Below are 41,179 nucleotides of genomic sequence, written 5' to 3' on the forward strand. Positions count from 1 at the left end.
CCATTACCCCGCGCCCCGGACAGATCCCCTTCTACTCCACCCTCACCGGCGAGCCCATCGACACCACCGAGCTGGACGCCGACTACTGGTACCGCAACCTCCGCCACACCGTCCAATTCGAACAAGCCACCCGCGCACTCCTCACCAACGGACACACCCACTTCATCGAATGCAGCCCGCACCCCGTCCTGACCATCGGGCTCACCGAAACCATCGAGGCCACCGAAACCACCGCCACGGCCATTCCCACCCTCCGCCGCGACCACGGCGACCTCCGCCAGGTCCTCGCCTCCGCCACGCAGGCATTTGTCCACGGCGCGCCTGTCGACTGGGCCTCGTTCTGCCCGGACACCGGCGACGGCGAAGCGGCCGAAGACCTGCCCACGTACCCCTTCCAGCATGAGCGGTACTGGCTGACGTCGGGGGCGCCGTCGACCGATGTCGCCGCCGCCGGTCAGGAGTCCTCCGAGCACCCGTTCCTGGGGGCGGCGGTGGAGCTGCCGGGAACCGACGGCATCGTCCTGACCGGCCGGTTGTCCCTGCGCACCCACCCTTGGCTCGCCGATCACGCCGTCGCGGGCACCGTCGTGCTGCCCGGCGCGGCGTTCGTGGAGATGGCGCTGCACGCGGGCGACCTGGCCGAATGCACCGGCCTTGAGGAACTCACGGTGGAGGCGCCGCTCGTCCTCGGCGAGGCCGGTGCCGCGCACCTGCGCGTCGAGGTCGCCAGGCCGGACGAGGCGGGCCGTCGTGCGCTGAGCATCTATTCACGCGATGACGGCGCCACGCGGGGAACGCCGTGGACGTGCCACGCGTCGGGTGTGCTGACGGCGGCCGCGGAACGTCCGGCATCGAACCTGGCCGTCTGGCCTCCCGCCGGCGCGGCCCCGATCGACCTGAGCGACTTCTACGAGACGCTGCGTGCGTCCGGGTACGAGTACGGGCCCGTGTTCGCCGGGGTCAGGGCGGCATGGCGGCGCGGCGGCGAGGTGTTCGCCGAGGCGGTGCTGCCGGACGAGGCGCACGACTCCGCCTTCGGCATCCACCCGGCGCTGCTGGACGCGGCGCTGCACCCCTTCGGCGCGGGCGGGTTCTTCGACGACGACCGGCTCCGGCTGCCGTTCGCCTACCGGGGTGTGACGCTGCACGCCACCGGCGCATCGACGGTGCGGGTCGCGCTCTCCCCCGCCGGGCCCGACGCGATCGGGCTCCTGGTGGCCGACACCGACGGCGCGCCCGTGATCTCGGTGGAGTCCCTGGCCATGCGGGCGGTCGACCCCGGCGAGCTGGGCCGTTCCGCCGTCACCGACTCGCTGTACCGGCTGGACTGGACGCCCCGGCCATTGCCCGCCTCCACCGTCGCGACGGTGCCGTACGAGGACCGCGACACGATCACCGGTGACGCGGTCGTCCTGCATCACGTCGCGGCGGACCAGGAGGGACAACCCGCGGAGGACGCGCGCGAAATCCTCGACGGCGTGCTGGCGGTCGTGCAGAGCTGGCTCGGCGAGGACCGTCCCGGCGGTGTCCGCCTCGCGGTCGTGACGCGGGGAGCCGTGGCGGACGGCGCGGTCAACCTCGCCCACGCTCCGCTCTGGGGACTGCTGCGCTCGGCGCAGGCGGAGAACCCGGACCGGTTCGTCCTGGTCGACGTCGACGACAACGAGCGGTCCGCCGAGGCGCTGCCGTTCGCGCTGGCGTCGGACGAGCCGCAGCTGGCGCTGCGCGGCGGGACCCTGCTCGTCCCGCGCATCGCCCGCGCCGACTCGGGCGGATCGCTGGTCCCCCCGGCGGAGGGGCCCTGGCGGCTCGGCACCGGCGGGCAGGGGACGTTCGACGGCCTCGCGCCGGTGCCCTGCGAGGAGGCGGCCGCGCCGCTCGGCCCGGAGCAGGTCCGCGTCGCGGTCCGCGCCGCGGGAGTGAACTTCCGGGACACCCTCGTCGCGCTCGGCGCCGACTTCGAGGACACGCTGAGCGCGCTTGCCGCGCTGGGCCTGCGCCCGGGTGAGGACGCCATGGGGCTCGAAGGCGCGGGCGTCGTCACCGAGACCGGGTCCGCCGTGACCGGCCTCGCCCCGGGCGACCGGGTGGCGGGGATGCTGCCGGGGGTGTTCGGGCCCGTCGCGGTCACCGACCACCGCCTCGTCGTCCGCATCCCCGACGGCTGGAGCTTCGAGCAGGCGGCGGCGGTGCCGATCGCGTTCGGGACCGCCTACCACGGCCTGGTGGAGCTGGCCGGGCTGCGGGCGGGCCAGTCGGTGCTGGTGCACGCCGCCGCCGGAGGGGTCGGGACGGCCGCCGTGCAGCTCGCCCGGCATCTGGGCGCCGAGGTGTTCGGTACGGCGAGCCCCGGAAAGCAGGACGCGCTGCGCGCCGCGGGACTGGACGGGGCGCACATCGCCTCGTCCCGGACCACCGGCTTCGAGGACGGCTTCCTCGCCGCGACCGAGGGGCGCGGCGTGGACGTCGTGCTGGACAGCCTGGCGGGCGAGTTCGTGGACGCCTCGCTGCGGCTGCTGCCGCGCGGCGGGCGGTTCCTGGAGATGGGCAAGCTCGACGTGCGCGACGCCGAGGCCGTCGCGGCCGCCCATCCCGGGGTCGGGTACGAGGCGTTCGACCTGCTCACGCTGGCGGGCACGGAGCCGGACCGGTTCCAGCGGATGCTCGCCGAGATCGTCCGGCTGTTCGAGGCCGGGGCGCTCACCCACCCGCCGATCCGGACGTGGGACGTGCGGCGGGCGCCCGAGGCGCTGCGCTTCATGAGCCAGGCCCGGCATGTCGGGAAGATCGTCCTGACCATGCCGCGGGCGCTCGACCCGGCCGGCACCGTCCTGATCACCGGCGGTACCGGCACGCTGGGCGGCCTGCTGGCGCGGCACCTGGTGACCGCGCACGGCGTGCGGCGGCTGCTGCTGACCAGCCGCCGGGGCGCGCGGGCCCCGGGGGCCGCGGAGCTGACCGCCGAGCTCAGCGGGCTGGGCGCCGAGGTCACGATGGCGGCGTGCGACGCCGCCGACCGGGACGCGCTGGCGGCGCTGCTGGCGCGGATACCGGCGGACCGTCCGCTGACCGCCGTCGTGCACGCGGCCGGCGCGCTGGACGACGGGCCGGTCACCGCGCTGACCCCCGAACGCGTCGACGCCGTCCTGCGGCCGAAGGCGCACGCGGCGTGGAACCTGCACGAGCTCGCCGGGGACGTCGCGGCGTTCGTCATGTTCTCCTCCGTCGCCGGGGTGATCGGCAACGCCGGGCAGGGGAACTACGCGGCGGCGAACGTCTTCCTGGACGCGCTGGCCCGGCACCGGCGGTCGCTGGGGCTGCCCGCGCTCTCCCTGGCCTGGGGCCTGTGGGAGCAGCGCAGCGGCATGACCGCCGAGCTCGACCAGGCCGACCTCGCCCGGATGGCGCGGTCGGGCCTGCGGCCCCTGGCCTCCGCGGAGGGTCTGGCCCTGTTCGACGCGGCGCTCGCGAGGGCGGACGCGGCGCTCGTGCCGGCGCGGCTCGACCTGCGGGCGCTGACCCGGACGCGCGGCAGGCGCACCGCCGCCACCGCGCCGGGCGCGGGCCTCGGCCTCGGGCACCGCCTGGCGGGGCTGGGCGAGGAGGACCGAGACCGCCTGCTGCTGGACCTGGTGCGCTCGCACGCCGCCACGGTCCTGGGGCACGCGGGCCCGGACGCCGTCCGCCCGGAGGCCGCGTTCAAGGAGCTCGGCTTCGACTCGCTGTCGGCGGTCGAGCTGCGCAATCGCCTCAACGAGGCCACGGGGCTGCGGCTGGCGAGCACGGTCGTGTTCGACCATCCGTCCCCGGACGCGATGCGCCGGCACCTGCGCGACGAGCTGGTCGGCACCGCGCCCCCGGCCCCCGTCGCGGCGGCCGGGAGCGCGGCGGCCACCGGGGCCGACGAGCCGATCGCGGTGGTGGGCATCGGCGTGCGCCTGCCGGGCGGGATCTCCTCCCCCGAGGAGTTCTGGGATCTGCTGTCCGAGGGCCGCGACGCCATCGCCGGGTTCCCCACCGACCGCGGATGGGACATCGAGGGCCTCTACGACCCCGATCCGGACCGTCCCGGGAAGAGCTACTCCCGATCGGGCGGCTTCCTGTACGAGGCGGCCGAGTTCGACGCGGGCTTCTTCGGGATCTCGCCGCGCGAGGCGCTGGCGATGGACCCGCAGCAGCGGCTGCTGCTGGAGACCTCGTGGGAGGCGCTGGAGCGGGCGGGCATCGACCCGTTCGCGCTGCGCGGCAGCCAGACGGGCGTCTTCGTCGGGGCGCTGTCCCAGGAGTACGGGCCGCCCCTGCACCAGATGCCCGAGGGGCTGGACGGCCTCGGATTGACCGGCCGTGCCACCAGCGTCATCTCCGGGCGGCTCGCCTACTTCCTCGGGCTTGAGGGCCCGGCGGTGACGATCGACACGGCGTGCTCGTCGTCGCTGGTCGCGCTGCACCAGGCGGCGCACGCCCTGCGCCAGGGGGAATGCTCCCTCGCGATGGCGGGCGGGGTGACGGTCATGGCCACGCCCTGGGCCTTCACCGAGTTCAGCCGCCAGCGCGGCATGGCGCCGGACGGGCGGAGCAAGGCGTTCGGCGCGGGCGCGGACGGCGCGGGCTGGAGCGAGGGCGTGGGCATGCTCGTGCTGGAGCGGCTCTCCGACGCCCTCGAACGCGGGCACCGCGTGCTGGGCCTGGTGCGCGCCTCGGCGGTCAACCAGGACGGCGCGTCCAACGGGCTGACCGCGCCCAACGGCTCGTCCCAGCAGCGGGTGATCCGGCAGGCGCTGGCCAACGCCCGCCTCGGACCCGGCGACATCGACGCCGTCGAGGCCCACGGCACCGGCACCCGGCTCGGCGACCCGATCGAGGCCCACGCGCTGCAAGCCGCCTACGGCGCCGAGCGCGATCCCAGCCGACCGGTATGGCTCGGGTCGGTCAAGTCCAACATCGGGCACAACCAGGCCGCCGCCGGGATCAGCGGCGTCATCAAGATGCTGCTGGCCATGCGGCACCAGGTGCTCCCGCGCACCCTGCACGCCGACGAGCCCACCCCGCATGTCGACTGGTCCGCCGGGAACCTGCGGCTGCTCACCGAGGAGCGCCCCTGGCCCGCCGACGGACGCCCCCGCCGCGCCGCCGTCTCGTCCTTCGGCATCAGCGGCACCAACGCCCACCTCATCCTGGAGGAGGCGCCCGACCCCGACCCGGCTCCCGTCCCGGCTCCGGTCAGCGACCACGCGGGGCCGGTGCCCGTCGTGCTGTCGGCCAAGACCGAGCAGGCGCTGCGCGCTCAGGCGGCCGGGCTCCTCGGCCACCTGCGCGAGCACCCGGACGCCGTCCTGGCCGATCTCGGCTACTCCCTGGCCACCGGCCGCGCCCACTTCGAGCAGCGCGCCGCGCTGGTGGCGGACGACCGGGCCGAACTCGAATTCGGCCTGGAATCCCTGGCGGGGGGCATGACGGCCCCCGGGCTCGTCGCGGCACAGGCCCGTACGGACGTGCGTCCGGTGTTCGTGTTCCCCGGGCAGGGGGCGCAGTGGGCCGGTATGGCGGCCGGGCTGCTGGAGTCCTCGCCGGTGTTCGCCGCGCGGATGGGCGAGTGCGCGGCGGCGCTGGAGCCGCTGGTGGACTGGTCGCTCCTGGACGTCGTCCGGCAGGCGGACGGCGCGCCGGGCCTGGACCGCGTGGACGTCGTGCAGCCCGTCCTGTGGGCGGTGATGGTCTCCCTGGCCCAGGTGTGGCGCTCGGTCGGCGTCGAACCGGCGGCCGTGGTGGGCCACTCCCAAGGCGAGATCGCCGCCGCCTGCGTCGCCGGTGCGCTCTCGATCGAGGACGCCGCCCGGGTCGTGGCGCTGCGCAGCCGAGCGCTGGTCGCGCTGGCGGGACGGGGCGGCATGGTGTCGGTGTCGCGTTCCGAGGACTGGGTCCGCGAGCGGATCGGCGCCTGGCAGGGCCGGATCTCCGTCGCCGTGGTCAACGGCCCGGGACACACGGTGGTCTCCGGTGCCCCCGAGGCGCTGGAGGAGTTCCTGGGCCGGTGCAAGGAGGAGGGAGTCCGGGCGCGGCGCGTCGAGGTGGACTACGCCTCCCATTCGGCCCACGTCGAAGAGATAGAAGCCGAACTCGCCGAGGTGCTCGCCGGGATCGAGCCGCGAACCGGTGACATCGCCGTCTGCTCGTCCCTGACCGGCGGGTTCCTGACCGGCGAGGACCCGATGGACGCCGGGTACTGGTACCGCAACCTGCGCGAGACGGTGCGGTTCGAGCAGGCCACGGCGACGCTACTGGACGCCGGCCACCGGCTGTTCATCGAGGTCAGCCCGCATCCCGTGCTCACCGTCGCGATCCAGGCGGCCATCGAGGGCACCGGCGCGGACGCCGCCGCGCAGGGCACCCTGCGCCGCGACGAGGACGAGGCCCGGCGGCTGCTCACCGCGCTCGCCGAAGCCCACTGCCACGGCGCCCCCGTCGACTGGGCCGCCGTCTTCGACGGCACCGGCGCCCGGCGGACCGCGCTGCCGACCTACGCCTTCCAGCGCCGCCACTACTGGCTGGACGTCCCCGCCGCCATCACCGACGCCACCGGCCTCGGGCTGCGGCCCGCCGGGCACCCGCTGCTCGGCGGCATGACGACCCTGGCGGACGGCGACGGTCTGCTGCTGACCGGCCGGCTGTCCCTGCGCACCCATCCGTGGCTCGCCGACCACGCCGTCGCCGGCACCGTGCTGCTGCCCGGCACCGCGGTCGTGGAGATCGCGGTCGCCGCGGGCGACCGGCTCGGCTGCGACCTGCTGCGCGAGATCGTCCTGGAAGAGCCGCTGGCCGTCCCCGCCGAGGGCGGCGTGCACCTCCAGGTGACCGCGGGGCCCGCGAACGAGTCCGGGGAACGCGCCCTCACCGTCCGATCGCAGTCCGAGCGGGAGGACGGGGAGTGGACCCGGAACGCCTCGGGCGTCCTCGCGTCCGGTGGTTCCCCGCCGCCCGCCCGGCAGGAGAGCTGGCCGCCGCCGGGGGCGCGGCCGCTCGCCCGGGACGGCCTCTACGAGCGGCTGGCCGACCTCGGCTACGGCCACGGACCCGCCTTCCAAGGTCTGGGCGACGCCTGGCAGTCGTCGGACGGCCGGTACGCGGAGGTGGCGCTGCCCGAGGCGCTGCACGCCGAGGCCGCCGAGTACGGCGTCCACCCCGCCCTCCTCGACGCCGCCCTCCACCTCCTCTTCGCCGGGCCCGATGAAACGGACGAGCCGGCGGGACTGCTGTTGCCGTTCTCCTTCAGCGGCGTCACCCTGCACGCGTCGGGTGCCACGGCGCTGCGCGTCCGGCTCACGCCGACCGGCCGCGACGGCGCCGCCCTCACCGCCACCGACCCCGGCGGCGAGCCGGTGCTGACCATCGAGTCGGTCGTGCTGCGGCCCGCGCCCGCCGAGCGGCTCGCCGGGTCCGCCGCCGCCACGCACCACGCCGGGCTGTACCGGCTGGGCAGCCAGCCGGTCCCGGCCACCGAGGCGCCGTTCACCGGCCGGTGGGCCGTGCTCGGCCCCGACCCGTTCGGCCTGACCGCGTCCCTGACCGCCGCTGGTGCGGCCGTCGAGAGCCATCCGGACATCGATGCCCTCACCGCGGCCGGGCCGGCCCCCGACGTGCTGGCCCTGACGTACGTGACGGCCGAAGAGAACAACGCCCTCCCTGGGGCGGTCCGCACCGCCGTCCAAGAGGCGCTCGGCCACGTCCAGCGCTGCCTGTCCGACGAGCGGCTGGCCACGACCCGCGTCCTGGCACTGACCCGGGGAACGGCCGACCTGACAGGCGCGGCGGTGCGCGGCCTACTGCACGCCGCCCACAACGAGCATCCCGGCCGTTTCGCCCTCCTGGACGTCGAGGACGGCATCGAGGACGGCCGTGGCGACGGCGAGCGGCTGGCCATGGCCGCGCTGACGGCGGTCAACGACGAACGGCCGCTGGCCCTGCGCGAGGGGCGGACGTCCACACCACGGCTCGACCGCGCCGCCCGCCGCCAGGACCCGCCCGCCTTCGACCCGGACGGCACCGTGCTCATCACCGGCGGAACCGGCTCCCTCGGACGGGCGCTCGCCCGCCATCTGGTCACCCGCCACGGCGTCCGGCACCTGCTCCTGGCCAGCCGCCAGGGGCGGGCCGCCGCAGGCGCGGACGAGCTCGCCGCCGACCTGGCCGGGCTGGGCGCCAGCGCCACCATCGCCGCCTGCGACGTCGCCGACCGGACGGCGGTCGCCGGCCTGCTGGCCGCCGTCCCCGCACAGCACCCGCTGATCGCCGTGATCCACGCCGCCGGCGCCCTGGCCGACGCCACCGTGCAGAACCTCACCCCCCAGGACGTCGACGACGTGCTGCGCCCCAAGGTGGACGCCGCCTGGCATCTGCACGAGCTCACCCAGGCGTCGCCGCTGTCGGCCTTCGTGCTGTTCTCCTCCATGGCCGGCCAGATCGGCAACCCCGGCCAGGGCAACTACGCCGCCGCCAACAGCTACCTGGACGCGCTCGCCCACCACCGCCGGGCGCGGGGCCTGCCCGCCACGTCGCTGGCCTGGGGGCTGTGGGAGTCGCCCGCCGGGAGCATGGCGGGCAAGCTCACCGGCGCGGACCTGGCGCGGTGGGCCCGCAAGGGCGTGCTGCCGCTGACGGTCGAGCGCGGCATGGAGCTGTTCGACGCGGCGCTCACCTCGGACGAGACCGTGCTCACCCCGGTCGAGCTGGACCTGGCCGCGCTGCGCGATCCGGAGCGGTCCGCCACCGCCCCGACCCTGCTGCGCACCGCGGTCCGGGCCGCGCGCCGCCGGGCCGCGTCGGCACCGGCCGGCGCCGACGCGTCGTCCTGGGCGCGGCGCACCTCGGGGCTGCCGGACGCCGAGCGCCGCCGCACGGTCGCCGAGCTGGTCCGCACGACCGCCGCCGCCGTCCTGGCGCTGGACGGCTCCGCCGCCGTCGCCGACGACACCGCGTTCAAGAACCTCGGCATGGACTCCCTGACGGGCCTGGAACTGCGCGGCAGGATCCGGTCGGTCACCGGGATCAGGCTGCCCGCCACCGCGGTCTTCGACCACCCCACACCCGCCGCGCTCACCGGCCACCTGCTGGCCGAGCTCGCCCGGCTGAACGGCGACGCGCAGGACGGTGCCGGACGGCCGGAGCCGGCGCCCGCCCGTCCCGCCGCCGCGCACGACGACGACCCGATCGTGATCGTCGGCATGGCGTGCCGGTACCCCGGAGACGTCCGCGGCCCGCAGGACCTGTGGCGGCTGGTCGCCACCGGCACCGACGCCATCGGGCCCTTCCCGGGCAACCGCGGCTGGGACGTCGACGGCCTCTACGACCCCGACCCCGACCGCGCCGGGAAGACCTACACCCGGCACGGCGGCTTCCTCTACGACGCCGACCGGTTCGACGCCGAGTTCTTCGGCATCAGCCCCCGCGAGTCCCTCGCGATGGACCCGCAGCAGCGGCTCCTGCTGGAGGCCAGCTGGGAGGCCGTCGAGAACGCCGCCATCGCCCCCACCGCCCTGCACGGCACCCGCACCGGCGTGTTCAGCGGCGTCATGTACAGCGACTACACCTCGCGCCTGCACACCGGAAGCGCCGCGAGCGTCGTGTCCGGCCGGGTGTCCTACACCCTCGGGCTCCAGGGCCCCGCCATCACCGTCGACACGGCCTGCTCGTCCTCCCTGGTCGCCATCCACCTGGCCTCCCACGCGCTGCGGCAGGGCGAGTGCGACCTGGCCCTGGCCGGCGGCGTCACCGTCATGGCCAGCCCGGAGCTGTTCATCGAGTTCAGCCGGCAGCGCGGGCTGGCGCCCGACGGGCACTGCAAGTCGTTCTCCGACTCCGCCGACGGGACCGCCTGGAGCGAGGGCGTGGGCGTCCTGGTGCTGGAGCGGCTCTCCGACGCCCGCCGGAACGGCCACGAGGTGCTCGCCGTCATCCCCGGCTCGGCGATCAACCAGGACGGCGCCAGCAACGGGCTCACCGCCCCCCACGGCCCGTCGCAGGAGCGCGTGATCCGGGACGCGCTGGCCGCCGCCGGGCTGTCCCCCGCCGACGTGGACGCCGTCGAGGCGCACGGCACCGGGACCACCCTCGGCGACCCCATCGAGGCGCAGGCCCTCCTCGCCACCTACGGGCAGGACCGCCGCACCGGTCACCCCCTCCACCTCGGCACCCTGAAATCCAACATCGGGCACTCCCAGGCCGCCGCCGGTGTCGGCGGCGTCATCAAGATGGTGATGGCGATGCGGCACGGGACCCTGCCGCGCACCCTCAACGTGGGCCGGCCGTCCAGCCACGTCGACTGGAGCAGCGGCGCGGTCTCGCTGCTCACCGAGGAGGCGCCGTGGCCCGAGACCGGCCGTCCCCGCCGGGCCGCGGTCTCCTCCTTCGGCATCAGCGGCACCAACGCCCACGTGATCGTGGAGCAGGCCCCCGAGGCCCCGTCCGCCGGGCCCCGGGACGGGGCCGCGCCCGCCCGTCCGCTGCCCTGGGTGGTCTCCGCCCGCGGCACCGAGGCTCTGCGCGCGCAGGCCGCGCGGCTGCGGCCCCTCGCCGCCGACGCGGGGACGGACCTCGGCGTCGCGCACCTGGACATCGCGCACTCCCTGGCGACGACGCGGGCGGCGCTCACCGACCGCGCCGTCGTCCTGGCCGACGACCCGGCCGAGCTGCTGGCCGGGCTGGACGCGCTGGCCCGCGGCGAGTCCGCGCCCGGCCTGGTGACCGCCCAGGCGGACACCGGAGGCAGGACCGCCTTCCTCTTCACCGGGCAGGGCAGCCAGCGTCCGGGCATGGGCGCCGGGCTCTACCGGGCCCACCCGGAGTTCGCGGCCGCGCTCGACGCGGTCTGCGAGCGCATGGACGCCCACCTCGACGTACCGCTGAAGGGGCTGATCCTCGCCGCGGACGGCACCGAGCAGGCCGCCCTGCTCGACGAGACCCGCTACACCCAGCCCGCGCTGTTCGCCCTGGAGGTCGCCCTGTACCGGCTCCTGGAGCGGTACGGGACGGTCCCGGACCGCCTCATCGGCCACTCCATCGGCGAGCTGGCCGCGGCCCACGTCGCGGGCGTCCTCACCCTGGACGACGCGTGCGCGCTGGTGGCGGCACGGGGCAGGCTGATGCACCGCACGCCGCGCGACGGCGCGATGGCCGCGATCCAGGCCACCGAGGCGGAGGTGCTGCCCACCCTCGAAGGACGGACGGGCCGGGTGGTCGTCGCCTCCGTCAACGGCCCCGCCTCGGTCGTGGTCTCCGGCGACGAGAGCGCCGTGGACGAGGTGGCCGCGCTGTGGCGGGACGCGGGACGGCAGACCAAGCGGCTGCGCGTCCAGCACGCCTTCCACTCGCCGCACATGGACGGCGTCCTCGACGAGTTCCGGCAGGTCGCGGCCGGCATCACCGTCAGGGACCCGGCCATCCCGATCGTCTCCAACGTCACCGGCCGTCCCGTCACCGCCGGCGAGCTGGCCGACCCGGAGTACTGGGTGCGGCACCTGCGCGAGACGGTCCGCTTCTACGAGGGCGTCCGCTTCCTCGACGGCGACGGCGTCACCACCTACCTGGAGCTCGGCCCGGACGGGGTGCTCACCGGCATGGTCCGGACGGCCCTGGCAGCCGGGGACGCCGAGCGGCCGGTCACCGCCGCCCCGCTGCTGCGCCGCGGCCACGACGAGGCCCGCACGTTCGCGACGGCGCTGGCGCGGGCCTACGTGGGCGGCGCGGCCGTCGACTGGAGCGGCCTGCTGCCCGGCGGCCGGACCGTGCCCCTGCCCACCTACGCCTACCAGCGCGAGAGCTACTGGCTCAGCCCGGTGGCGCCCGGCCCCGCGCCGGGGGCGGACGGCGGGCACCCCTTCCTGCACCAGGCCGTCGAGATCGCCGGAGGCCAGGGCTGGCTGTTCACCGGGCGGCTCGACCCGGGCGCCCACCCGTGGCTGGCCGAGCACACCATCGCCGGGCGGCCGCTGCTGCCCGGCGCGGCCATCGCCGAACTCGCCCTGCACGCGGCGCTGCGGGCGGGCGCCGGGCAGGTGGCGGAGCTGACGCTGGAGCAGCCGCTGACGGTCGCGGACGGCACCGCGATCCAGCTCGTGGTGGACGCCCCCGGCGCCGCCGACACCCGTGCCTTCGCGCTCTACGCCCGTCCCGAAGAACCCTCGGACGGGGAGTGGACCCGCCACGCGACCGGCGTGCTCGACACGGGCCGTCCGTCCGAGCCCGGCGCTCTCGCCGCGTGGCCGCCCCCGGAGGCGGCGCCGGTCCCGATCGACGGCCTCTACACCCGGCTGGCCGACCGCGGCTACGACTACGGGCCCGCTTTCCAGGGGCTGCGGTCCGTGTGGCGCGACGGAGCCGACCTGTATGCGGAGGTCGCCCCGCCCGAGGACGCAGGCGGCTTCCTGGTGCACCCCGCCGCGCTCGACGCCGCGCTGCATACCTCGTTCGGCGGCGCCCAGGACGAGAGCGGAAAGCTCGTCGTCCCGTTCGCCTGGAGCGAGCTGACCCTCCACCAGTCGTCCGCGGGCGCGCTGCGGGTGCGGGTGCGGCAGGGCGAGGACGGCTCCCGCTCCCTGCTGCTCGCCGACGAGACCGGGGCCCCGGTACTGGAGGGCACGCTGGCCGTGCGCGAGCTGGGGGCCGACGCCGCGGCGGGACCGGTCGACGGCCCCGCGCTGCTCACCGTGGACTGGGCCCGGTGGCGGGCGCCGGAGACCGCCCCGCGCGGCCCGTGGGCCGTCGTGGGCCGCGACGACCGGGGCGTGACGGACGTCGTCCGCGCCACCGGGGTGGCCGTGAGCGCCCACGCCGACATGGACGGCCTGCGCCAGGCGCTGGACGACGGCGGGCAGGTGCCCACCGTCGTCATCGCCACCGATCCCGGCGGGCCCGCCGAAGCGCTGAACCTCGCCCAGACCTGGCTCGCCGCCGGGCGGTACGGCGACTCCCGCCTCGCCGTCCTCACCGAGGGCGCCGCCACGGTCGCCGGCGGGGACCGCCCGGACCTCGCTGGTGCGGCGGTGTGGGGCCTGATCGGCTCCGCACAGCGGGAGCACCCCGGGCGCTTCTCCCTGATCGACACCGACGGGTCGCCGGAGTCGCTGCGGAGCCTGATCCAAGCCGCGGGCTCGGACGAGCCGCAGCTGGCGATCCGGGCGGGGCGGACGTCCGCGCCCGCGCTGCGCCCGCACACGGCTGCCTCCGTGGACCCGGCGGACCCGGCGGACCCGGACGGGCCGTCCCCGTTCGGCGAGCGCGCCCATGTGCTGATCACCGGCGGGCTGGGCACACTGGGCCGCCTGGTGGCCCGGCACCTGGTGGACCGGCACGGCGTGCGCCGGCTGCTGCTGACCGGCCGGCGCGGCATGGACACGCCGGGCGCCGGGGAACTGGCCGCCGAGCTGGAGGCCGCGGGCGCCGAGGTGACCGTCGCGGCCTGCGACGCCGGGGACCGCGCGGCCCTGGCCGCCGTCCTGGCCGCCGTCCCGGACGAGCACCCGCTGACCGGCGTGGTGCACGCGGCGGGCGTCCTGGACGACGCGGTCATCGACGGCCTCACCCCCGAGCGCATGGACCGGGTGTGGCGGCCCAAGGCCGGCGCCGCGGCCCACCTCCACGAGCTCACCCGCGACCTGGACCTGTCGGCGTTCGTCCTGTTCTCCTCGCTCGCGGGCCTGCTGGGCTCGGCCGGGCAGGGCAACTACGCGGCGGCCAACGCCTACCTCGACGGGCTCGCGCGGCTGCGGCGCGCCGAGGGCCGTCCCGCCCTCTCGGTCGCCTGGGGCCTGTGGGCCGAGGAGAGCGCGATGACCGGGGACCTCGGCGAGGCGGACCTGCGCCGCATGGCGCGCACCGGCATCACCGCGCTCTCCGCCGCCGAGGGGCTCGGGCTGTTCGACGCAGCGCTGGCCGCCGGTGTCCCGGCCGTGGCGGCGGCCCGGATCGACCTGCGCGCGATGGACGCCGAGACGGCCCCGGCGCTCCTGCGGACCCTGGCCCCGGCCTCGCGCCGGACGGCCGCGGGACGCGCGAAGACACCGGCGGCCGACCTGCGGCGGCGCCTCGAACGGGCGCCCCGGCACGAGCGCGGCCACCTGCTCCTCGAAGCCGTCCGGGCCGAGGTCGCGGCCGTCCTGGGCTACGCCACCTCCGACCGGGTGACGGCCGACCGCCAGTTCCAGGACCTGGGCTTCGACTCGCTGACGGCGGTGGAGCTGCGCAACCGCCTGATCGCCGCGACCGGCGTCAAGCTGCCGCCGACGCTGATCTTCGACCACCCGACCCCCGGCGCGCTGGCCGACCGGCTGCGGGCCGATCTCGCCCCCGCCACCGCGCCCGCCCCCGAGCCCGAGACCCCCGACCACAACGGTGACAGCCACCTGGACACGATGAACGCCGACGACCTGGTCCGCCTGGCTCTGGGCGACGGCGACTCGTGAGCCATACCTATCAGGCGAATCATGGAGAGAGCACGATGGCGTCCACTTCACCCGAGCAAGTCGTCGAGGCGTTGCGGGCCGCGCTGAAGGAGAACCAGCGGCTCAAGACCGCGAACGACCACCTCACCGAGCGCGCGGGCGAACCGATCGCGATCGTCGGGATGGCCTGCCGCTACCCCGGCGGGGCCCGGTCCCCGCAGGACCTGTGGCGGCTGGTCGTCGACGAGGTGGACGCGGTCGGCCCGTTCCCCTCCGACCGCGGCTGGGACCTGGCGGCCCTGTACGACCCGGATCCGGAGAAGCCGCACACCTCCTACGTCAAGGAGGGCGGCTTCCTGCACGAGGCCACCCGGTTCGACGCGGAGTTCTTCGGCGTCTCACCGCGCGAGGCGCAGGCGATGGACCCCCAGCAGCGGCTGCTCCTTGAGACCGCCTGGGAGGCCCTGGAGAACGCCGGCATCCCCCCGGGGACGCTGCGCGGCAGCGACACCGGCGTCTTCGTGGGCACGATGTACGGCGACTACATGTACAGCGTCTCCCCCACCCCGCCGGAGTTCGAGGGGTACCTGACCACCGGGGGCTCGGCCAGCGTGGCGTCCGGGCGCATCGCCTACACCCTCGGTCTCCAGGGCCCCGCCCTCACCGTGGACACGGCGTGCTCGTCCTCGCTGGTGGCGCTGCACCTCGCGTGCGCGTCGCTGCGGCGGGGCGAGTGCTCGATGGCCCTGGTCGGCGGCGCGACGGTCATGGCGACACCGATGCCGTTCGTGGAGTTCAGCAGGCAGCGCGGGCTGGCGCCGGACGGCCGCTGCAAGGCGTTCTCGGCGTCCGCGGACGGCACCGGCTGGGGCGAGGGCGCCGGGCTGGTGCTCGTCGAGCGGCTCTCCGACGCCCGCCGCCTCGGGCACCCGGTGCTGGCCGTGGTCCGCGGCTCCGCCGTCAACCAGGACGGCGCCAGCAACGGCCTGACCTCGCCCAACGGCCCGTCCCAGGAGAAGCTGATCACCGCGGCGCTGGCGGACGCCGGGCTCACCGCCGCCGAGGTGGAGGCGGTGGAGGCGCACGGCACGGGCACGTCGCTGGGCGACCCGATCGAGGCCCACTCGCTGCTCGCCACCTACGGCCGGGCCCGCACGGCGGACCGCCCGCTCTACCTGGGCTCGCTGAAATCGAACGTCGGGCACACCCAGGCGGCCGCGGGGGTCGGCGGCATCATCAAGATGACGATGGCCCTGCGGGAGGGGCTCCTGCCCCGGACCCTGCACGCGGACGAGGCCACCCCGCACGTGGACTGGTCGGACGGCACCTTGGCGCTGCTGACCGAGACGATCCCGTGGCCCGAGCACGACGGCCCGCGACGGGCCGCCGTGTCCTCGTTCGGTATCAGCGGCACCAACGCCCACATCATCCTGGAGCAGGCCCCCGAGGAGCCCGCGCCCGCCGCGGGCACCGATGGGCGGCGGGCCCCGCTCCCGGCCGTCGCGTGCATGGTGTCCGCGAACGGCGAGCAGGCGCTGCTCGCCCAGGCCGACCGCCTCCACCGGCACCTGGCCGCCGACCCGGCCGCGGAGCCCGCCGGCCTGACCGACATCGGGTTCTCCCTGGCCACCGCCCGCGAGCACCTGCCGCACCGCGCGGTGCTGCTCGCCGAGACCCGCGACGGGCTCCTCGACGGGCTCCGCGCGCTGGCCGACGGCGCCCCGGGCCCCGAGGTCATCCGCGGGACGGCCGCCGAGGGCAGGACCGCGTTCCTGTTCGCCGGGCAGGGCTCCCAGCGCCCCCGCATGGGCTGGGAGCTCTACCAGGCGTTCCCCGCCTACGCGGAGGCGTTCGACGCCGCGTGCGCCGCGGTGGACCCCCATCTGGACCGCCCGCTGCGCGAGGTGGTCTTCACCGGCGAGGACTCCCCGGACGCCGGGCTGCTGAACCGGACCGAGTACACCCAGCCGGCGCTGTTCGCCTGCGAGGTCGCCCTGTACCGCCTCCTGGACTCCTGGGGCATCCGCCCCGACGCCGTCCTCGGGCACTCGGTCGGGGCCGTCGCGGCCGTCCACGTCGCGGGCGTCCTCACGCTGGAGGAGGCCGCCGAGCTGGCCGCGGCGCGCGGCAGGATCATGCAGAAGCTGCCGCCCGGCGGCGCGATGGTGGCGCTGCGTGCCTCCGAGGAGGAGGCCGCCGGGCTGCTCGCCGGGTACGAGGACCGGATCTCCGTCGCCGCCGTCAACGGCCCCTCCGCGGTCGTCCTGTCCGGCGACCGCGAGGCCCTCACGGCCGCGGTGGCGGACTTCGAGGCGGGGGGCGGCAAGACCACGTGGCTGCGGGTCAGCCACGCCTTCCACTCGCCGCTGATGGAACCGGCCCTGGAGGAGTTCCGGGCGGTCGCCGCGCGCCTCACCTACCGGGAGCCGCGGCTCACCGTCGTCTCGGACCTGACGGGCCGTCCCGTGGAGCCGGGTGAGCTGGCCGACCCCGGCTACTGGGTCCGGCACGCGCGGCAGGCGGTCCTGTTCCAGGACGGGGTCCGCGGCCTGGCAGAGCTGGGCTGCACCCGCTTCCTGGAGCTGGGCCCGTCCGGCGACCTCACCGCGATGGCCGGCGACTGCCTCGCGGGCGGCGCCGGACAGGGGCGGGACCGGCAGCTGATCCCCCTGCTGCGGCGGCGCGCACCGGAGCCGCGGGCGGTGCTGACCGCCGTCTCCCGGCTGCACGCCTGCGGCGGCGACCTGGACCGGGCCGCGTTGTTCGCGGGGCAGGGCGCCCGCCGCGTCGAGCTGCCGACGTACGCGTTCCAGCAGCGCCGCTACTGGATGGAGGCGCCCGGGGAAGGGCCGGCGCTGTCGGAGACCCTCTCCCTGGCGACGCACCCGTGGCTGGGCGACCACCGGGTGGCGGGCGACGTGCTGGTGCCCGGCACCGTCCTGCTCGACCTGGCGGCGCGCGCGGGCCGCGAAGCCGGTTGCGGCCTGGTCGAGGAGCTCGTCATGGAGGCGCCGCTGGTGGTGCCGGACGACGCGGCGGTCCGCGTGCAGGTCGCCGTCGCGGCCGCCGACGCGCGCGGCCGCCGCGCCGTGACCGTCCGCTCCAGCCCGCAGGACGGAACCGAGACGCGGACCTGGACGCGCAACGCCCACGGCACCATCGCCCCGGACGGGCCCGGCCAGGCGGCCGACCTGACGGCCTGGCCCCCTCGGGACGCCGAACCCCTCGGCATGGCGCCCGCCGACCTCTACGCCGCCCTCGCGGACAAGGGGCTCGCCTACGGCCCGGCGTTCCGCGCCGTCCAGCGGACGTGGCGGCGCGGGCAGGAGGTCTTCGCCGAGGTGGAGCCGGGCCCCGGCATCGAGCCGGTGCACCCGGCGCTGCTCGACGCGGCGCTGCACCCGATCGCCGCCGGCGGCCTGATCGCGGGAACCGGCGGCAGGATGCTCCCGTACGCCTGGTCGCAGGTGCGTGTCCACGCGGTCGCGGGCGGGCCGGTGCGGGTCAGGCTGGCGCCGGCCGGAACCGACGCCGTCGCCATCGACGTGGCCGACGCCACCGGCGCCCCGATCGCCTCGATCGGGTCGCTGGCCCTGCGGCCGGTTCCGGCGGGCGCCCCCGGCGAGGAGCGCGACGGCCTGCTCCTGCCGTCCTGGGAACCGGTGCCCGCGCTGCCCGCCGGACCGGTGACCGGCCGGTGGGCCGTGCTCTACCAGCACGACCTTCGTGACGCGCTGCCCGCCGCGAGCGTCTGCCACGACCTGGCCGACCTCGCCGCCCTGGCCGACACGGCCGCGCCCCAGGTGATCGTCCTGCCCTGCGCGCCGCCCGGGGACGACGCCGGCGCCGTGCGCGAGGCCCTGCACCGCGTCCTGGAGGCCGCCCAGTTCGTCCTCGGCGACGAGCGGCTGGCCTCCACCCCGCTCGTGCTGCTCACCCGGGGAGCCGTCGTGGTGGACGGCGAGCAGCACACGGGCGCGCCGGCCCAGCGCGCCGCGTGGGGCCTGCTCCGCTCCGCCCAGGCCGAGCACCCGGGCCGGTTCGTCCTGCTCGACGAGGACGGCACGCCCGGCTCGCGGGACGCGCTGCCGGCCGCGGTGGCCGGCGGCGAGCCCCAGCTGGCCCTGCGCGGCGGCGCCGCGTACCGCCCCCGCCTCTCGGCCTCCGTGCCCGACGGGTCGCTGCGGCCGCCCGCCGGGGCTCCGCACTGGCACCTCGACTTCGTCGCCAAGGGCTCCTTCGCGGACCTGTCGATGGAGCCGTGGCCGGAGGCGGGCCGCCCGCTGGAGGCCGGCCAGGTCCGGATCCGGATGCGGGCGGCCGGGCTGAACTTCCGCGACGTCCTGCTCGCGCTGGGCGTCATCCCGCCCTCGGCCGACCCGAACGCCTCCGACCCCGGGCAGGGCGGCGAGGGCGCCGGGATCGTGCTGGAGACCGGGCCCGGGGTCACCGACCTGCGGCCCGGCGACCGCGTGATGGGCCTCTTCCAGGGCATCGGGCCGATCTCGGTGACCGACCGCAGGCTGGTGTGCCGGGTCCCCGAGGGCTGGACGTTCCGGCAGGCCGCCGCGATCCCGGTGACCTACGTGACCGCCTACTACGGGCTCCTCGACCTGGCGGGCCTGCGCGCCGGAGAATCGGTGCTCGTGCACGCGGGCACCGGCGGCGTCGGCACCGCCGCGATCCAGATCGCCCGCCATCTGGGCGCCGAGGTGTACGCCACGGCCAGCCCCGCCAAGTGGGACGCGCTGCGGGCCGCCGGGCTCGCGGACGAGCGCATCGCCGGGTCCCGGACCCTCGACTTCGAGCGCCGCTTCCTCGACACCACCGGGGGCGCGGGCGTCGACGTCGTCCTCAACTCCCTCGCCGGGGAGTTCACCGACGCGTCCCTGCGCCTGCTGCCGCGCGGCGGCCGGTTCCTGGAGATGGGCAAGACCGACCCGCGCGACCCGGGCGAGGTGGCGGCGCGGCACTCCGGCGTCGCCTACCGCGCCTACGACATGCGCGACCCCGGCTACGACCGCATCCAGGAGATCCTGGTCGCCCTGCTGGAGTGGTTCGAGCAGGGCGCGCTCCAGCCGCCGCCGGTCTCGGCGTGGGACGTCCGCCGCGCCCCCGACGCGTTCCGGTACCTGGGCGAGGCCCGGCACATCGGCAAGGTCGTCCTGGACCTCCCGGACGGCGACGCGCCGTGGGACACCGCCCGGGCCGTCCTGATCACCGGGGGGCTGGGGTGGCTCGGCCGGCTCACCGCCCGGCACCTGGTGTCCCGGCACGGCGTGCGGCGGCTCGTCCTGATGGGCCGGGGCGCTCCCGGCGCGGACGCGGAGCGCGACATCACCGGGCTGCGCGGCCTGGGCGCCGACGTCCGCGTCGCGGCCTGCGACGCCGCCGACCGGGACGCGCTGGCCGCCGCGCTGGACGGCCTCGCCCGGGACGGCGTGCGCGTCGGCGGCGTCGTCCACGCGGCGGGCGTCCTGGACGACGGCGTCCTGGCGTCCCTGACGCCCGAGAGGCTCGACCGGGTGCTGCGGCCCAAGATCGACGCGGTGCTCAACCTGCACGAGCTCACCGGGCCCCTCGACCTGTCGGCGTTCGTCGTCTACTCCTCGCTGGCCGGGACGGCAGGCTCCGCAGGGCAGGCCGCCTACGCGGCCGGCAACGCCTTCGTCGACGGCCTGATGGAGTACCGGCGCTCGACGGGACGGCCCGGTGTCTCGGTCGTGTGGGGCCTGTGGGAGGGGACCGGCGGCATGGGAGCCGGGCTCGCGGACGCGGACCTCGCCCGCATGGCGCGCATGGGCGTCCGGCCGCTCACCCCGGAACGTGGCCTGGACCTGCTGGACGCCGCGGTACGCCGCGACAGGCCGGTGGCCGTGGCCGTCCAATGGGATCCGGACAACCTGCGCGCTCGCGGCGCCGACGGGTCCCTCCCGCCGCTCTTCGCGAACCTGGTGCCCGCCGCCGCGCCCGTGGCCGCGCCCGAACCGGCCGCCGTCCCGGCGCCGAGCGAGTCCCTGACCGGCGACCGGCTCCTGGACACCGTGCTCCACGAGGTGGCGGCCGCCCTCGGCCACGCCTCCGGCGCGGCGATCGCCCCGGACTCGGCCTTCGACCAGATCGGGTTCGACTCGCTGACCGCCGTGGAGCTGCGCAACCGCATCGCCAAGGCGACCGGCGTCCGGCTGCCCGCCACCTTCATCTACGACTGGGCGACGCCCGCCGAGCTGGCCGGCCATCTGCGGGAGCAGCTGCCGGACGCCGACGCGGACGGGTCCGGCGCGGCGGGCCTGCTCGCCGACCTCGGCAGGCTCGAAGCGGCCGTCGCGAGCACCCCGATCAGCGACGCCCAGCGCGACACCGTGACCGACCGCCTGCGCGAACTGCTGGCCGACCTGGGCTCTACAACGGAGGACGAGACGTGGGCATGACCGATACCAAGAGCGCGTCCGCGTGGATCCGCTCCTTCCATCCCAAGGAGAGCGGCGCCGCCCGCCTCGTGTGCTTCCCGCACGCGGGGGGCGCCGCCAAGGCGTTCGCCGGGCTGTCGGCCGCGCTGCCCGCCGATGTCGAGCTGCTCGCCGTCCAGTACCCGGGCAGGCAGGACCGGCACGCCGAACCCTGCGCCGGGGAGATCGAGGCGCTGGCCGCAGGGACGGCGGAGGCGCTGGCCGCATACGGCGACCGCCCGCTGTTCCTCCTCGGCCACAGCATGGGCGCTCTCGTGGCGTTCGAGACGGCCCGGCTCCTGGCAGAACGGGGGGCCGTGGCCAGGGTGTTCGTCTCGGCCGCCCGGCCGCCGTCGCAGGACTGGCAGGAGCCGGACGTGGACGCGCTCGCCGACGAGCAGGTCCTGTCCGAGCTGCGGCGCCTCGGGGGCGTCCCCGAGCCGCTGCTGCGCGACCCCGAGTCCGTCCGCGAGATCCTGCGCGTGCTGCGCGCCGACCACCGGGCGCTGCGCCGCTACCTCGGCCGCAACGAGGCGGCGGTGGCGGTGCCCATCACGGTGCTTCTCGCGGACGCCGACCCGAAGAACACCCTGGAGCAGATGCGGGACTGGTCCCGGCACACCACGCGCGACCAGGGCGTCGAGATGCTGTCCGGCGGCCACTTCTCCCTGGTCGAGCAGCCCGACGGCGCCGTGCCGGTCCTCGTCCGCCACATCCGGGCGGACATCGCGGCGGCGAGCCGCCATGAGCCCGGGGCGGCGAGCCGCCATGAGCCCGCGGCGGCGAGCCGTCCCGCACCCGCCGACCTCGTGCGGGACATCCTCGTGGCCGGTCTCGGCGGGCGGAAGCCGCGCCTGTCCACCGACCTGACGACCCTGGAGGACGCGGCGCGCGAGGTGCTCGCACCGGACGCCTACGGGTACGCGGCGGGCAACTCGGGGACAGGCGCGACCGGGCGGGCCAACCGCGAGGCGTTCGACCGGTGGCGCCTGCTGCCCCGGATGCTGCGCGGCACCGGCCCGCGCGAGCTGTCGGTGTCGCTGCTCGGGGAGCGGCTCCCGGCCCCGGTGCTGCTGGCGCCGGTCGCCGCCCAGACGGTCGTGCACCCCGAGGGCGAGCTGGCAGCCGCCCGGGGCGCCGCCGACGCGGGTGTGCCCCTCGTCCTTTCCACCTTCGCCTCCCACTCCCTGGAGGACGTCGCCAAGGAGGCCGGGCCCGGGCCGCGCTGGTTCCAGCTCTACATGCCCTCGCAGCGCGAGGTGGCCGAGTCGCTGGTGCGCCGGGCCGAGGCGAGCGGCTACACGGCGCTGGTCCTCACCGTCGACGCGCCGAACTTCGGCTACCGGCCGGCCGACCTCGACGCCGCGTACTCGCCGTTCCTGCGCGGCACCGGCATCGCCAACTTCACCGGCGACCCCGCCTTCCTCGCCACGCTCCCGCCCGACGCCGACACCATGGCGATGGTCGTGCAGTGGGCGAGCGTCTCCACCGACCCCGCCTTCACCTGGGCCGGCCTGCCGTGGCTGCGCGAGCTCACCCGCCTGCCCATCCTCGTCAAGGGCCTGCTGCACCCGGACGACGCCCGGCTGGCGCTGGAGCACGGCGCGAACGGCGTGATCGTCTCCAACCACGGGGGCCGCCAGCTCGACGGCGGCGTCGCCGCGCTGGACGCCCTGCCCGCGGTACGCGCCGCCGTCGGCGAGGGCGTCCCCGTGCTGATGGACTCGGGGGTCCGCACCGGCACGGACGTGGTCAAGGCGCTCGCCCTGGGCGCGGACGCCGTCCTGTACGGCAGGCCCTACCTGTACGGGCTCGCCCTCGACGGGCGGCAGGGGGTCGAGCACGTCCTGCGGTGCCTGCTGGCCGAGATCGACCTGGCCCTGGGCCTCAGCGGGTGCGCGTCCGCCGCCGACGTCACCGCCGGGCTGGTCGTCCCGCGAGACCAGCACTGACGAGAACGCCGCTGACGAGAACGCCGAACGGCCCTCCCGGTCACCGTTGACCGGGAGGGCCGTCGCCGTTGGACGCCCGGGGCGGCCGGGCGGCCGAGGCGGTCAGGCGGGCGTGAGGCGCGCCCGCATGCTGCTGTAGCCCTGGCCGAAGTTGGAGAACAGGCGCGTGGGCTCGTCGAGCACCTCGATGCTCGACACCTTCTCCCGTAGCGCCTCCAGCATGGCCTTCAAGTGGACCCGCCCCAGGTAGGCGCCGAGGCAGAAGTGCGGCCCGTGGCCGAAGCTGACGTGCTTGTTGGGCGAGCGCGCCACGTCGAAGGCGTAGGGGTCGTCGAAGACGTCCTCGTCGAAGTTCGCGGAGCTGTTCCAGAGGGTGATGATCTCACCCTTCTTGATCGTCTTGTCCCGCACCTCCACGTCCTCCAGGGCGCGCCGGCCGAAGTGCATGGTGGGCGTGGTCCAGCGCAGCAGCTCCTCGGCGGCGCTGTCCAGGCTCACCTCGCCGCTCTTCAACCGCGCCCACTGCGCCGGGTACTCGCTGAAGGCCAGCACCGTGCCCGCGGCGGACGCCCGGCTGGACTCGTCGCCGCCCAGGATCAGGCTGTAGGACTGCAGGACGATCTCGTCGTCGGACAGCGGCACGCCGCCGATGGTGGCGCCGGCCAGGGTGCTGAGGACGTCGTCGCCCGGGTCTTTGCGCCGCTCGGCGACGAGGGTGGCGATGTAGTGCACGATCTCGTTGCGCGCCACCACCGACTCCATCTCGCTGTCCTCGGGGTTGTGCCGGGCCAGCGTCTGGGCGTTCCAGTCCACCACGTTCTCCCGGTCGGCGTCCGGGATGCCCATCAGGTCGCCGATGGTGTGGATCGGGATCCGGTCGGCGACGTCGGCGACGAAGTCGAGCTCGCCCTTCTCCACCGCCCGCGCGACGAGCCGGTCGGTGCGCTCCTTGACGTTGGCGACGACGGGCGCGAGGACCCGCGGCGAGAACGACTTCATCATCAGGTTGCGGACCTCGCGGTGCCGGGGCCCGTCGGTGACCGCGAGCATCTTCCCGGAGGCGGAGTCCTCGCCCTTCAGCAGCGTCGCCAGGACGTTGCCCTGCTCGGAGGTGTACCGCTTGTTGTCGCGGTAGGCGGCCATGACGTCGTCGTACTTGGTGAAGACCCAGAATCCTGGGCCCCCGTCCTTCGGCGGGTGCCAGTAGAGCGGGTTGTGCTCGCGGTAGGGCCGCCACATCCCGTGCGGGTCGTTGTCGAAGAAGGTCTGCGGGTCGGTGAGGTCCAGGGCGGCCGGGTCCGCCGCCGTCGCCTCCGTGCCGGCTGCTACTGCCATGAGCGGCGCTCTCCTCCTATCGGCTTGCTTGGAGCGGGAGGGACCACACGCCGGTGAAGTCCGGAGGCGTGAGGAACGTCGGCGGCTTCTCCGGGTCGGTGCGCAGCTCGGGGAAGCGGTCGAACAGGATGTTCAGCGCCACGCGCCCCTCAAGGCGGGCCAGCGGGGCGCCCAGGCAGAAGTGGATGCCGCGGCCGAACCCCAGGTGCGGGTTGGGGTCGCGTGCCACGTCGAACGCGTGCGGGTCGTCGAAGGCGCTGGGGTCCCGGTTGGCCGCCGAGAGCCACACCATCAGCACCTCGCCCTCGCGGATGCGCTTGCCGCCCAGCTCGACGTCGCGGGTGGTGGTCCGGTAGTTCGCCGCGAGCGGGGTCAGGTAGCGCAGCGACTCCTCGACCAGGGTCGGCACCAGGGAGCGGTCCTTGCGCACCCGCTCGTCCGCCTCGGCGAAGGTGTCCAGGCACAGGATGGTGTTGCCCAACAGCATCGTGGTGGTGATGTGCCCGGCGAACAGGAGCAGGTTGGCGAAGTTGACGATCTGCCGGTCGGTCAGCCGCTGGCCGTCGACATCGGCCTCCACCAGCTTGGTCAGCAGGTCGTCGCGCGGCGTGGTCCGCCGGTCGCCGACATGCTCCAGCAGGTAGAAGCCCATCTCCAGAGCCGATTCGGCCTGGTAGTCCAGGCGGCGCTCGTACTCGTCCCCGCCCCCGCGCACGGTGAGCTGGCCCCGCGCCTCCAGGTTCTGGTCCCCCCAGCCCTTGAGCAGCTCCATGTCGCTGAGCGGCAGGCCGAGCAGGTCGCAGATGACGATCACCGGCAGCGGGTACGCCAGCACCTCCACCAGGTCGAAGCGGTCGCCCGAGACCTCGTCGAGCAGCTCGTTGGTGAGGTCGTGGATCCGCGACTCCATGTTCGCGACCATCTTGTGGGTGAACGTGCGGCTGACCAGCTTGCGCAGGTGCTTGTGCTCGGGAGGGTCGGCCTGGGACAGGTTGCCGTCGAAGGCGATGTCCGTCTGCTCCTTGGGCGCGAACCGGGAGGCGACGCCGGAGGAGTAGGTGGCCGGATCATTGATGATCGCCAGCGCCTCCGCGTAGCCGTAGACGTGCCACATGCCCACCTCCTCGTCGAAGACGACCGGCTGCTCGGGCTGGACGCCCCGCAGCCAGGAGTGCTGCGGGTGGATGTCCCAGTGCTCAATGGGGTCGATCATCGGTTCTCCCATGCGTAGTTCGCCGACGCGGGGCGTCATGAGTCGGTTCCTTCGAGATGGCCCCGGATGACGCGGCAGATCTCCGCGTCGGGCCCCGGCTTGATCATGTCCGTGTGCGTGGTGCGGATGTCGTGCTCGTGGACGGTGCCGCCGATGAACGGCGCCCAGTCGCCGCTGTAGGAGTCGTCCGGGTTCTCCGTCGCGTTGAAGAACAGGGCGTCGCCGTCGAACACGGGGGTCTCGAACTCCAGGAGCCGTTCCGCGCGGTCGCGGAACATGCTGACCGCGTTCTCCACCACGGCCTCGCGCTCCCCCTCGTCCACCGAGGTGAGGAAGTAGTTCGCGAAGAACAGCCGCACCTCGTCGTAGTTCAGGGCTCCCTCAAGGCTGTGGAACCACGTGGCCGGAGGGCTGTCGAGGAGGGCGAGCACCGGCACCTCGAAGCCCCTCCCCCGCAGCTCCGCGGCGATGGCCTGGGCGTAGGTGCCGCCGGTGGAGTGCCCGACGAGGTGGAAGGGCCCCTCCGGCTGGACCGTGAGGATCTGCTCGACGTACTCGGCCAGCATCGCGGCGGTGGACTCCGGCGGGGGCGCGCCGTCGAAGCCGCGCGCCTGGATCCCGTACACCGGCCGGTCGCCGAGCTGCTGGGCGAAGCCCAGGTACGACCAGCACAGCCCGGCTCCCGGATGGATGAACCACACCGGCGTCCCGGCGCCGCCCTCCCTCATCGGCAGGACGGTCGCGAAGGGGTCGGCGAGCTCGCGGACGCCTGCGCTGGCCCGCTCCTCCATGTACGCGGCGAGCGTCGCGACCGTCGTGGCCGTGAACATCGCCCGGATGGGGACCCGGACGCCCAGCTCGGCCTGGATCCGGCTGAGCAGCCGGGTGATCCGGAGCGAGTGCCCGCCCAGGTCGAAGAAGCCGTCGTCGATGCCGACCTGGTCCAGTTCGAGGACCTCGGCGTAGAGCGCCGCCAGGGTCCGCTCCAGCGCCGTGCGCGGCGCCCGGTAGGCGGCGCCGGTGAACTCCGGGTCGGGCAGCGCGTCCCGGTCCACCTTCCCGTTCGGGGTCAGCGGCAGCCGGTCCAGGGTCATGAACGCCGCCGGGACCATGTAGTCGGGCAGGCGCTCGGCGACGTGCCGGCGCAGCTCCTCGACGGCGAGGCCCTGGCCGCTCGCGGGGACGACGTAGGCGACGAGCTGGTTGTCGCCGTCCCGTCCGGCGCGGACGACCACCGCGGCCTGGTCCACGCCGGGCCGGCCGCTCAGCACGGCCTCGATCTCGCCCGGCTCCACGCGGAACCCGCGGATCTTGACCTGCGTGTCGGCCCGGCCGTGGAACTCCAGCTCGCCGTCCGGCGTCCAGGCCACCAGGTCCCCGGTGCGGTACATCCGCTCGCCCGGCGCGCCGAACGGGCACGCCACGAAGCGCTGGCCGGTCAGCCCGGGCCGCCGCAGGTAGCCGCGGGTCAGCCCGGCGCCGGAGATGTACAGCTCGCCGGGCACCCCGGCGGGCACCGGCCGCATCGCGGCGTCCAGCACGTACAGGCGGGTGTTGAGGATGGGCCGCCCGATCGGCACCCGGCCGTCGGCGGTGAGCTCGGCCACGGTCACCCCGACGGTGGTCTCCGTCGGCCCGTAGCCGTTGAACATGCGCCGCCCGGCCGACCAGGTGGCCACCAGCTCCGGCGAGACGGCCTCACCCGCCACCATCAGCGACTCGACGGTCTCCAGCGAGCCCTCCGGCATCGCCGGGAGCAGCGCGGGCGGCAGGATCGCGTGGCTGACCCGGTACTCGGCGACCGTGCCGGCGAGCGGGGCCCCGGCGGCGAGCCGGTCGGCGTCCGCCATCACCAGCACGGCCCCGGAGAGCAGGGACATGCACATCTCCCCGACCGAGACGTCGAAGCTCGGGGAGGCGAACTGGAGCACCCGGCTCCCGGAGGTGACCTTGAGCAGGTCCGCGATCACCGCGACCGCGTTGGCGAACCCGGTGTGGGTGACCACGACGCCCTTGGGCTGCCCCGTGGACCCGGAGGTGTAGATGACGTACGCGGTGTTGGCCACGCGCAGCGCGCCCAGCCGGTCCCTGTCCGTCAGCGGCCCCGGGCCGGCCGCGGCCACCGCCGAGGCGAACTCCGGGTCGTCCAGCCGCAGGGTCTCGGCGGGCAGCTCGGGCAGCCGCTCGGCGGTCCCCTCGTCCACCAGGATCAGCCGGGTCGCCGAGTCCCGCACCATGAACGCGAGCCGGTCGGCCGGGTAGGCCGGGTCCAGCGGCAGGTAGGCGCCGCCCGCCTTCATCACCGCGAGCACCGTTACGCACCACTCGGGCGAGCGCCGCAGCGCCACGCCCACGACCGTCTCCGGCCCGACGCCGCGCGCGATCAGGGCCCGGGCCAGCCGGTTCGACCGCTCGTCCAGCTCGCGGTAGGTCACCGACCGGTCCTCGAAGAGCACCGCGTCCGCGTCCGGCACCGCGCTGACCTGCCGCTCGAACAGCTCGGGGACCGTCCGCGGCGGGGTCGGCGACGCGGTGTCGTTGAACACCCTGAACAGCCGCTCGCGCTCGGCGGGGTCCAGCACGTCCACCGCGCCGACCGGGGTGTCCGGGTCGGCGGCCAGCGCCCGCAGCACCCGCACGACCCGGCCCGCGATCAGCTCCACCTGCCGCCGGCCGATGCCGGTCCGGTTGTACTGAAGGATCATCCGCAGGTGCGGCTCGGCGTCGGCGGCCAGCCCGACCAGGTACGGGGCGCCGGCGGACGGGCTCAGGTCGGCGACCGTGATCCCCGCCGCGCTGTTGGCCTCGATCAGGCCCTCCTTGTCCACGGGGAAGGACTGGAAGAGGACGATGGTGTTGAACAGCGTCGACATGCCGGTGGACCGCTGGATGCGGTGCAGCCCGTAGTGGTGGTGGTCCAGCAGCGCCGTCTGCCGCTCCTGGAGCCGCCTGAGCACCTCGGCGAGCGTGTCGGCGGGGGCGTACTCCACCCGGACGGGCAGGGAGTTGACGAACAGGCCCACCATCGCGTCGACGCCGGGCACCTCCGGCGGGCGGCCGGAGACGCTGGTGCCGAACAGCACGTCCTGGTGCCCCGTGAGCTGCCCGAGCATGATGCCCCAGACGCCCTGGACCAGGGTGCCCATGGAGACGCCCAGCTCGACGGCGCGGCGCCGCAGCGCCTCGGCCTCCTCCAGCGGCAGCGGGACGTCGACCTGCCCGACGCGCTCCTCGGTCTCGACGTCGTCCATCGGCCCGGGGCTGAGCAGGGTGGGCTCGCCGACCCCGGCCAGCTCCTTCGCCCACGCCCGGGCGGCGGCCTCCTCGTCCCGCCGGGAGAGCCAGCGCAGGAACTCCCGGTACTCGGGGGCCTTCGGCAGCGCCGTGACGTCGCCCTCGACCGCGTACAGCCGCACCAGGTCGCGCACCAGCAGCGGGAACGACCAGCCGTCGAACAGGACGTGGTGGACGGTCATGACCAGCTCGGAGCGCTCCGGGCCGGTCAGCACCAGGCTGGCGCGCAGCAGCGGCGGCTTCGCGGGGTCGAAGGTCGCGTAGTGGTCCTCGGCGAGGATCCGCTCGTAGGCCTCCTCGCGGGCCCGCTCGCCGAGGTCGCGCAGGTCCACCACCCGCCACGGCACCTCGACGTCGCCGGCGATGAGCTGCACCAGGTCGCCGTCCGCGCCGGTCGTGAACGCGGCGCGCAGGTTCGGGTAGCGGTCGAGCAGGGCCTGCGCCGCCACCCGCATCCGGTCGGGGTCCACCCGGCCCTGGACGTGGAAGGCGACCTGCACCAGGTGCGGGTCGAACGCGCCCTCCTCCAGCCGCATCGTCTCGAACAGCAGGCCGAACTGCAGCGGGGTCAGCGACCAGACGTCGCGCAGGCCCGGGTAGCGCTCCTCCCATGCCTCGATGTCGCTCTGCGACACCGGCACCAGCGGCAGGTCCGAGGGGGTCAGGCCGCCGGCGCCGCCGGAGGCGACGTGCCCGGCCAGGCCCTCCAGCGCCTGGCGCCACAGATCGGCCAGCTCCTGTGCCTCGGCGCGGGAGAGCACGCCTGTCGGGAACGCGACCCTGGCGTTCAGCCGCGGCCCGTCCGGCGAGTCGGTGACGTACGCGCTGATGTCCAGTGTGCCGAGCGCCGGCATGTCCGGGTCGAGGTCGGCGGTCAGGCCGAGCGCGTCGGGCGCCAGGGTCCAGCCGCCGCCGCGCAGGTCCTCCGGCAGGTCGCCCGCGCCGATGCGGCCCAGGTAGTTGAAGGAGATCTGCGGGACCGGGTGCCAGTCGAGCTCGGCGGCGGTCGCGGGGTTGAGGTGGCGCAGCAGGCCGAAGCCGATGCCCTTGTCGGGGACGGCCAGCAGCTGCTCCTTGACCGCCTTGACCGCGCCGCCGGCGGCCGGGCCGCCCGCGAGCGCCTCGTCGACGTCGAACCCGTCGACGTCGACGCGGACGGGGAACATGGTGGTGAACCAGCCCACCGTGCGGGACAGGTCGGCGCCGGGGACGACCTGCTCCTCGCGGCCGTGCCCCTCCAGCCGGATCAGCGCCGAGGTCTCCTCGACGCCGCGGTCGCGCCGCCAGCGCCGCACGGCCAGCGCGAGCCCGGCGAGGAGGCCGTCGTTGACGCCGCCGTGGAAGGCGGCGGGCACCGCCGTGAGCAGGGCTTCGGTGACCGGCTCGGGCAGCTCCAGCGACACGGCGTCCACCGTGGACGCCGTGTCCACCGCCGGGTCCAGGGCCCGCGAGCCGAGGACCGGGTCGGGGCGCTCCACGATCTCGATCCAGCGGCCCAGCTCGGCGATGCGGTCCGCCTCGGACGCCTCGTCCTGCAGCGCGTGCGCCCAGCGGCGCGCGGAGGTGCCCACCGCGGGCAGGTCCGGCGCCCGTCCCGCTCTGACCTGCTGCCAGGCCGCGGCGAGGTCGGGCACCAGGATCCGCCAGGACACCCCGTCGACCACCAGGTGGTGCAGGACGATCAGCAGGCGGCCGGCGCCCCGCTCGGGGGCGAACCAGACGAACTGCGCCATCACTCCCGCGGCCGGGTCCAGCCGCCCGGTCGCGGCGTTCAGCTCCGCCGCGGCCGCCGTCCTCCAGTCCTCGTCCCAGGTGCCGTCGCAGGCGACGCGGTGCAGCAGCGTGGCCGCGTCGACCGTGCCGGCCGGGCCGACCTCAAGGGCGCCCTCGCCGTCGCGGACGAGCCGGGAGCGCAGGATGTCGTGGTGGTCCAGGACCGCGCCCAGCACCGCCGCGAGGCCGTCCTGGTCGATGTCCTCGGGCAGTTCCAGGACCACCGACATCGAGAACCGGTCGAAGCCGCCTCCGAGGTCGAGCATGTGCCTGGCGACCGGCGTCAGCGGGAGCGTGCCGACGCCGCCGCCCTCCAGCTCCGCCAGCACGGCGCGGCCGCCGGCCGAGCCCACCGCGACCTCGGCCAGCTCGGCGACGGTGCGCCGCTCGAAGATCTGGCGCGGGGTGACCTCGACGCCGCGCGCCCGGGCGCGGGAGACGATCTGGATGGAGCGGATGCTGTCGCCGCCGACCGCGAAGAAGTCGTCGTCGATGCCGACCCGGTCGAGGCCGAGCACCTCGGCGTAGATCTCGGCGAGGACGGTCTCCTCCCGGGTGCGCGGCGTCCGGTAGACCCCGCCGGTGACGTCGGGCTCGGGGAGGGCGGCGCGGTCGAGCTTGCCGTTGGGCGCCAGCGGCAGCCGGTCCAGCATCACCAGCACCGACGGGACCATGTACTCGGGCAGCCGCCCCGAGGCGAAGCGGCGGAGCTCGCTCGTGGTGACGCCGCCAGTCATGTCGGCCTTGTAGCGGCCCTGGTCGTCGACGGTCCCGCCCGAGCCCGCGCTGTCCGGGACGACGTAGGCCACCAGCCTCTTACTGCCGGGGACGTCCTGGACGGTCACGACCGCCTGGGTGACGCCCGGGTGGTCGGCCAGGACGGCCTCGATCTCGCCGGGCTCGATGCGCAGGCCCCGGACCTTGACCTGGGCGTCGCCGCGGCCGACGTACTCCAGCTGACCGTCCGCGTTCCAGCGCGCCAGGTCGCCGGTGCGGTACATCCGGGAACCGGCCGGGCCGAACGGGTCGGGCACGAACCGCTCGGCGGTCAGCGTGCCGCGCCCGTGGTAGCCGCGCGCCACGTTCCCGGCGACGTACAGCTCTCCCACGGCGCCGACCGGGACGGGCGCCAGACCGGAGCTCAGGACGTAGGCGCGCATGTTGCCCAGCGGCCTGCCGATCGGCGCGGTGCTCGTCCCGGTCCACTCCTGGTCGGCGGGCAGTGAGAAGACGCTCGCGTAGAAGCTCTCCGTCTGCCCGTAGGCGTTGACGACCCGGGCTCCGGGGATCGCCTCCCGCACCCGCCGCACGAGCGAGGCGGGCAGCGCCTCGCCCGCGAACACCACCGTGTCCGCCCTGACCTTGCCGTAGACCTGGTCCAGCAGCTCGGAGAACACCGACGGCACGGTGCTGATCACGCCGCCGGACCAGCCGCTGCGCTCGGCGATCTCCAGCACGTCGCGGGCCACCACGACGGTGCCGCCGGCCGACAGGGTGGTGAAGGTCTCGAACACCGACACGTCGAAGTTCACCGACGTGCCCGCGAGCATCCGCGTCCCGGCGTCCACCCCCACCGAGGAGGCGAGCCGGATCACCCCGTTCACCACGTTGCGGTGGGTGATGACCACGCCCTTCGGCGTGCCGGTGGACCCGGAGGTGTACATCACGTACGCCGCGTGGTCGGGCAGGGCCCGCGTCGCCGGGTCCCGCGCCTCGGCGGCGTCGAGGTCGACGTCGCCGAGGTACAGGTGCGGGACGCCGGTGTCCGGGAGCGACGGTGCGGTGGCCTCGTCGGTCAGCAGCAGCCGGGGATGGGCGTCCGACAGGATGAACTCCAGGCGGCGGCTCGGGTACCGGGGGTCGATCGGCAGATACGCACCACCCGCCTTCAAGACCGCCAGCAGCCCGACGACAAGGTCAGCCGAACGCGGCAGCGCAAGCCCGACCACCGTCTCTGGGCCTACACCGCGCTCGGCCAGCACACCGGCGAGCCGGTTCGCGCGCTCGTCCAGTTCGCGGTAGGTCAGCGACACATCGCCGTTCACGACCGCGACCGCGTCCGGCGACGCCTTCACCTGGCGCCCGACCAGCGCGGGAATCGTCAGCTCGGGCGTCTCGGCGGCCGTGTCGTTGAAGCCGCGCAGCACCAGCTCCCGCTCGGCGGGCTCCACCAGCTCGACCGCGCCGACCCGCTGGGCCGGGTCGGCCGCCAGCAGGCCCACGACGCGCACGAAGCGGTCGGCGAGGGCCTGCGCGGTGTCCCGGTCGAACAGGTCGGTGGCGTATTCGAGCAGGCCGAGCACGCCCATGCCGGGAAGGTCGGCCATGTTGAAGAACAGGTCGAACTTGGCGGTCTCGGTGCCGATCCGCTCGAACTCCACCCGCAGCCCGGGCAGGGCGAGGTCCTCCCGGCTGAAGTTCTGCCAGGCGAACATCACCTGGAACAGCGGCGAGTAGGCGGTGGAGCGCTCGGGGTTCAGCAGCTCCACCAGGCGCTCGAACGGCACGTCCTGGTTGTCGTAGGCGGCCAGCGACCTGGCGCGCAGCTGGTCCAGCAGCCCCTCGAAGGTGGGGTTGCCCGACAGGTCGGCGCGCAGCACCCAGGTGTTGACGAAGAACCCGACCAGGTCGGCCAGGGCCTCGTCGGTGCGGCCCGCGATCGGCGCGCCGATCGTCACGTCGTCGCCGCCGCCGAGCCCGTGCAGCAGCACCGCCAGCGCGGACTGCAGCACCATCGAGACCGTCGCGCCGCGTGCGCGGGCGAGCTCCTCGACCGCCGCGATCACCGCGGGGTCCAGGGCGAACTCCACCGCGCCGCCGTGGTGGGTGGCCACCGGCGGGCGGGGACGGTCGGTCGGCAGCCGCAGCGGCTGCGGCACCCCCGCCAGCTCGTCCCGCCAGTAGGCCGACTGGGCCGACAGCACGCTGCCGGGGTCGGACTCGTCGCCGAGCATCTCCCGCTGCCACAGCGTGTAGTCCACGTACTGCACCGGCAGCTCCGGCCAGCGCGGGGCCGCGCCGTCCAGGCGGGCGGCGTAGGCGGTGCCCAGGTCCCGGGCGAGCGGCGCCATCGACGAGCCGTCGGTGGCGATGTGGTGGATCGTCATCAGCAGGACGTGGTCCTGCGGCCCGCACCGGAACAGCGCGGCGCGCACCGGGATCTCGGTGGCCAGGTCGAACGGGCGGGCCGCCTCCCGCGCCATGGCCTCGGCCAGGGCGCCGCCGCGCTCGGCCTCCACCACGGGCAGGGACAGGGACGCGCCGTCCGCCGGAAGAATCCGCTGGTACGGGACGCCCTGGCCGTCCTCGGCGATGAGGGTCCGCAGGCTCTCGTGCCGCGCCACCACGTCCCGCACCGCCGCTTCCAGCGCGGCCGCGTCCAGCGTGCCGGTCAGCCGCAGCGGGAACGGCGCGTTGTACATCGCCGAGGGGCCCTCGAACCGGTCGATGAACCACAGCCGGCGCTGCGCGAACGACAGCGGCACCCGCTCCGGGCGCTCCTGCGCCCGGCGCAGCGGGGGCCGCGCCCGGGTGTCCTCGGACAGGACCTCGGCCAACTCGGCGACGGTGGGCGAGGTGAACACCTGGCGGATGGGGATCTCCGCGCCGAGCGCCGTGCGCAGCCTGCTGACCAGGCGGGTGGCCAGCAGCGAGTGCCCGCCGAGCGCGAAGAAGTCGTCGTCGATCCCGACCCGGTCCAGGCCCAGCACCTCGGCGAACAGCCGGCACAGCAGTTCCTCGCGCGGGGTGCGCGGGGCCCGGCCGGTGGCGGAGGCGGCGAAGTCGGGCGCGGGCAGCGCCCGCTGGTCCAGCTTGCCGTTCGGGGTCAGCGGGACCTCGGCGATCGCCACCACCGAGGACGGCACCAGGTGGTCCGGCAGCCGCTCCTTCAGGTGGTCGCGCAGGTCGCCGACCAGGACGCCGATCCGGCCCGCGGCGGCCGGGTCGTTGGCCAGGGCGCGGTCGGCGCGGCCGGACGGCGCGAACCCGCCGGAGATCGCCCGGCCGGTCGCCGGTCCATCGGTGAACACCACCGCGTCGAAGCAGTCGGCCGCCGCGGCCGACCAGGTCAGCACCGCGCCCCGGCCGCGCTCGGCGGCCCATTCGGCCAGTTCCTGCGGGTCGAGCGGCGGGCCCGCGGGCACCGGCGGCTCGATCACCCCCATCTCGGCGGCGGTCGCGACCTCCCCGGCGAGCCGGGCGTTGGGGATCCGGGTGACGCGGACGACGCGGGCCGTACGGTCCGGGCCGCCGTCCGGGCCGCCGCACAGGTGCTCCAGGCCGGCGAGGTCGTCGACCTGGCGGCCCCACCGCAGCGTCCGGGCGTCGGCGGCCGGGACCGCGTCCACCGGGGCCTTGTGCAGGACGACCTCGTAGCGGTGCCGGGTCAGCTCGTTGTGCGGGCGGCCGGGCTTGAGCCGGATGTCGGCGGCGGCCGCGCCGTGCCGCTCGGCCCACCGGGTGAACCACTCGGGATCGAGGACCAGTTCCTTCTCCATCAGCATCGCGCGGGCGACCGCGGCCCGCGCCACGGCCGGCGCGGAGTCCGGCTGCGTCGCCCGCTGCACGCCCGCGCGGAACAGCCGCAGCGAGGCCGCGTTGCGGACGTCGCCGACCAGGATCCGGCCGCCCGGGGCGAGCAGGTCCATGGCCTGCGCCAGGACCCGGTCCAGGTAGCCGGCGTCGGGGAAGTACTGGACGACCGAGTTCAGCACCACGATGTCGAAGTGCTCGCGCGGCAGGCCCGCCATGTCGTCGGCGTTCTGGTGCCGCAGCCGCACCCGGCCGGCGAACCCGGCCCGCTCGACCTGGCCGCGCAGCCGCTCGATGACGGCGGCGGACATGTCGGTGCCCCAGTACTCCTCGACGTCGCCGACGACCTGCGACAGCAGCAGGCCGGTGCCCACGCCCAGCTCCAGGACGCGGCGCGGCGACCAGCAGGTGATCTGCTCCACCGCCGCGTCCCGCCACACGGCCATCTCGGCCGCCGGGATCGGGCGCCCGGTGTAGCTGGAGTTCCAGCCGACGAAGTCCTCGCCCCACGCGGCGTCCGAGCCGGAGTAGACCTGGTCGTAGATCTGCTCCCACTCGTCGACCTGCTCGCGGGCGACCTCGGCGACGTCCGCGCCGGCCGCGCCGGGCACCACGTAGCCGACCAGCCGGCGCTCGCCGGACCGGTCGTCGTTCCAGGTGACCACGGCCTGCGCGACGCCGGGGTGGGCCACCAGGGCGGCCTCGACCTCGCCGGGCTCGATCCGGAAGCCGCGGATCTTGACCTGGGCGTCCACGCGGCCCTGGAAGGCCAGCGCGCCGTCCGGCGTCCAGGCCACCACGTCGCCGGTGCGGTACATCCGCTCGCCGGGCGCGCCGAACGGGCAGGCCACGAACCGCTCCGCGGTCAGCCCGGCCCGGTGCACGTAGCCGCGCGCGAGCCCGACGCCGGCGATGTACAGCTCGCCGGGCACCCCGACCGGCACCGGCCGCATCGCGGCGTCCAGCACGTACACCCGCATCCCGTCCATCGGACGGCCGATCGGGATCGACTCGCCGACCTGCTCCTCGGAGGGCATCGGGTGGCAGGTGGCGAAGGTCGTGGTCTCCGTCGGCCCGTAGCCGTCGACCACGGTCAGGCCGGGGCAGGCGCGCAGCACGCCGCGGACCGCCGGCGGGGACACCACGTCGCCGCCGGTCCAGACCTCGCGCACACCGGCGAAGCAGTCCGGGTGCTCGTCGGCGATCACCTTGAACAGCCCGGCGGTCAGCCACAGCGCGGTGACGCCCTGCTCGGCGATCACCGCGGCGAGCGCGGCGGCGTCCATCCGCCCGGGCGGGGCCACCACGAGCCGGCCGCCGCCGAGCAGCGGCGCCCACAGCTCGTAGGTGGCGGCGTCGAACGACTGCGGGGAGTGGAACAGCACCCGCTCGTGGGCGCCGTTCCGGTAGCGCTGGTCCAGCGCCAGGCCCGTGACGGCCCGGTGGGTGACGCCGACGCCCTTCGGCACGCCGGTCGACCCGGAGGTGTACATCACGTACGCCAGCTGGTCGACGTGGTCCTGCCATGGCCGGGGCAGGGCGCCGTCCGGCGCCGCCGCGACGTCGGCGACGGTGGCCGGGTCGTCCAGGACGAGGTACGGGCAGTCGCTGTCGGGCAGGCCCGCCGCGTTCCCGGAGTCGGTCAGCAGCAGCACGGGCTCGGCGTCGTCCAGCATGAACCGGACGCGCTCGGCGGGGTAGTCGGGGTCGACCGGCAGGTAGGCGCCGCCCGCCTTCAGGACGGCCAGCATGGCCTCGATCAGCTGCGTCGAGCGGTCCAGCGCGAGGCCCACCACCGTGTCCTGGGCCACGCCCCGCGCGGCCAGCACGTGCGCGAGCCGGTCGGCGCGGGCGTCGAGCTCGCGGTAGGTGAGCGTCTGCCCGCCGAACGCCAGCGCGACCGCGTCCGGGGTGGCGGCGGCCCGCTCCTCGAAGAGGTCGGCGAGGGTCCGCCCGGGGGCGGTCACGGCCGTGTCGTTGAACTCGTCGAGCACCTGGGTCCGCTGAGCGGGCTCCAGCAGGTCCAGCGCTCCGACCGGCGTGTCGGGGTCGGTCACCAGCAGCCGCAGGATCCGCGCGAACCGGTCGGTGACGGCCTGGACGTCCTCGGGGTCGTAGAGGTGGCGCTGGTACTGGACGGCCACCCGCAGGTGCGGGTCGGCGAAGGCCATCACGACCAGCGGGTAGTGGGCGCCGCTGAGCGGGCTCAGCCCGGTGATCTCGATGCCCGCCTCGGTGTGGGCCTCGGTGAGGCCGGCGCGGTCGATCGGGAAGGACTCGAACCCGACGAGGGTGTCGAACAGGATGGGCAGCCCGGCCGCCTGGTGGATCTCGACCAGCCCGTGGTGGTGGTGGTCGAGCAGCGCGGTCTGCCGGTCCTGGAGGCCGGTCAGCAGGTCGCGCAGCGAGGCGGCAGGGTCGCAGTCCACCCGCACCGGCAGCGTGTTGATGAACAGCCCGACCATCGAGTCGACGCCCGGCACCGCGGGCGGGCGGCCGGACACCGCGGCGCCGAACACCACGTCGCGGCGGCCGGTGAGCCCGGTGAGCAGGATCGCCCAGGTGCCCTGCACCAGGGTGTTGAGGGTGAGGCCCAGTTCGGCGGCGCGGCGGCCCAGCTCGCGGGCCGCGCCGGCCGGCAGCGGGACGTCGAGCTGGCCGATGCCGGCCGGGTCGGACTCCGACACCCCGTCCGGGGCGACGAGGGTGGGCGCCTCGATCCCGGCGAGCTCGGCGTCCCAGGCGCGGGCGGCCGCGTCGCGGTCCTGCTCCGACAGCCACTCCAGGAAGTCGCGGTAGCCGCGCACCCGCGGCAGCGCCGCCGCGTCCCCGGACGAGCCGTACAGGCGCAGCAGGTCCTGCATCAGCAGCGGCACGGACCAGCCGTCGAACAGGACGTGGTGCGCCGTGAAGACGAGCTCCCAGCGGTCCTCGGCCATCTTCACCAGCGACATCCGCAGCAGCGGCGGCTTGGCCAGGTCGAAGTGGGTCGCATGGTCCTCGGCGAGGAACCGCTGGAGTGCCCGCTCGCGCTCCTCGCCGTCCAGGCCGCTCAGGTCGCGCAGCGCCCACGGCAGCCCGGCGCGGCCCGGGACGATCTGCACCCGGTCCCCGGCGGCGTCGGTCGCGAACGCGACGCGCAGGTTGGCGTACCGGTTCAGCAGCGCCTGCCCCGCCGCCCGCATCCGGTCCGGGTCGACCTGCCCGGACAGGTGGAACACCAGTTGCATCTGGTAGGCGTCGAACGAGGAGCCGGCCAGCATGGCGTGGAACAGCAGCCCGGACTGCATCGCGGTCAGCGGCCAGACGTCGGCCAGGTCCAGGTAGCGGCGCTCCCAGGTGTCGATCTCGGCCTGGGTCGCCGCGACGAGCGGCACGTCCGACGGGGTCAGCCCGCCCGCGCCGGGCCGCGTGACGTGCTGGGCCAGCGCCTCCAGCGCCGCGGCCCACTCCTCCGCCAGCCGCTCCACGCCGGCGCGGTCCAGCACGCCCGCCGGGAACGCGAACCGGGCCCGGAGCTCGGGGCCCCGCCCGGTGTCGGTGACGAGCGCGTTGATCTCCAGCGCCGCCATCGCCGGCATCGCCGCGTCCGGCTCGGCGATCAGGTCGGTGGTGCCGTCGGCGCGGGTCCAGCCGAGCCCCCGCAGGTGCTCGGGCATGTCGGACGCCGAGTACCGGCCCAGGTAGTTGAAGGCGATCTGGCCGGCGGGGTACCGGCCCAGCACCTCGGCGGTCTCCGGGTTCAGGTGGCGCAGCAGGCCGTAGCCGACGCCCTTGTCCGGGACGGCCAGCAGTTGCTCCTTGACGGCCTTGATCACCTCGCCGGCGGCCGGGCCGCCGGCGCCAGCCTCGTCGAGGTCGATGCCGGCGACGTCCAGCCGGACGGGGTACATGCTGGTGAACCAGCCCACGGTGCGGGAGAGGTCGGCGCCGGGGACGATGCCGTCCTCGCGGCCGTGCCCCTCCAGCCGGAGCAGCACCGAGGACTCGGCCACCCCACGCCCCCCTCGCCACTGGGCGACCGCGACCGCGAGCGCGGCCAGCAGGCCGTCGTCGGCGCCGCCGCGGAACGCCGCGGGCAGCGCGGTCAGCAGCGGCTCGGTGACCGCGGCGGGCAGCTCCACCCACACGTGCTCCACGGTGGACATCACGTCCACGGCCGGGTCCAGCGGCCGCGCACCCAGCACCGGGTCCGGTCCGGCGACCACCGATCGCCAGATGGCCAGCTCGGCCGCCCGGCCGGGCGACGCGGCCTCGTCCACCAGGGCGTGCGCCCAGCGCCGCGCCGAGGTCGCCACCGGGGCGAGCGCGGGCGCCGCCCCGTCGCGCACCTGCTGCCAGGCGGCGGCGAGGTCGGGCAGCAGGATCCGCCAGGAGACCCCGTCGACCACGAGGTGGTGCAGGACCAGGAGCAGGCGTCCCGCCGCGTCCGGTCCCCGGTCGAACCAGACGAACTGCGCCATGACCCCGGCGGCCGGGTCCAGCCGCCCGGTGGCCGCGTCGAGTTCGGCGGCGGCCAGGTCGCGCCACCGCTCGTCCCATTCGCCGCCGCACTCGACCCGGTGGATCAGCGCCGGCGCGTCGACCGACCCGGCGGGGCCGATCTCCAGGCTCCCGCCGTCGTCCGGCACCAGCCGCGACCGCAGGACGTCGTGGTGGTCCAGGACCGCGGCGAGGGTCGCCGCCAGCCCGGCGCCGTCGATGCCCTCCGGCAGGTCCACCACCGCCGACATCGAGAACCGGTCGAGGCCGCCGCCGTGCTCCAGCAGGAACCGGCCGACCGGGAGCAGCGGCGCCCGGCCCACGCCGCCTCCGGCGAGCTCCGCCAGGGCCGCGCCCGCGGCCAGGTCGCCGCTCGTGCCCGCGACCTCGGCCAGCTCGCCGACCGTGCGGCGCTCGAAGATCTGCCGGGGGGTGACCTCGACGCCGCGCGCCCGGGCGCGGGAGACCACCTGGATCGCGCGGATGCTGTCGCCGCCGACCGCGAAGAAGTCGTCGTCGACGCCGACGCGCTCCACGCCGAGCACCCCGGCGTAGACGTCGGCGAGGACCTCCTCGGCGGCCGTCCGGGGCGCCCGGTAGCGCCCGCCGGTGAACTCCGGCTCCGGCAGCGCCGCGCGGTCGAGCTTGCCGTTGGGCGTCAGCGGCAGCCGGTCGAGCATCACCAGCACCGACGGGACCATGAACTCCGGCAGCCGGCCGGAGACGAACTGGCGCAGCTCGCGCGCGGACACGCTCTGGGTCAGGTCGACGTTGAGGTCGCTCAGGCTCTCGACGGTGCCGAGGCCGCTCTCGTCGGCCTCGACCGGCACCACGTAGCCGACCAGCCTCGGCCCGCCGCCGGGGACGTCCTGGGTGGTCACGACCGCCTGGGTGACGCCCGGGTGGTCGGTCAGGACGGCCTCGATCTCGCCGGGCTCGATGCGGAAACCGCGCACCTTGAGCTGCACGTCGTCGCGGCCGACGTACTCCAGCTGACCGTCCGCGTTCCAGCGCGCCAGGTCGCCGGTGCGGTACATCCGGGAACCGGCCGGGCCGAACGGGTCGGCGACGAACCGCTCCGCGGTCAGCGCGCGGCGGCCGTGGTAGCCGCGTCCCACGCTGCCCGCCACGTACAGCTCGCCGACCGCGCCGACCGGGACGGGCCCGAGCCCGGGGCCGAGGACGTAGGCGCGCATGTTGCCCAGCGGGTTGCCGATCGGCGCGGTGCTCGTCCCGGTCCACTCCTGGTCGGCGGGCAGCGAGAGGGCACCGGCGTAGAAGCTCTCGGTCTGGCCGTAGGCGTTGACGACGCGGACGCCCGGGATCGCCTCCCGCACGCGCCGCACGAGCGAGGCGGGCAGCGCCTCGCCCGCGAACACCACCGTGTCCGCCCTGACCTTGCCGTAGACCTGGTCCAGCAGCTCGGAGAACACCGACGGCACGGTGCTGATCACGCCGCCGGACCAGCCGTCGCGCTCGCCGATCTCCAGCACGTCCCGCGAGAGCTCGACGGTGCCGCCCACCGACAGCGTGGTGAAGATCTCGAACACCGACACGTCGAAGTTCACCGACGTGCCCGCGAGCATCCGCGTCCCGGCGTCCACCCCCACCGAGGAGGCGAGCCGGATCACCCCGTTCACCACGTTGCGGTGGGTGATGACCACGCCCTTCGGCGTGCCGGTGGACCCGGAGGTGTACATCACGTACGCCGCGTGG

Annotated in this window: 6 protein-coding genes and 1 pseudogene; 4 read left to right on the forward strand and 3 right to left on the reverse strand. The window is 75.4% G+C overall.

Annotated elements, in window-relative coordinates:
* Positions 1-56: 56 nt before the first annotated feature.
* From E1298_RS51795 to E1298_RS10650, 4 genes and pseudogenes are all read left to right on the forward strand, one after another.
* Positions 57-260, forward strand: a pseudogene (locus E1298_RS51795) (acyltransferase domain-containing protein); the annotation flags it as partial.
* Between the two features lie 219 nt (positions 261-479).
* Complete coding sequence (locus E1298_RS50275) at positions 480-14,453, forward strand: type I polyketide synthase (protein ID WP_279498116.1); 13,974 nt, start codon at positions 480-482, stop codon at positions 14,451-14,453.
* Positions 14,454-14,488: 35 nt separating this feature from the next.
* Complete coding sequence (locus E1298_RS10645) at positions 14,489-20,863, forward strand: type I polyketide synthase (RefSeq protein WP_131891862.1); 6,375 nt, start codon at positions 14,489-14,491, stop codon at positions 20,861-20,863.
* Positions 20,860-22,833 carry an alpha-hydroxy-acid oxidizing protein gene (locus E1298_RS10650; RefSeq protein ID WP_131891864.1) on the forward strand — a complete coding sequence of 658 codons (1,974 nt, stop codon included), beginning with the start codon at positions 20,860-20,862 and terminating at the stop codon, positions 22,831-22,833. The genes E1298_RS10645 and E1298_RS10650 overlap by 4 nt, the downstream gene beginning before the upstream one ends.
* Positions 22,834-22,935: 102 nt before the next feature.
* On the opposite strand, the gene E1298_RS10655 is transcribed toward E1298_RS10650, so the two are convergent.
* The 3 genes from E1298_RS10655 to E1298_RS47990 are packed head-to-tail and all read right to left on the reverse strand — an operon-like array spanning position 22,936 to position 41,163.
* Positions 22,936-24,168 (reverse strand): cytochrome P450, encoded by a 1,233-nt coding sequence (locus tag E1298_RS10655; protein ID WP_131891866.1) that lies wholly within the window; start codon positions 24,166-24,168, stop codon positions 22,936-22,938.
* A 16-nt stretch (positions 24,169-24,184) separates the two neighbouring features.
* Complete coding sequence (locus E1298_RS10660; protein ID WP_131891868.1) at positions 24,185-25,381, reverse strand: cytochrome P450; 1,197 nt, start codon at positions 25,379-25,381, stop codon at positions 24,185-24,187.
* 35 nt (positions 25,382-25,416) lie between these two features.
* Complete coding sequence (locus E1298_RS47990; protein ID WP_165975404.1) at positions 25,417-41,163, reverse strand: non-ribosomal peptide synthetase; 15,747 nt, start codon at positions 41,161-41,163, stop codon at positions 25,417-25,419.
* Positions 41,164-41,179: the final 16 nt, after the last annotated feature.

The organism is Actinomadura rubrisoli, assembly GCF_004349215.1.
Classification (GTDB): Bacteria; Actinomycetota; Actinomycetes; order Streptosporangiales; family Streptosporangiaceae; genus Spirillospora; species Spirillospora rubrisoli.

Excerpts from the sequence above, each read along its gene's own strand:
- E1298_RS10645 (WP_131891862.1), top strand. The coding sequence starts at position 14,489 with ATGGCGTCCACTTCACCCGAGCAAGTCGTCGAGGCGTTGCGGGCCGCG.
- E1298_RS10650 (WP_131891864.1), top strand. The coding sequence starts at position 20,860 with ATGACCGATACCAAGAGCGCGTCCGCGTGGATCCGCTCCTTCCATCCC.
- E1298_RS10655 (WP_131891866.1), bottom strand. The coding sequence starts at position 24,168 with ATGGCAGTAGCAGCCGGCACGGAGGCGACGGCGGCGGACCCGGCCGCC.
- E1298_RS10660 (WP_131891868.1), bottom strand. The coding sequence starts at position 25,381 with ATGATCGACCCCATTGAGCACTGGGACATCCACCCGCAGCACTCCTGG.
- E1298_RS47990 (WP_165975404.1), bottom strand. The coding sequence starts at position 41,163 with ATGTACACCTCCGGGTCCACCGGCACGCCGAAGGGCGTGGTCATCACC.